The 57,671-nt window shown below is 62.5% G+C and carries 50 protein-coding genes and 1 tRNA gene (2 of these 51 running past the window's edge); 18 read left to right on the top strand and 33 right to left on the bottom strand.

Annotated elements, in window-relative coordinates:
• Window positions 1-662, top strand: the 3' portion of a protein-coding gene (locus FEZ59_RS19580; RefSeq protein ID WP_172933063.1) for a cellulase family glycosylhydrolase. The gene continues 436 nt to the left of window position 1, outside the view; only the last 662 of its 1,098 coding nucleotides appear in the window; its start codon lies beyond the left edge, outside the window; it ends in the stop codon at window positions 660-662.
• Window positions 663-677: 15 nt separating this feature from the next.
• On the opposite strand, the gene FEZ59_RS19575 is transcribed toward FEZ59_RS19580, so the two are convergent.
• On the bottom strand, window positions 678-2,447 hold the full coding sequence (locus tag FEZ59_RS19575) for a hypothetical protein (protein ID WP_134999507.1): 1,770 nt from the start codon (window positions 2,445-2,447) through the stop codon (window positions 678-680).
• Window positions 2,448-2,539: 92 nt separating this feature from the next.
• Entirely contained in the window at window positions 2,540-3,319 is a 780-nt protein-coding gene (locus FEZ59_RS19570) for an N-acetyltransferase (RefSeq protein WP_141488620.1), read from the bottom strand.
• A 53-nt stretch (window positions 3,320-3,372) separates the two neighbouring features.
• Between FEZ59_RS19570 and FEZ59_RS19565 the strand changes: the two genes are divergently transcribed.
• Window positions 3,373-3,894 carry a YdcF family protein gene (locus FEZ59_RS19565; RefSeq protein ID WP_020970286.1) on the top strand — a complete coding sequence of 174 codons (522 nt, stop codon included), beginning with the start codon at window positions 3,373-3,375 and terminating at the stop codon, window positions 3,892-3,894.
• Between the two features lie 60 nt (window positions 3,895-3,954).
• Here FEZ59_RS19565 and FEZ59_RS19560 read toward each other — a convergent pair whose 3' ends face one another.
• The 11 genes from FEZ59_RS19560 to FEZ59_RS19510 form a co-directional block, all read right to left on the bottom strand.
• Window positions 3,955-5,436, bottom strand: a complete 1,482-nt coding sequence (locus tag FEZ59_RS19560) for a sugar transferase (RefSeq protein WP_141488619.1) — start codon at window positions 5,434-5,436, stop codon at window positions 3,955-3,957.
• A 320-nt stretch (window positions 5,437-5,756) separates the two neighbouring features.
• A complete protein-coding gene (locus FEZ59_RS19555) occupies window positions 5,757-6,593 on the bottom strand; it encodes a MazG family protein (RefSeq protein ID WP_134999508.1) in 837 nt (278 codons plus the stop codon).
• A 7-nt stretch (window positions 6,594-6,600) separates the two neighbouring features.
• Complete coding sequence (gene mfd / locus FEZ59_RS19550) at window positions 6,601-10,227, bottom strand: transcription-repair coupling factor (protein ID WP_031331022.1); 3,627 nt, start codon at window positions 10,225-10,227, stop codon at window positions 6,601-6,603.
• 128 nt (window positions 10,228-10,355) lie between these two features.
• Window positions 10,356-12,941 carry a glycosyl hydrolase gene (locus FEZ59_RS19545; protein WP_134999509.1) on the bottom strand — a complete coding sequence of 862 codons (2,586 nt, stop codon included), beginning with the start codon at window positions 12,939-12,941 and terminating at the stop codon, window positions 10,356-10,358.
• 2 nt (window positions 12,942-12,943) lie between these two features.
• On the bottom strand, window positions 12,944-13,930 hold the full coding sequence (locus FEZ59_RS19540; protein ID WP_021345086.1) for a DUF1839 family protein: 987 nt from the start codon (window positions 13,928-13,930) through the stop codon (window positions 12,944-12,946).
• Window positions 13,930-14,886: an amino acid--[acyl-carrier-protein] ligase gene (locus FEZ59_RS19535; RefSeq protein WP_031333718.1), complete on the bottom strand. Its 957-nt coding sequence runs from the start codon at window positions 14,884-14,886 to the stop codon at window positions 13,930-13,932. The genes FEZ59_RS19540 and FEZ59_RS19535 overlap by 1 nt, the downstream gene beginning before the upstream one ends.
• Window positions 14,883-16,073: an acyl-CoA dehydrogenase family protein gene (locus FEZ59_RS19530; protein ID WP_042952515.1), complete on the bottom strand. Its 1,191-nt coding sequence runs from the start codon at window positions 16,071-16,073 to the stop codon at window positions 14,883-14,885. The genes FEZ59_RS19535 and FEZ59_RS19530 overlap by 4 nt, the downstream gene beginning before the upstream one ends.
• Complete coding sequence (locus FEZ59_RS19525; protein WP_003946296.1) at window positions 16,070-16,312, bottom strand: acyl carrier protein; 243 nt, start codon at window positions 16,310-16,312, stop codon at window positions 16,070-16,072. The genes FEZ59_RS19530 and FEZ59_RS19525 overlap by 4 nt, the downstream gene beginning before the upstream one ends.
• On the bottom strand, window positions 16,305-16,751 hold the full coding sequence (locus tag FEZ59_RS19520) for a holo-ACP synthase (RefSeq protein WP_020970291.1): 447 nt from the start codon (window positions 16,749-16,751) through the stop codon (window positions 16,305-16,307). The genes FEZ59_RS19525 and FEZ59_RS19520 overlap by 8 nt, the downstream gene beginning before the upstream one ends.
• 286 nt (window positions 16,752-17,037) lie before the next feature.
• Entirely contained in the window at window positions 17,038-17,679 is a 642-nt protein-coding gene (locus FEZ59_RS19515) for a ScbR family autoregulator-binding transcription factor (RefSeq protein ID WP_003946317.1), read from the bottom strand.
• Between the two features lie 189 nt (window positions 17,680-17,868).
• A complete protein-coding gene (locus FEZ59_RS19510; protein ID WP_019744652.1) occupies window positions 17,869-18,522 on the bottom strand; it encodes a TetR/AcrR family transcriptional regulator in 654 nt (217 codons plus the stop codon).
• 154 nt (window positions 18,523-18,676) lie between these two features.
• Between FEZ59_RS19510 and FEZ59_RS19505 the strand changes: the two genes are divergently transcribed.
• From FEZ59_RS19505 to FEZ59_RS19480, 6 genes are all read left to right on the top strand, one after another.
• A tRNA-Gln gene (locus FEZ59_RS19505) sits at window positions 18,677-18,747 on the top strand.
• A 90-nt stretch (window positions 18,748-18,837) separates the two neighbouring features.
• Window positions 18,838-20,286 (top strand): bifunctional UDP-N-acetylglucosamine diphosphorylase/glucosamine-1-phosphate N-acetyltransferase GlmU, encoded by a 1,449-nt coding sequence (glmU, locus tag FEZ59_RS19500; protein WP_080909203.1) that lies wholly within the window; start codon window positions 18,838-18,840, stop codon window positions 20,284-20,286.
• A gap of 73 nt (window positions 20,287-20,359) precedes the next feature.
• Complete coding sequence (locus tag FEZ59_RS19495; RefSeq protein ID WP_019744654.1) at window positions 20,360-21,340, top strand: ribose-phosphate diphosphokinase; 981 nt, start codon at window positions 20,360-20,362, stop codon at window positions 21,338-21,340.
• A gap of 239 nt (window positions 21,341-21,579) precedes the next feature.
• Window positions 21,580-22,236 carry a hypothetical protein gene (locus tag FEZ59_RS19490; protein WP_024487329.1) on the top strand — a complete coding sequence of 219 codons (657 nt, stop codon included), beginning with the start codon at window positions 21,580-21,582 and terminating at the stop codon, window positions 22,234-22,236.
• 79 nt (window positions 22,237-22,315) lie between these two features.
• The gene (locus tag FEZ59_RS19485) at window positions 22,316-23,896 is read left to right on the top strand and encodes an SLC13 family permease (RefSeq protein ID WP_021345090.1); all 1,581 of its coding nucleotides are present in this window, start codon (window positions 22,316-22,318) and stop codon (window positions 23,894-23,896) included.
• Window positions 23,896-24,783: a cyclase family protein gene (locus tag FEZ59_RS19480; RefSeq protein WP_172933062.1), complete on the top strand. Its 888-nt coding sequence runs from the start codon at window positions 23,896-23,898 to the stop codon at window positions 24,781-24,783. The genes FEZ59_RS19485 and FEZ59_RS19480 overlap by 1 nt, the downstream gene beginning before the upstream one ends.
• Before the next feature lie 3 nt (window positions 24,784-24,786).
• Here FEZ59_RS19480 and FEZ59_RS19475 read toward each other — a convergent pair whose 3' ends face one another.
• Window positions 24,787-25,992: a PQQ-dependent sugar dehydrogenase gene (locus FEZ59_RS19475; RefSeq protein ID WP_020908570.1), complete on the bottom strand. Its 1,206-nt coding sequence runs from the start codon at window positions 25,990-25,992 to the stop codon at window positions 24,787-24,789.
• A gap of 1,311 nt (window positions 25,993-27,303) precedes the next feature.
• Here FEZ59_RS19475 and FEZ59_RS30080 point away from each other — a divergent pair.
• Window positions 27,304-27,729, top strand: a complete 426-nt coding sequence (locus FEZ59_RS30080; protein ID WP_242459888.1) for a hypothetical protein — start codon at window positions 27,304-27,306, stop codon at window positions 27,727-27,729.
• Window positions 27,730-27,741: 12 nt separating this feature from the next.
• Here the strand turns inward: FEZ59_RS30080 and egtD are convergent, their stop codons facing one another.
• The 5 genes from egtD to FEZ59_RS19445 all read right to left on the bottom strand — a co-directional run bounded on the left by egtD (window position 27,742) and on the right by FEZ59_RS19445 (window position 33,338).
• Window positions 27,742-28,713, bottom strand: coding sequence for an L-histidine N(alpha)-methyltransferase (gene egtD, locus FEZ59_RS19465; protein ID WP_172933060.1), 972 nt, complete (start codon window positions 28,711-28,713; stop codon window positions 27,742-27,744).
• Complete coding sequence (gene egtC, locus FEZ59_RS19460) at window positions 28,710-29,456, bottom strand: ergothioneine biosynthesis protein EgtC (protein ID WP_020908572.1); 747 nt, start codon at window positions 29,454-29,456, stop codon at window positions 28,710-28,712. The genes egtD and egtC overlap by 4 nt, the downstream gene beginning before the upstream one ends.
• A 1-nt stretch (window position 29,457) precedes the next feature.
• Window positions 29,458-30,765 carry an ergothioneine biosynthesis protein EgtB gene (egtB, locus tag FEZ59_RS19455; protein ID WP_042952519.1) on the bottom strand — a complete coding sequence of 436 codons (1,308 nt, stop codon included), beginning with the start codon at window positions 30,763-30,765 and terminating at the stop codon, window positions 29,458-29,460.
• Window positions 30,762-31,985: an ergothioneine biosynthesis glutamate--cysteine ligase EgtA gene (egtA, locus tag FEZ59_RS19450; RefSeq protein ID WP_172933059.1), complete on the bottom strand. Its 1,224-nt coding sequence runs from the start codon at window positions 31,983-31,985 to the stop codon at window positions 30,762-30,764. Before egtA ends, egtB begins: the two co-directional genes overlap by 4 nt.
• A 78-nt stretch (window positions 31,986-32,063) precedes the next feature.
• Window positions 32,064-33,338, bottom strand: a complete 1,275-nt coding sequence (locus tag FEZ59_RS19445; RefSeq protein WP_172933058.1) for an APC family permease — start codon at window positions 33,336-33,338, stop codon at window positions 32,064-32,066.
• Between the two features lie 14 nt (window positions 33,339-33,352).
• On the opposite strand from FEZ59_RS19445, the gene FEZ59_RS19440 reads away from it, so the two are divergent.
• Together FEZ59_RS19440 and FEZ59_RS19435 are read left to right on the top strand one after the other, a co-directional pair.
• A complete protein-coding gene (locus tag FEZ59_RS19440) occupies window positions 33,353-34,534 on the top strand; it encodes an aminotransferase class V-fold PLP-dependent enzyme (protein WP_172933057.1) in 1,182 nt (393 codons plus the stop codon).
• An 82-nt stretch (window positions 34,535-34,616) separates the two neighbouring features.
• The gene (locus tag FEZ59_RS19435; RefSeq protein WP_029255897.1) at window positions 34,617-36,077 is read left to right on the top strand and encodes an FAD-dependent oxidoreductase; all 1,461 of its coding nucleotides are present in this window, start codon (window positions 34,617-34,619) and stop codon (window positions 36,075-36,077) included.
• On the opposite strand, the gene FEZ59_RS19430 is transcribed toward FEZ59_RS19435, so the two are convergent.
• Window positions 36,074-37,270 carry a GAF domain-containing protein gene (locus tag FEZ59_RS19430; RefSeq protein WP_084325352.1) on the bottom strand — a complete coding sequence of 399 codons (1,197 nt, stop codon included), beginning with the start codon at window positions 37,268-37,270 and terminating at the stop codon, window positions 36,074-36,076. The genes FEZ59_RS19435 and FEZ59_RS19430 overlap by 4 nt on opposite strands.
• Before the next feature lie 299 nt (window positions 37,271-37,569).
• Here FEZ59_RS19430 and FEZ59_RS19425 point away from each other — a divergent pair, with 299 nt between their 5' ends.
• A complete protein-coding gene (locus FEZ59_RS19425; RefSeq protein ID WP_020908579.1) occupies window positions 37,570-38,178 on the top strand; it encodes a 50S ribosomal protein L25/general stress protein Ctc in 609 nt (202 codons plus the stop codon).
• Window positions 38,179-38,283: 105 nt separating this feature from the next.
• The gene (gene pth / locus FEZ59_RS19420) at window positions 38,284-38,856 is read left to right on the top strand and encodes an aminoacyl-tRNA hydrolase (RefSeq protein WP_003946229.1); all 573 of its coding nucleotides are present in this window, start codon (window positions 38,284-38,286) and stop codon (window positions 38,854-38,856) included.
• Between the two features lie 3 nt (window positions 38,857-38,859).
• Here pth and FEZ59_RS19415 read toward each other — a convergent pair whose 3' ends face one another.
• Window positions 38,860-40,494: a fatty acyl-AMP ligase gene (locus FEZ59_RS19415; RefSeq protein ID WP_031331014.1), complete on the bottom strand. Its 1,635-nt coding sequence runs from the start codon at window positions 40,492-40,494 to the stop codon at window positions 38,860-38,862.
• Between the two features lie 239 nt (window positions 40,495-40,733).
• Between FEZ59_RS19415 and FEZ59_RS19410 the strand changes: the two genes are divergently transcribed.
• The 3 genes from FEZ59_RS19410 to FEZ59_RS19400 all read left to right on the top strand — a co-directional run bounded on the left by FEZ59_RS19410 (window position 40,734) and on the right by FEZ59_RS19400 (window position 43,751).
• Entirely contained in the window at window positions 40,734-42,452 is a 1,719-nt protein-coding gene (locus tag FEZ59_RS19410; RefSeq protein WP_007728924.1) for a peptide chain release factor 3, read from the top strand.
• Window positions 42,452-43,102, top strand: coding sequence for a nicotinamide riboside transporter PnuC (pnuC, locus tag FEZ59_RS19405; RefSeq protein WP_172933056.1), 651 nt, complete (start codon window positions 42,452-42,454; stop codon window positions 43,100-43,102). The genes FEZ59_RS19410 and pnuC overlap by 1 nt, the downstream gene beginning before the upstream one ends.
• Window positions 43,103-43,178: 76 nt before the next feature.
• Window positions 43,179-43,751, top strand: coding sequence for a hypothetical protein (locus tag FEZ59_RS19400; RefSeq protein ID WP_021345109.1), 573 nt, complete (start codon window positions 43,179-43,181; stop codon window positions 43,749-43,751).
• Window positions 43,752-43,766: 15 nt separating this feature from the next.
• On the opposite strand, the gene FEZ59_RS19395 is transcribed toward FEZ59_RS19400, so the two are convergent.
• From FEZ59_RS19395 to FEZ59_RS19365, 7 genes are all read right to left on the bottom strand, one after another.
• Complete coding sequence (locus FEZ59_RS19395) at window positions 43,767-44,441, bottom strand: pyridoxal 5'-phosphate synthase (RefSeq protein ID WP_172933055.1); 675 nt, start codon at window positions 44,439-44,441, stop codon at window positions 43,767-43,769.
• 25 nt (window positions 44,442-44,466) lie between these two features.
• Window positions 44,467-44,967: a nuclear transport factor 2 family protein gene (locus FEZ59_RS19390; protein WP_020970307.1), complete on the bottom strand. Its 501-nt coding sequence runs from the start codon at window positions 44,965-44,967 to the stop codon at window positions 44,467-44,469.
• A 97-nt stretch (window positions 44,968-45,064) separates the two neighbouring features.
• On the bottom strand, window positions 45,065-45,706 hold the full coding sequence (locus FEZ59_RS19385; protein ID WP_019744674.1) for a TetR/AcrR family transcriptional regulator: 642 nt from the start codon (window positions 45,704-45,706) through the stop codon (window positions 45,065-45,067).
• 21 nt (window positions 45,707-45,727) lie between these two features.
• The gene (locus FEZ59_RS19380) at window positions 45,728-47,464 is read right to left on the bottom strand and encodes an ABC transporter ATP-binding protein (protein ID WP_172933054.1); all 1,737 of its coding nucleotides are present in this window, start codon (window positions 47,462-47,464) and stop codon (window positions 45,728-45,730) included.
• Entirely contained in the window at window positions 47,461-49,326 is a 1,866-nt protein-coding gene (locus tag FEZ59_RS19375) for an ABC transporter ATP-binding protein (RefSeq protein ID WP_242459852.1), read from the bottom strand. The genes FEZ59_RS19380 and FEZ59_RS19375 overlap by 4 nt, the downstream gene beginning before the upstream one ends.
• On the bottom strand, window positions 49,323-50,312 hold the full coding sequence (locus FEZ59_RS19370) for an ABC transporter substrate-binding protein (RefSeq protein ID WP_172933052.1): 990 nt from the start codon (window positions 50,310-50,312) through the stop codon (window positions 49,323-49,325). Before FEZ59_RS19370 ends, FEZ59_RS19375 begins: the two co-directional genes overlap by 4 nt.
• A gap of 55 nt (window positions 50,313-50,367) precedes the next feature.
• A complete protein-coding gene (locus FEZ59_RS19365; RefSeq protein ID WP_047890218.1) occupies window positions 50,368-51,750 on the bottom strand; it encodes an MFS transporter in 1,383 nt (460 codons plus the stop codon).
• An 84-nt stretch (window positions 51,751-51,834) separates the two neighbouring features.
• Between FEZ59_RS19365 and FEZ59_RS19360 the strand changes: the two genes are divergently transcribed.
• Window positions 51,835-52,473 (top strand): TetR/AcrR family transcriptional regulator, encoded by a 639-nt coding sequence (locus tag FEZ59_RS19360; RefSeq protein WP_019744679.1) that lies wholly within the window; start codon window positions 51,835-51,837, stop codon window positions 52,471-52,473.
• Window positions 52,474-52,544: 71 nt separating this feature from the next.
• Window positions 52,545-53,519: an ABC transporter substrate-binding protein gene (locus FEZ59_RS19355; RefSeq protein ID WP_172933051.1), complete on the top strand. Its 975-nt coding sequence runs from the start codon at window positions 52,545-52,547 to the stop codon at window positions 53,517-53,519.
• Window position 53,520: 1 nt separating this feature from the next.
• On the opposite strand, the gene FEZ59_RS19350 is transcribed toward FEZ59_RS19355, so the two are convergent.
• The 5 genes in view from FEZ59_RS19350 to FEZ59_RS19330 are tightly spaced (at most 23 nt apart) and all read right to left on the bottom strand, a layout consistent with a single transcriptional unit that may run on beyond the window.
• On the bottom strand, window positions 53,521-54,561 hold the full coding sequence (locus FEZ59_RS19350; protein ID WP_172933050.1) for an ABC transporter substrate-binding protein: 1,041 nt from the start codon (window positions 54,559-54,561) through the stop codon (window positions 53,521-53,523).
• On the bottom strand, window positions 54,558-55,409 hold the full coding sequence (locus FEZ59_RS19345; RefSeq protein ID WP_044479581.1) for an ABC transporter ATP-binding protein: 852 nt from the start codon (window positions 55,407-55,409) through the stop codon (window positions 54,558-54,560). The genes FEZ59_RS19350 and FEZ59_RS19345 overlap by 4 nt, the downstream gene beginning before the upstream one ends.
• A 23-nt stretch (window positions 55,410-55,432) precedes the next feature.
• Window positions 55,433-56,482, bottom strand: coding sequence for an iron-enterobactin ABC transporter permease (gene fepG / locus FEZ59_RS19340; RefSeq protein WP_019744683.1), 1,050 nt, complete (start codon window positions 56,480-56,482; stop codon window positions 55,433-55,435).
• Window positions 56,479-57,606: a Fe(3+)-siderophore ABC transporter permease gene (locus FEZ59_RS19335; protein ID WP_020970315.1), complete on the bottom strand. Its 1,128-nt coding sequence runs from the start codon at window positions 57,604-57,606 to the stop codon at window positions 56,479-56,481. The genes fepG and FEZ59_RS19335 overlap by 4 nt, the downstream gene beginning before the upstream one ends.
• A protein-coding gene (locus tag FEZ59_RS19330) for a siderophore-interacting protein (protein ID WP_020970316.1) crosses the window boundary here: on the bottom strand, window positions 57,603-57,671 show its 3' portion. Its footprint extends 819 nt past the window's final position; the window shows 69 of its 888 coding nt (coding positions 820-888); its start codon lies off the right edge, out of view; the stop codon is at window positions 57,603-57,605. The genes FEZ59_RS19335 and FEZ59_RS19330 overlap by 4 nt, the downstream gene beginning before the upstream one ends.

The raw sequence follows: 57,671 nt of genomic DNA, 5'->3' as shown, positions 1-57,671 counted from the left end.
AAGCAGCACAACGGTACTCGAACAGAATCAGCACTTGGGAGATTTGGAACGAACCGAACCTGACACAATTCTTCCGCCCCAAGCCGAATGTGAACACCTACACTGCACTCCTGAAAGCCGCATCTGCAAGTATCCGTGCGGTACAACCGGGTGCAAAGATTCTCAACGGCGGTTTGGCACCGGCCGTCGACAACGGATCCGACATCTCACCGGTCACATATCTCAAGGGTATGTACGCGGCAGGAGCAAAGTCTTCATTCGATGTCTTTTCGATCCATCCGTACAGTTGGCCTGCGCTACCTTCGGATTCGTCCACCCAGAATTGGAACACTTTCTACAGGATCCGACTGATGCGAGAATCGATGGTGCAGAACGGGGACAGCGGAAAGAAAGTCTGGGCAACCGAATTCGGAGCTCCGACAGGTACAGGCCCGACCGCCGTCAGCCCGCAATTACAGGCCAACATCATCTCGGATGGATTCGCGCAAGCAAAGGTGCTCGGTTACATCGAGCGCATTTTCATCTACAGCATGCGTGATCGCGGAACCAACACTTCGGATATCGAACAGAACTTCGGTCTGGTCACGATCAATTACACTCCGAAACCCGCACTCGCAGCGGTGAAACAGGCAGTTGGAGGGTGCAGCACACCCAAGATCTAGTGAAAGCCCGGTCCTTCAGGATTCCGACTGTCCGTCTGCTGAATCCGAACGTATAAGGCTCACGCGAGTTCTTTGCCTCCTCTTTCGAATTTCCGCTATATCTTTGGAGGTCAACATAATTCGTTCGGTCGAGGCTTCGGAGTCGATGCTGTCGGCTTCCCCGGACGCCTTGACACCAGTTGCATCATTGCTGGTCGACTCCGCTCCGGAAATTTCCACTGCGGACGCCTCGACTCCGGCGCCCTCGACATCAACATCAACAGCCTGCACGATCTGCGGCTCTTCGAGCTCGACCCCTGCGCTCGGCTTGGGCGTAGCCTTCGGCAGGTTCTTCTTCGCAATACTGACCGTTTTCGCATCCACCAGGCTGGCGCGATCCCTCCTCGAATCCAGGGCGGAAGTATCCATTCCGTAGGGCACGGCAACGGAAGGCTCGTTCAGTCGCGGCGCACCGGACTTCACCCAGGCGCTGTCGGACGGGGTCTGTGAGTTCGTGGCCGAGTTGGTCGGCTCGGCCGCCAGTTTCACTGAACTTGCGGGCCTGCGTCTGCGACGCAGCACCGCGAGGGTAAGTACGTCGAGGAGAGGCTCGGGAGCAGACGGACCCACGAGTACCAGTGTTCGCGCAACATCGACTTCGGCCAAAGCCCTGAGGCATTCGACGATCTCCCGTTGGTTGGCGTGCTGTGCGGAGACAACAACCAGGGCAAACCCGGTTCCATTGGAGTCAAATCGGCTCCACCAGTCCGACTTCAGCGAATATCGGGAGACCCCGGATCGCACGTGCGCAGGAACATCCCATGATGTCGAGGGGACGCCGTCACCCGAAAGCACCAGGACATGATCACCGAGACTTGCACGCTGGCATATCGTCAGCGCGAGGTTCGGTGGAAACTCAGCGGCTTCGGAGTGCTGCAGGAGTAGTGAGGCTCCGTATTTCCGGGCCGTTCGACGTGCCCACGCGTCGGTCACTCGCGAACTGAATCGACCCCGGCAGGCAGAGAGGATTTCGGCAGCGAGAATGAGGACCACCAAGAACGCAACCGCCGACTCGACGAGCGGCTTCGGTGCAACCGGCAGACCCGTTCCCGCGGGGGCGGAAAGCAACTGCAGTCGGTCGGAACCGGATACGGTCGATCTCAACTGGCGCAACTGCTCCAGCCTCGCGTCGAGATCCGCCTTGATAGTCGGATCGTCGGCGGGCGTCTCGTATTCGTCCAAGCTTTCTCGCCGCGCTGCGTCCAAGTCCCCGTTCAATCGAGCGATGTCGTCGGTGAGAACTCGGGTACGACGATCCAGCGTGTCTGCATTGCGTCGCGCCTGCGCGTCGCTCAAGGTGGCGACGACTATTCGTGCCAACGCGTCCGCGTCAGCCTGACTGAAGGCAGTCGCCTTGACGAATACCAATGCCGGAGAAGTACCCGGCGTCACCGAGATGTGGCTCGAGACATCCGCTGTCGTCCACCCGTTATTCAACTGGCCGTGGATGGCGGCAACCACATCGCTATCGGTGGCCAGTGCGACATAGGGGGCAACCAACTGGCCGAGGTTCGCGTCCGTCACGACGATTTGAGAGGCAGACTGAACCTCCGCGACGATGTCGGATTGATACACCGGTGTCGCGCTTCCCCGCACAGCGTAGACAATCCCACCGACGAGCAATGCGATGACAAGAGCGGGGAAGAACACTCTTGCAAGGTTTCGTGCATGCCTCACCAGGTCGAAAGTGGGCGGAACGCCGAGTTCGCGACGTATCGCCGCATCCCTGGTACTCGAATCTGCCATCTTGAGTACCCCCGACTGGATCGCGCGTTGAAGCGTAGCTGAAAGAAACCAAAAGTTTGCCGAACGCACACAAACATACCTGACGGCTGATGTCAGCTACCAAGTAGCCATCGCGGTCGCGACCACATCTGCCAGTACTCGACGATTTCGGCTCCGCTCGCGTCGTACAGAGCATTGCCGGCAGCGCTGGCGAGACCACACACGGCGCCGTCGCCGACAGCCTCGAATGCGGCTGCCGACACTTGCCGAAGGACCCGCAACCCATGTCCGCGCCGCTGTCCTTGCGCCCTGGTTCCGGCCGCCCACACAGTGCTGATGGGCTTACCGAACGACAGCATCGCTGCGGTCTGCAGCGTGTCGAGTTCGAACAGGCCGACGACTGAACGCTCACTTGGTCGGTCGGGGGCCGCCTCCTGATACACCAGAGTCGCAGATTCGCGATCGATACCGAAAACATCCTCCGCAAGTTGCCGTGCTGAACGCAGGTCGCCACCTTCCAGGATCCGCACCGCGGCATCCGGCGCTGACGGAGAATTCGGTAGCGCGCGTAGCGAACTCGAACCTACGCACACCCACCCTGCATCCGCGAGGACGGTCGCGGCATCCAGACCCGCCCCGGCGAGCATGACAACGGTGCGCAGTCGCTCTGCGAGCACTCGTTCCACAACGGCGACCGTGTTTTTCCGCACATCACCCCCATGGACCAATGCAAGGTTGTAGCTGGGATCGGGTGCACCCGTGAGAGCGATCCACCAACCGTCGTCGGCGAGATACACACCGGTCTCAGGTACGAGTCCAGACATGTTCTGCCCATAGGCATCCCGTAAGGCGGTCAACCCCGCCACCGTCCGAAGTGGTTGCCATCCGATCATCGTCGTCTCCTGGGTCCAGGTATTGTGGGGCCATCAAACAGATCAAATCGGCCTTGAAGATTGCGGGCATACCTCTATCACTCCTCGCCCTTGGTGCGGCAGCGGGTTGGCCCGTCTTCGTCTCACCCAAGATCGATGCACCACGAAGTGCTGACGCTATCGTTGTCCTCGGCGGAGCACACGACGGACGCGAGGAGGTCGGAATCCAACTGATGAAAGACGGTTACGCACCACGCCTGATCTTCTCGAATCCTTACGGCGACAACGACAAGAAGATGCGGTCGATCTGCGAGGGTACGTTCGACTTCCCTGTCGACTGTTTCGTCCCCTCACCGTCCACCACCGAGGGCGAGGGGTTCGAAATCGAGAGAATGGCCAATGCCAACGGATGGAAGACTGTCATCGTCGTGACTTTCGTTCCTCATATCTCGCGGGCGCGGCACATCATTTCGCAGTGTTATCAAGGAGAACTGGTCATGGTCGCAAGCCGTCCGGAACTCTCGATCGGGACGTGGGCATTCAACTACGTTTACCAAACTGCCGGCTACGTCAAGAATCTGTTCTCGCATTGTTGAGCTCGACAGCTGACAGGAGGGTGCCCGGCGCGGATATCCGCGCCGGCACCAACCGCGTAGTCAGTACGCTCCGTCGCTCTTCGCGACCGCTGAGACGGTACGACTAATGATCGAAAGATTTTGCAGGATAGACCAATTCTCCACGTAGGAAGAGTCCAGTCGAACAGATTCTTCCCACGAGAGGTCACTGCGACCACTTACCTGCCAGAGACCGGTGATACCAGGCTTGACCAGCAGGCGCCGGGCAACCTCGTCGTCGTACATCTCGACCTCGCGCCGCAACGGCGGCCGCGGACCGACAACGCTCATCTCGCCGCGAATGACGTTGAAGAACTGTGGTAGCTCGTCGATGCTCAATCGACGAAGGATCTTGCCGACGGACGTGATTCGTGGATCCTCCCGCATCTTGAACAACACGCCTCCCGCGCCTTCGTTGTCCCCCATCAGATCGACAACCTGCTGATCGGCGCCTTCCACCATGGTACGAAACTTCAACATAGGGAACGGTTTCCCGTTGAGGCCGATGCGTTCTGCCTTGTAGAACACCGGACCTTTCGACGTGAACTTGACCGCAGCGGCGGCGGCGACCATGACCGGCGCCACGAGGAGGATCATCAGCATCGAGAACACCGCGTCGAAAACAGCGGGCGCAAGCCGGTTGGCGCCCTGGTAGCGCGGTCGCGCAACGTGAATCAACGGGAGTCCCGCCGCCGGGCGAAACATCAAGCGAGCCTTCGACACGTCGGCTACGACCGGTGAAACCACCATGTCGACGCCCTCGGCTTCGAGGTCCCACATCAGCTTGCGTATGCCCACCTGCCCGAGGTCTTCGGTTCCGGTGACGATGACGGTGTCTGCGCCGCTTGCGCGCATTGCCTCGACCACCTCGAACTCGTTGCCCAATACCGGGACCGCTGCGCCGTCGACGACGATGTGATCGTCCAGCGCGGTCGCCCGACGCGGAATGCACGCTCCCACAACGTCGTAGCCTGCCGAGGAGTCCCGCACGAAGGCTCGCGTAGTAGCAACGACGGACGCGTGTCCACCGACCAACAGCACCGAGTTGCGGCAATCCCCGCTCGCACGCTTCTTTCGAATGTCGCGTCGCCAGAGGTAGCGCCCGAGAAGCAGCGCAGCGAGCCCGACGGGCAGTGCGATCATGAGATAGCTACGCGCGATTCCTACGCCGAGAATGATCCCGGCCAATGCGCCCACTCCGAAGACTTGGCCGGTAGCGAGCAGCACCTTCTCGTACTCGTCGCTGCCCTCGCCCAGCATCGACTGATGACGGCTGCGTCCGCGTGCGAGCGCGATCATCCACAGCCCTCCCAGCGCTGCAGACGCAATCACCTTGAGTGGTGTCAGCCACTCGATCGGATGCGGCCACATGCTGCCGATCTGTGCGAGCGCGATCACGAACAGAACCGTGATCGAATCGCTCACGGCAATCCGCTTCCGGTATGCCCGACGCCAGTCGGTGCCGACATGAGCGGAATCCTGCAATGCTGCCGACCGGCTCTCCACCTCAGCATGAACGCTCATTTGCCATCAGTCCTTCTAGTCATTCGAATGACTTCAGCGGGTCGAACGGATTCAGCGGATCGCTGATCGGTAGCCACTGCGAGCCTCCAGGTACGGCAACACCCCGCCGGTTGCCGTACCTCGCTGCTCGCAGTGCAGAAACGAACCGTCATCGGACCCCCCTACATAACTGCCGATCAAAGGCCACTTCGTGCGACAAAACGACCCAGTGTTGCTCATTTCGTACGTAAACATACCTTAGGTTTGTTTCAACTGCACTCACCGAGTCCAGGCTATTTCCCGGTTGCCAGATGATTACCGGGCAATTACGTCAAAGTGGGCTAATCCTCCACGTTTTGGAAACGTCTTCCCTCACGAATCCGAATGTCGGCGATCAGCATGTCCAGGGCGCCCAGGAGTGCAGTGTCGGCGCGTCGGCACTGTTCGATCAAAGCTTCCAGATCAGCTTCGTAGGCGCTTTCGATCACACCGGCTTTGGCGGCCCTGCTCAGTACTTTTTCGGCGAGGAGCAACGGCGGCTGCGACCGAGCGATGCCGTCCATGGACGACGCGCGCGCCTTCTCGGCAGCCTTCAAAGCGTCCCACGCCCGCTCTTGCTCAGCGATGTCGACCACTCCGGAACTGACCAGGTGCGGGCTGCGGTGCACAAGTTTCGCGATCAATGCGCCGGCCACGTCGTCCAATTCGAAAACGTCGTGAGATTGAGCGATCCGCGAGTGGAACAACACCTGGAGCAACAGATCGCCGAGTTCCTCACGGAGATCGCTCTCGTCGTCGCTTCGAATCGCGTCGAGTACCTCATAGGTCTCCTCGACGAGGTAAACCGACAGGCTCTCGTGCGTCTGGGTCGACTCCCAACCGCCGCGATTCCACAACCGGTCCATGATCGACGCCGCTTCCACCAGTCGATCGCCGTGAATGGGTTCGGCGCGAATCATCTTTACCCCAGCGGCAGACAACGCCTCGATCTTCGGCTCGGCGGTGTCCATCATCACAGTCACCGCGGCGCCGGGTGTCGTGGCCGGCAATGCGCCGCGTACCGAGTCGGGAACGTCCGGGTCGATATCGATCGCGCCGGACAGGAACGGGAGCGCCTCCAGCGGAAAGACATGCGGCCGCAGAGGATCGAGCAGTACGACGACGGGCGATTCGTTCACCGTGTGCTCACGCCTCGACCAGGACGGCACCGGCGGCGCGCCCGTCTATCGCCAGGATGAAGTCCGCGATGTACTGAAGTAGTTCGACGTCCCGCAGGCGATCCGAGCCGACTCCGCCGGTGCGAGGCAGCGGGAGTTGCACGAGCCCGGTCGTTGCCCGGTACTGCGCGCTCGGATAGATCCTCTTGAGCCTGATCTGTTTGGAATCGGGCAGTGACATCGGCGAGATCTTGAGCTGAGTTCCGGTGACGGCGACTTCCTCCAGTTGGTACTCGCGGCAGAGCAGTCGAAGCTTGGCCACCGAGATCAGCCGTCGAACCTCTTCGGGCAGTGGGCCGTAGCGATCGACCAGTTCTTCGACTACGGCAGCGATGCCGTCGGAATCAGTTGCCGCAGCGAGCTTGCGGTACCCCTCCAACCTGAGCCTGTCACTGGTGACATAGTCGGGCGGGATGTGCGCGTCCACCGGTAGGTCGATCCGGACTTCCTTCGTGCCCTCGTCCATGGTGATCGGTTTGCCGTCGGCGGCAGCCCGGAAGGCTTCGACCGCCTCACCGACCAGCCTGACATACAGATCGAACCCGACCCCCGCGACGTGGCCGGACTGCTCTGCGCCCAGAACGTTTCCGGCTCCACGGATTTCGAGGTCCTTCATCGCGACTGCCATACCGGCGCCGAGGTCCGAATTCTGCGAAATCGTTGCCAGTCGGTCGTATGCCGTTTCGGTCAACGGCTTTTCGGCCGGGTACAGGAAGTATGCGTATCCACGTTCACGACTACGCCCGACGCGTCCGCGAAGCTGATGCAACTGCGAGAGGCCAAGCGAGTCCGCACGTTCGACGATCAGTGTGTTCGCGTTCGAGATGTCCAGACCGGTTTCGATGATCGTGGTACAGACCAACACGTCGAAGTCGCGTTCCCAGAATCCCTGCACGGTCTTTTCGAGAGTGTCCTCGTTCATCTGACCGTGCGCGACGACGACGCGAGCCTCCGGGACGAGTTCACGGATCTTCTTGGCTGCCTTGTCGATCGAGCTGACACGGTTGTGTACGTAGAAGACCTGACCGTCGCGCAGAAGTTCACGCCGGATGGCCGCGGCAACCTGCTTATCCGCATACGCGCCGACGTAAGTGAGGATCGGATGACGTTCTTCCGGTGGTGTGAGGATCGTGGACATCTCGCGGATCCCGGCCATGCTCATCTCGAGAGTACGAGGAATCGGGGTAGCCGACATTGTCAAGACGTCGACGTGGGTGCGTAGTGCCTTGATGTGTTCCTTGTGCTCGACTCCGAATCGCTGTTCCTCGTCGACGATCACAAGCCCGAGGTCCTTCCAGCGAATACCGGTCTGCAGCAACCGGTGAGTACCGACGACGATGTCGATCTCGCCTTCGGCCATGCCGGCGATGATTTCCTTCGAGTCCTTGGCGTCGGTGAAACGGGACAGCCCTCGCACCTTCACCGGGAACGACGCCATTCGTTCGGTGAACGTCTGAAGATGTTGCTGTGCAAGCAGAGTCGTCGGGACCAGTACCGCCACCTGCTTGCCGTCCTGGACTGCCTTGAACGCGGCACGAACGGCGATCTCCGTCTTGCCGTACCCGACGTCACCGATCACCACCCGGTCCATCGGAACCGGCTTCTCCATGTCGGCCTTGACCTCACTGATGACGGTCAACTGGTCGATGGTCTCGGTGAAGGCGAATGCGTCTTCGAGTTCCTTCTGCCACGGCGTGTCCGGGCCGAACGCATGCCCCGGGGCCGCCTGACGCGCAGCGTAGAGCTGAACCAACTCACCCGCGATCTCACGAACCGCCTTGCGGGCCTTACGCTTGGTGTTCGCCCAGTCGGATCCACCGAGCTTGCTCAGCGCAGGCAACTCTCCACCGACATACCGGGAGAGTTGATCGAGCGATTCCATCGGGACGAACAGACGATCACCCGGGTGACCACGCTTGCTCGGCGCATACTCGATGACCAGGTATTCACGACGCGCCCCGCCGATGGTGCGTTCGACCATCTCGACGAACCGGCCGATACCGTGCTGATCGTGCACGACCATGTCCCCGGCAGACAGCGCGAGGGGATCGACCTGATTGCGGCGCTTGGCCGGCAAGCGCTTTCCGTCGCCGACCGCAGCAACGCGGTTGCCCGTCAGATCGGACTCGGTGACGATCACCATCCCCGGCGTCGAGTCGTCGCCGGCGAGTACCAGTCCGTCGTGCAGAGACCCGCGGAGCACCGCGACCTGTCCGCGGGCAGGGGTCGCTCCGCCGTCGAGCATCTTTGCGGGCACTTCGGCTTCACCGAGTCGCTCGACGACTCGGCTTGCGGTGCCGGCGCCTGCCACCACGATCGCCGCGCGACCGCCCGTGCTCACGTGTGCCCGGAGGCTGACGAACAGCTCGGCCAAGAGGTCGTCGGAACCACGTACCTGCGGTGCCGCCTGAACCGGGATTTCCAGTTCTTCACCATTTCCCGACGCCAGCGGGCTGACCGTCCACCACGGACGGCCGGCAGCTTCGGCAGATTCGCGAACATGACGAAGCGACCGGTATGCGGAGGCACCGAGATCGACTCCCCCGCCGTTGAGGATCGACGTGTCGAGCGGTGCAGCGCCGCCGATCGACGCCGCCGTCCACGATGCTTCCAAGAATTCCTGGCCGGTGCGCACCAGATCGGTGGCGCGGGTGCGCACCTTCTCCGGATCGCACAGAAGGATGTGCGCCCCTACCGGAAGGACATCGGAAAGTAGTTGCAGTTCACCGGGTTTGAGAACCGGGAGCAGAGCTTCCATCCCCTCGACGGGGATGCCTGCCGAGATCTTGTCCAGCATCTCGACCAACGACGCGTCAGCCTGATTCTCAGCAGCGAGTGCCGCAGCTCGATCGCGAACATCAGCTGTCAGAATCAGTTCACGACACGGCGGCGCGATCACGGAATCGACGTCGACGTCCGGTAGCGAACGCTGATCGGCGACAGAGAAGTACCGAAGCTCCGATACCTCGTCACCCCAGAATTCGATACGTACCGGATGATCCGCCGTCGGCGAGAACAGGTCGAGAATGCCGCCGCGGACCGCGAACTCACCACGCTTTCCCACCATGTCGACACGGCTGTACGCCATCTCCACCAGACGAACCAGAACAGAATCGAAATCGATCTCGGTGCCGACGCGCAACGTGATCGGCTCGATCTCGCCAAGACCCGGCGCCATCGGCTGAACGAGAGAGCGCACCGTGGTCACGATCACCCGAAGAGGCGAGCCGTACGAGGCGTCGTCTGGTCTGGCGAGCCGGCGCAGTACCTCCACCCGTCGCCCGACGGTGTCCGCGCTCGGCGACAGTCGCTCGTGCGGCAATGTTTCCCACGACGGGAACTGCGCGACGCCTCCACCGAGCATCTCGGTGAGTTCTGACGTCAGATCGTCGGCTTCGCGACCGGTGGCCGTCACCAGCAGCACCGGAGTGCGCGCGGCAAGTGCAGCGGCGATGAATGGTCGAGCCGGCTTGGGCGCCACGATGTCCAGGGCAGGCGCACCGATGGAGTCGATCACTGGAGTGAACGCGGCGTCTGCGAGGGCGACCTCGGCGAGTCCAGCGAGCGCAGTCTGGGCAGAGGACAAGGAAGTCAACGAACGCGCTCCTGAACAGTGATGACGGGTTGCGGACGCACAGCCCGAGCGCAAGATCTCCACCGAGGCAGAGTTGTGCGCCGGTTCGATTCTATCGGTGCGCGATCTCGCAGCGCAGTCCGATCCGTTCAGTTTCCCGTAACGCTCGGCTTCTTCGTCGTCCGCTTGGCCGGTGAAGATCGGGTGGCCGGGGCGCTCGGCGGTGCCACGGCCACGCTGGTGTGAGAGTTGAGCGCCCGAACCCGGCCGATTACCTTCGTTGCCTGGCTGGTTCTCCGTAGACGTACAGTCCTGCGACCGTTCGGCGCGAGGTGGAACCAGGAGTCTTCGGGCTCGAAACCCTGCAGTTCGAGGGCAACGTATTGGGCGGAAGCATCCGTCGAGACGTCGACTACCCACTCTTCGTCGCCGACGTTGCGCGCCGTGGCGACAAGTCCGACCGACCGCTCGAGGGGCCGTGCCGGACTCCCCAGGAGGTGCACCACTTCGTCCACCATCTCTCCGTCTTCGTCTTCGAGTGTGACGGTGACGGCGTCGTATGTCCGCGCCCCGAACTGAAAGACGTGAGTGAGGTCGGTGAAACGGCCGACAAGGCTGTCCACGGACCAGGTCAGACTCGAGTGCGATTCCACCTTGACCGGTAGCGCGACGTCGACTGGGACGACACCTGACCGACTGTGCGCTCGAAACCTGATCTCGCCGACGACAGGTTCGGCAGTCTCGTTGATCGCGTCGAGCCTCAGTCCGTCCATACCGTCGTCCGTGACGAGGAGCGCGATCGGTTTGGCGCTCCTACGGAGCACGAACCACGGAGCCTTGGGGCTGCCGCTCCAATCGAGGACCCCCCATCCCGGCCCGGGCTCCAGGTCTCGCAGTGCGAGTGTCAAGGCGCCGTCGCACCGAGAATCCGGGCGACGCCAATAGCCGAGCGTCGAGGCGAACGCCTCACATACGGCTGCTCGCCCCAGGTCGAGATAGCGTTCCGGGTCGGACCACCGGACTTCACGAGCGTCTTCGCCGAAAAGCGCGTGGACGTAGTGATCCCGAACATCCTCGAAATCCCACGGCGATCCGTTGTCCCGCGGCACCGCGGCTTTCCATGCCGGGTGGTGCCCTGCGACGGCGAGCGAACCGAATTCGTTCTCGATCACGGCATTCGACGGTGGAATCGAAAATGCCAATGATTCGGTCGCAAAACGTACTCGCGCGCTGAGCACGTCGGCCAGTGGACGACGATAGGCACCCACCCCGAAGTAGTGAGCGACCCCGCTTCCGACATGCGTTGCCAATTGCTCTCCCCCGCGAGGCGCCGAGGGCGACGACGTCACGTATTCGAGTTCAGGTGCCACCGCTGAGATCAGCTCCGGCAGTCTCGAATGAATGAGCGGGATGTGTTGATCGACCAAGCCCAGCATGGTCGGCTGCTGTTCGGTCTCGCTGCCGCCGCAGAAGACTGCCAAAGCGGGATTTCCACGCACTCTGTGCAAGAACGCGGTGACCTCTGCTGCAACGAGTTCGAAGAATTCGTCGGTGTCGGGCGGATCAAGCGTCGCCAACATCATGTCCTGCCACACGAGAATGCCCAGTCGCGCGCATTCCTCCCAGAAGTGGTCGCTCTCGTAGACCATCGTCCCCGGGATTCGAATCATGTTCAGGCCCGCCTCAGCCAGGCGTTCCAAGACACGAGTGGTGCCGGCGTCGTCTTGAAGCGAGATCGGGTCGGTCGGCACCCACACCGAACCACGGCAGTACACCCGGATGCCGTTGACATTCAAACGGAATCCACCATCGGATCTGTCGGCCTCCACCGTCCGGAAGCCCACTGAACCGAGATGCTCGGAGACTCCGATCGTTTCTATCGTCACCGGATACGTGCGAGGAGCGCCATGAGTGTGCGGCCACCACAACTGCGCGTCCGGCACTTCGACGACGCCGGACACCTCGAGGAATCCGTCCGGTCCGGCAATTACAGCCAATTGTCGCGAGTGTTCGCCAACGCGCACGGTCACGTACTCCAGCGAGGCCGGCAATCCGGTGAGCCGAGCACTGACGGCAACGTGACCGGTTGTGCCGTCGACACTCGCGTGCTTGACAGCCGAGACTACGGCGGCAACTCCCTTGTCCAACAACCGGATACCCCGCCACGGTCCCACCGGTACCGGAACGCCACTGAATACGGGAGCCATACCGAGCATCGTGGTTCGGATCCACCGAAGACCCTGTTCACGAACCATCGACGAGCGCCAACGTCCTCGAGGACGCCTCGATCTCAGAATCGCGGACAGAGAATGAAAATGAATAGCGACCTGGACGCGTTTACCACCGCCGACTACGGCCGGAATGCTCACTTCCCCAGGCGTGAACATGGATTCAGTGGACGCGACATGGACGCCGCCGATCCAGACATCGGCAAACGCCGTCACACCGTCGAACTGGAGCAGCCACGACCCCTCACCGGTCGTGGCCACGGTAGTCACGAACCACCAGTCCGATGATGAAACCGACGACGATGAAACCGACGACGATGCAACGGACTTCGTGCGTCCGGCGTCCGTTTGCGCCGCCTGTATCGCACCAATGACTGTCCCAGGCACAGACGCTGCGACCCACTCGGTCACGGTTTCGAGGGCATCCGGATCAGATATGGATCCGGGTTCGGTTGCAGCGCATCGCCATATCGCGCCGGCCAGCAGGTCTGCTGACGAACGAGGCACTGTTAGACCAACCTCAAGTGTCGATGCGAGTCGACGCCGACTGTGTCGGCAACGACTTCCATCGCCCTCTTCCACGACACGGCCATCTCGTCGAGTTGTTCACGCGGGTCCACCGCGCGGCCCCTGGAGGCACGCGCCATCTGAAACTGCACGCTCTTGGCCCCGGACGCCACTTTTCGGAAATCTGGCGCAGCTTCGCCTGTCCCGGAGAAACCTGCAGTGTCCAAAAACTCGCTGGCGTCGGCTGCCAACTCCGCGCTGGCACCGCACTGACGAAGTAGCCCGAAGGACCAGAGGTGAAAGGCATCCATGCCCGCCCCCTGCACCCATTCGAGGTCGTCGATCACCCGGCGTCCCAGCTCTCGCACGGGATTACCCGCCGCTCGAACCGCTACGTTCCGCCGAGCCACTTCGGCAATGTTTCCGGCGTTGGTCGCGTGAACCGGATTCAACCTGATCTGTTCGACGTAGGGCACGAACGAAGGAAGTGAGGAACGATCGAGATCGAAGACACCGGAGAAATCGTCGCCTCGCAGCACGTAGTACCCGCTGTTGTGGAAGTATTCGAGCTCGCCGGCAACGCGATCGATCCGATTGGGCACGATCGTGGTCTTGGTGTGCCCCTCGTGATAACTCGTTCCAAGAGTGTCGGGAAGCCAGTATCCGTCGACTTCAACCGTCGACAGCATCCCAACCGCGAGGTTGTCCTCGACATGGATCAGCGGGGCCCGCCAGACGTTCATCTCGGCGACTTCGATTCCGTACAGCGCGTAGATGTCCTCGGCCTTGAGCTTGAGGAACGTCCACTGAGTCCCGTCGAACCGCGATGAGAAGGCACATGCCAGCGCCGGGACGGGGTCCAATCCCAGCGAATGCAACACTTCGATCCACAGATCCGTATAGCAGTTGGTCTGCGCCCACACCCGGTCGTCCTGGTGCAACGAATGGGGTTGGTAGCGATCAGGTGAAATGTCGATGAGCCGGGACATCAGATGCCCATTCGTTCGCGTACGGAGGTTGGCCACGCAGCCACATCAAGACCATGAGTCCGCAACAAGGACAACGCGATTCGCTCCATCCCGAAGCCGACGCACGAGCTGTGCGCCACCTCCCCCTCCGCCGTTCGGATGTCGAAGTTGACACCGAAATGGTCGAGATGGTTGTTCGAGGACACGATCGCCGTGCCCTCGTCGAGATCTCCGTAGAGCCGAACCGTCAGTTCCGTCTTGAGATTCTCTTCACGCTGGTTGGCTGCAAGCATCTTTCCGGCGCGTCCGAAGAAAGGATCATTGGCAATCACCGGGGTGGCGTCGAGTTCGAGCCGGCCGAGCACCTCGAGCCCCCGCTCGATCCAGTGCTCGCGATGCGCTCGCGCTGCCGCGGCGTCACCGATCGTCACGAACTCGTGCATCCGAAACGCTTGCATGCGAGCCGGATCGATCGCCGGTTCGTGCCGGAAGCAAAAACCGTAGATGTCCAGCAGCACCCCGCCTTCGGGGAGAACTCCGGTGTATCGCGCATAGGCAGGATGGCACGCTGCGGAGACGAGCATGGTCTCGGTCGGCTCGAGGTGGCGATCCCACGATTGTCCGTCGGCGCGATCGGCCAGCAGTCGCGCGTGATCGCGATTGGAACCAGCGAAGGTGTTGATGGCGCCGGTGAGGTTGGGAAACGAAGCGATGTAGTCGGTGCGCTCGAAACTGCTACGAGGGAACACCGGCGGGAACCGCAGCCGAGTCGCGGCGTCGCCTGGCCCCGCTGCAACCACCACTCGGTCGATACCGTCGACGATGTCCTCGAACACGCCGGAACGCCCGTAGAGTCCCGGTACCTCTGTCTCGACGAGTAGTCCTTCGACGAGCAGTTCGCGTTGAAATGCAGCCCGAGCCCGATCCAGATCGGTCTCGCCTGTCACAGTCTCGGTTGTCACATTCTCCGTCGTCATAGCGTTCCCCGGTATCCGATAGCCATGTGCGCTGAACCTGCCATGATTCGATCGTTGTTCACCATCACCGCTGCGCCGTGCGCGTCACGAAGGTGCCGACCGAGTGAAAATTCGGTGTCCTCGCGATATCCCGAGATGCCACAGATCAGCATTGTCTGCCCCACGATTTCCACCACCGCGGTGGAGGCTGTGACTTTCAGGTTGTTCATCGCGAGCGAAAAGCCCACCGCTCCCGTCGCCTCGAAATCGGCGGCGCCTTCCGCAGCGTGAACTGCGCGGTCGTACCTGCGTGCAGAGGCGTCGACGAGATCGGCGAATTGTTGTGCCGAAGCAGCAACTTCGGCGAGCCGCAGCGCTCCGGGGGAAGTGACTCCGGGCTGCTTGCGGGCGGCGGCACGCACGTACTTGCGTGCCTTCTCGACTGCAGCGTCGGCAATTCCCAACCACACCGAACTCCAGACGACGTGCGAGACCGGAAGCATCGTATGGGTGGAGATATCGGAATACGGTACGTCGGCGACCATCTCGGGCGTCGAGGTGGCCCGAAGGATGTAACCAAGACTGCAAGTTCCCCTGAGTCCCAGCGTGTTCCACTCGGTGGTGCGTTCGAGCGTCAGGTCTGGGGTACGACACACAACGAGAACCTGATCGTTCGGCTGACTCTCCGGGGTTCGCCGAGCCGTCACGACTATCGCGTCGGAGTGTTCGCCGTACGAAATGACAGGCGCGTTCTTGATCAACAGCAGATGACCGCCCAAGTCTTCGACCGCGCAGTAACTCCGGCTGACGTCACCACCGATTCCCAGCTCAGTGGTTGCCGATGCCAACAGCAGTTGCTTGTCGACCGTTTCTTCGACAAACCCGCGTAGCGCTTCGGTGTTGCCGTGCTTGACCAACGAGTAGATCTGCGTCTGATGCATCGCGAAGATCATTCCGCTTGCTGCACAGCGTGTTCCGATCACACGGGCGATCTGCGACACTTCCTGCAGCGAGAGTCCTTCGCCGCCTAGTTCCCTCGGCACAGCTACCGACAGCAGCCGTTCGCTTCGCATGGCGTCGACAGTTTCACGCGGAAACCTTGCCTCGGCATCGACTTCGTCGGCCCACACCGCTGCAACTTCGTCGGCCAACCGTGTGGCCCGCTCGAGGGCTGTCCCGGTGGCGCACTGCGATTGCGGAGCGTTCATGCAGCACCCAACTCCGTCAACGCACCCTCGATCGCCTTGACGCTTGCGAAGGTACTCTTCCGCAACAACTCGTCAGGAAACTCGATGTCGAACGAATCCTCCAGCGCCAACATGACATTCACGCTCGCGTGCGACGTCAAACCCAACTCGTAAAGATCGGCCTCTCCATCGATCGTGCTCACGTCGACTGCCAGTCGACCGTGCTCGACGAGCACTTTCCGAATTGCCTGATCAATCATCAGCGATGTCGTCCTTCTTTTCGATGCGAGCGCCCGAGCGTGTTGCGATCACCATTGCGATGGCCACGTCCGCTTCGTGCGAGATAGATACTTGAAAATCGTGCAGATCCTGGGCCCGCGCGAGTTCCGCGGCATTACCGGACAGCGTCACCCCACAGCCACCCCACTCGGCCCGAGTGATTTCGATGGAATTCCACGGAACGGGGACATCACCGGGCCGCAGTACCTTCACAACAGCCTCTTTGGCGGCGAAGCGTGCAGCCAATCGTTGATCCCGTGCCGGCCCGGCGCACGTCTGCAATTCGTGCGGGGTGAAGGTCCGATCGAGATACCTCCGCCCGAAGAGTTCGATACTTCGAGTGACATCCACGACGTTCACTACGTCACAGCCGATCCGCGGGCCGATATCGAGCATCGGCGTCGGCGCAGTGTCACCCATCTGTTGACTCCCCATCTGGGGTCGTACACGCCGGGCAGCCCCCTATGCTGCCCGGTGCGCCGACGCCGTCACCCTGCCCTGACAAACCTTCATTCTCAGCAATTCTTCAGCTACCGGTAGAACATACCGCAATCCGAAGATGATGGGCAAGATCAGACTTCCAGATTCCCATCAACACTATAAACATACTCTTAGTTTGTTTCGAATGCAGAACAAAGAGAACAATGTCGCTACCAGGACATTTGCAGCAAATTGACCAAAGGAGCAGTGCGGAGCGCCAGTGATTTCAGTGATCGCTGGCAAGGCGGCGGGCCGCGAATTGCCTGAAGTACTCCACTTTCGATTCCGGGACCACGATCGGGAGTATCAGGTTCCACGATGCCTTCATCGAGTCAGAAAGCTCACGAACGGTCCCGGTCGCGGCTGCCATCAGCCGAACTCCGGACGCCACTTCCAACAGGAAACGAGCGATGTCAGCAGAATCCGCGTCCGAACGCAGATCACCTTCGTCTGCCGCACGGCTGGCAAGTTCACGGTAAATATCGAGCCACACGTCCAGAGTCGCCGGCCCGGAGCCCCGATAGTCCCCGATCTCGACCAACAAGCGGAACGTCGCTCTAACCATGGCGTCATGCGCACCGATGTCGACGATGACCGACGAAATACCGATCAGCGACTCGAGTGCGGGAGTGCGACGGTCCAACCAGAGCTCACATTTTGCGTCGAAACGCGCCGAACCCTCGTCGATCACCGCCCGCGCGAGTTCTTCCTTGGACCCGAAATGGAAGTACAGCGCGCCTTTGGTCACCTGCGACTCGGCGATGATCTCGCTCAAGCTGGCATTGGCATAACCCAGGCGCAAGAACACACCCGCTGCTCCGCGCAGCACCGAATCACGGGTGGCTTCTGCCCGTTCTTGCCTCACCATCGATCCGGCCTCCAATCACCACACATCGAACGAATCCTTGGTCTTACCCGTTCACAGCGTCAAAATGGAAGGCACGGTTCGGCATTCAACCCACCCTGCAAACAAATGAGACATTTGCCCATCAAACGATCGTGATACAGCGAACACAGCTTAGACCGCGATCCATCTCTGCGCGGCAGGCGCGCCTGGTTAACCCTCCAATTGTGGGTCGGCTTCCAGATTCGTCAGCCCATTCCAACACAAATTCACAAGGTGAGCGGCGACAACTTCCTTCGACGGAGTCCGTTCGTCGAGCCACCAAGTAGCCGTAGTGGACACCATGCCGACAAGCGCCTGTGCGTACATCGTTGCTAGTCCGGGGTCGAAACCGCGTCTGGAGAAGTCCCCCGCAAGCAGGTAGCCCACCTGACTGATCGCATCGTTGAGCAAGCTCGAATACGTCCCACTGGGCGCGACGACGGACGAATCGCGCACGAGTATCCGAAATCCGTCAGTGTGCTCTTCTACGTAGGTGAGCAAAGCCAACGCAACCCGCTCGACTCGAACTCTCGAGCGATTTTGCGAGAGCGAAGACGTGATCATCTCGAGGAGTCGCGACATCTCCCGGTCCACTACTACGGCGTACAGCCCCTCCTTGCCGCCGAAGTGCTCGTACACGACCGGCTTGGACACGTTTGCTCGCTGGGCGATCTCCTCGATCGAGGTCGCTTCGTATCCCCGTTCGGCGAACAATGCCCGCCCGATCTCGATCAGTTGTTGCCGACGTTGGGTACCGGTCATCCGGATCCGTGTCACTCGTTCGGGAACTGGATCCCCGCCACCCGAACCGGACACCGCCGCCATTGTCTTCCTCTCGCCGACACACAAATTACTGCTGTGGACGCTCAGCCTATCGGGACTTCGGGGACCCAATCAGAGGAGCGGTTCGACCTACGGCGGGTCGGCATGCGATTATTCTTGCGCGCGTTCGGCCGCAAGGCTCGGCAATGCGTGGCAATCCGCCGTGGTGTAATGGCAGCACCTCTGATTTTGGTTCAGATAGTTCAGGTTCGAGTCCTGGCGGCGGAGCTGGTGAACAACATGCATTTTCCGAGCGGAAATGCGTGTCTTGATCGACAGTTTGATCGACAGTTTGATCGACAGAGGGAGCTCAAACCAGTGCAGACCGCCGTGATCGTTCTCGCAGCGGGTGCCGGTACACGAATGAAGTCGAAGACTCCCAAGGTCCTCCACACTCTTGCCGGACGCAGCATGCTGGCACATTCGCTTCACGCGGCAACCTCACTGAACCCCACGCACCTGGTTACCGTCGTCGGTCACGATCGTGAGCGTGTCACCGAAGCAGTCAACGCAGTCGCGGGTGAACTGGGCCGGCCCGTCACCGTCGCCGTTCAGGACGAGCAGAAGGGCACCGGGCACGCCGTCAGTTGCGGACTCGAGGGTCTGCCGGCCGACTTCGCCGGAACCGTACTCGTGACGGCCGCCGACGTGCCGTTGCTCGACGGCAAGACCATCGCAGACCTCCTCGCTCAGCACACTGCCGCTCCCGCGGCCGCGGTCACGGTGTTGACGTCGACCGCCCTCGACCCCACCGGCTACGGACGGATCCTTCGCACGACGGACGGCGAAGTCAACGCCATCGTCGAAGAGAAGGAAGCCACCGATTCGCAGCGCTCGATCACCGAGGTCAATTCAGGTGTCTACGCCTTCGACTTCGAGACTCTGCGCGATGCGCTGGCGTCTCTCGACTCCAACAACGCACAGCACGAGTTCTATCTCACCGATGTGATCATGATCGCCCGTCGCGCAGGCAAGCGTGTTCGCGCGCAGCACATCGCGGATTCGGTTCTCGTCGCGGGCGCCAACGACCGCGTGCAGCTCTCGACGCTCGCCCGCGAGATGAACCGTCGGATCCTCGAGACGTGGATGCGTGCCGGCGTCACCGTCGTCGATCCGGCGAGCACGTGGATCGATTGCGGCGTGCACATCGCACAGGACGTGACGCTCCTGCCCGGAGTTCAGTTGACCGGCACAACGTCGGTGGGCGAGGACGCCGTGATCGGCCCCGACACCACCTTGGACAACGTGAGCGTCGGGGAGCGCGCGCAAGTCGTCCGCTCCCACGGGACCGACTCCGTGATCGGAGCCGACGCGACCGTCGGTCCTTTCGCCTACCTGCGGCCGGCTACACGCCTCGGTGACCACGGGAAGATCGGCGCATACGTGGAAACGAAGAACGCGGACATCGGCGAGCATTCGAAGATTCCGCATCTTACCTACGTCGGCGACGCCACCATCGGCCATCACAGCAACATCGGGGCTTCGAGCGTCTTCGTCAATTACGACGGCGTGAACAAGAGCCGTACTGTGGTGGGGTCGCATGTGCGAACCGGCTCCGACACGATGTTCGTCGCCCCGCTCACCGTTGGTGACGGCGCATACACCGGGGCCGGAACCGTTCTGCGAAACGACGTACCGCCAGGGGCGCTTGCCGTCTCGGGTGGTTTGCAGCGCAACATCGAGGGCTGGGTTCAGAAGAATCGTCCCGGCACGCCCGCGGCCGATGCTGCAGCAGCAGCACAACCTGACGGCCCTGCAACAACCTGACAGCCCTGCAACAACCTGACAGCACAGATCACCACCAGATCGACCGGCAAGTACAAAAGGATGGCATGAACCAGTGACTGCGAATTGGATCGACAACCAGAAGAACCTGATGTTGTTCTCGGGTCGCGCACATCCCGAGTTGGCGGAGCAGGTGGCGAAGGAACTCGACATCCGCGTCACCCCGCAGACCGCGCGCGACTTCGCGAACGGTGAGATCTTCGTTCGATTCGAAGAGTCGGTTCGCGGCTCCGACGCGTTCGTCCTGCAGAGTCATCCGGCACCGCTGAACACGTGGGTGATGGAGCAGCTCATCATGATCGACGCTCTCAAGCGTGGATCGGCAAAGCGCATCACTGCCGTTCTTCCGTTCTACCCGTACGCCCGCCAGGACAAGAAGCACCGCGGACGCGAGCCGATCTCCGCTCGCCTGATCGCTGACCTGCTCAAGACCGCCGGCGCCGATCGCATCATCACGGTCGACCTGCATACCGATCAGATCCAGGGCTTTTTCGACGGCCCCGTCGATCACATGCACGCACACAGCCAGTTGGCCAACCATATTCGCGCGGGCTACAACCTCGAGAACATCACGGTGGTCTCCCCCGACTCGGGCCGCGTTCGCGTCGCCGAGAAATGGGCCGACTCGCTCGGCGGAGCGCCGCTGGCGTTCATTCACAAGACGCGCGACCCATTGGTACCCAACCAGGTCAAGTCCAACCGCGTCGTCGGTGATGTCGAAGGTCGCACCTGCATCCTGATCGACGACATGATCGACACCGGCGGAACCATCGCCGGCGCGGTCAAGGTACTCAAGGAGGCCGGAGCGGGTGACGTCGTCATCGCTGCAACCCACGGCGTCCTCTCCGACCCTGCTGCCGAGCGTCTGTCGACGTGTGGCGCAAAGGAAGTTGTTGTCACCAATACACTTCCGATCGACGAGTCGAAGAAGTTCCCGACGCTGACGGTGCTGTCCATCGCACCGCTGCTGGCTCGCACCATCAAGGAAGTTTTCGAGAACGGTTCTGTGACTTCGCTGTTCAACGGCAGCGCCTAGTCTCACGCTGTTCTACGGGCGCGTACCTGTGACTTCACGGTCACTGGTACGCGCCCGTCGTCGTCTTCGTGAACACCACAGAAACAGACCACCCGGTCATCATGAAACCACCTGTGGGACACACGAATACCACCGAATACGGCATTCAGCATGATCTTGATCACGCCCACGACCAGAAACCCAGGTCGATGTTGGGGCGGTGTTCACCGCGCCGCAATCTTCGCCTAGTGTGGCTCGTCGTGATCGACGCGCAAACCCTGGAATCCCGGCCCGAATCTCATTCCCTGAATTCATCAGTTCCGACGATCCGGCGGTGGCGCCCAGGATCTTGTGTCTGGTGCGGAGACGACAACTCCGTGGACATGTTCCGCAACGAACCCCGCTGTGGAAAATGTCGTGAAAACGAAGGCATCATCGACGACGCGAAGCGCTTCCTCGGTATGTACGGTCTGCGCCCGCTCGGCGGCACGCTGCAGTCCGACGACGACGAAGAGCGCGAGTACCGCGTCAACGCTCGCGAGGCTCGCCGAGTTCTGAACGAGATCCGTATGGACGTCCTTCCCGATGCGGCCGCCGTTCGCAAGGCAATTCGGCCCCGTGCCGCAACGGTTGTCGCCGACACGTCACCCGCACGGGCTTCCCGCCCCGCCAGCACGGGCACAGCGACGCGCGTTGCCGCTCCGGTCAAGACGGACACCGTGGACATCGACACGCTCCAGGCTCGCGTCCTAGGGCTTCTCGATCAGCTCGGTTCGATCGACGAGCAGATCAAGGTCGCCGAACTCGCACAAGGGTTGCCGGCGCGCGCGCGACTGAGCGATCTCAACAAGCAGAAGGCCACGGTTCTTCGCACGCTGGCCGCTCTCGAGAAGGCTCGCATCGCCGCCTCCAACTAATTCTCCTCGCGTCCGTCCCACGGCCCCGTCTCCCTTGCGAGACGGGGCCGTTCTGTATGAGCAGGTACCTTTACGAATCGTGAATGACATCACCATCACCTTTGTCGTGCTTGCACTGGTCGTGGCGCTGTTCGTGATCGGCCGAATCCCGGTCGGCATCATCGCGATCGGCACTGCCCTGGCGCTCTACGCCACCGGTGTCATCACGATGGAGCAGGCGCTTGCCGGATTCGGCGATCCCACGGTGGTGTTCATCGCCGCGCTCTTCGTCGTCAGCGAAGCCCTCGACGCCACCGGTGTCACCACGTGGGCGGGCGAGAAACTACTGGCGAAAGTCGGCGAATCCCGTGTCCGCCTCTTGAGTGCGATCATGTTGCTGGTTGCCGCGTTGACCGCATTGATCAGCGTCAACGGAGCCGTGGCCGCGCTGGTGCCGATGGTGGTCGTCTTGGCAGTGCGTCTCGGTAAGTCGACGTCACAACTGCTTCTGCCGTTGGCATTTGCCGCCCATGCCGGTTCGATGCTCACCTTGACCGGAACACCGGTCAACATCATCGTTTCCGAAGCCGCCGAGGAATCCGGGGCCGGTGCTTTCGGGTTCTTCAGTTTCACCTTGGTCGGTGCGCCGCTCGTATTGGGAACGATCGCGATCGCCGTACTTCTCGGTCCTCACGTCCTCCCCCATCGTGCGGGGACGTCGATGTCGCCTGACCTGAGCCGGCATGCCAAGACCCTCGCGAAGCAGTATCAGTTGATGGGCAAGGATGCGCCGTCCGCAGAGCCCTTGATCACCAAGCACGACGGTGTGGTCGAAGTGATAATCCCGCCGCGCTCGGAAATGATCGGCGACAGGGCTTTTCCCGGCATGGTGACCGACAGTGGCGATCTGGTGATCCTCGCGGTCCAGCGTGCCGGTGAGGACTGCGGCCCGAAGGGCGTCAAGTTGGCGGCAGGTGACACGCTCCTCCTGCAAGGCAGCTGGGACGATCTCGACACGCACACCGCGGTCGATCCGAATGTCCTCGTGGTCGACGCACCTGGTCAGATCCGTAAGCAGGCAGCGCCGTTGGGAACTCGCGCGGTCATCGCCCTCGTCGTCGTCGCGGCGATGGTCGTGTTGCTGACCTTCGGATTGGTGCCGTCGGCGATAGCCGGACTCCTCGCGGCGTGTGCAATGGTTTTGTTACGAGTGATCAGCGTGGAGCAAGCGCATCGGTCCATCTCGTGGACTACGTTGATCCTTGTCGGTGGAATGATCCCGCTCTCGACCGCGATCCAGCAGACCGGCGCAGCCGAGAAACTCGCTCATGCCTTCGTCGACGTCGTCGGTGGTGCAAGCCCGTATGTCGTCGTCGCCGGACTCTTCGTCGTGACGGCGACGCTGGGTCAGCTGATCAGCAACACCGCGACCGCGCTGATCATCACGCCGATCGCCATCTCGGTCGCCAGCGAACTCGATATCTCGGTGCTGCCCCTTCTGATGACGGTGACTGTCGCTGCCGCGGCCTCCTTCCTGACGCCCGTCGCCACTCCCGCGAACATGATGGTGATGGGACCTGGCGGATACAAGTTCGGCGACTACTGGAAGCTCGGACTCCCGATGTTGTTGTGGTTCCTGGTAGTTGCGACGGTGTTGATCCCAGTGATCTGGAGTTTCTGATGTGCTCGCCGAAGGTGTTGTCGGAGGTCTACGAATCGATCGGACGAGAGGGCAGGAAAGTCAGCCGACGATCGATGTTCGCGGCGCTCGGCACTACTGCGCTCGGCGCGACCGTCGTGGCTGGCGCGGTGCAGCCCACTGCGTCGGCAGCGCCATCGGGTCGGACCATCGTCGATCTGACCCATGTACTGACGCCGGATTTCCCGGTGTGGCCGGGCGCGCGCTCGTTCGAGATGAGGAACCTGGCGAAGATCGCCGACGCCGGCGGATCTCTGGGCTCGCTCGGGTCCGCTGGTTTCGGCGGAAACTTCTACCTCAACGAACTCCGCCTCGAGGAACACACCGGTACGCACATCGACGCGCCTGCGCACGCCAGTGCGGACGGAATCACCGTCGAGAAGATTCCGGTCGCCGACCTCGTCGTACCGATTGCGGTCGTCGATATCAGCGCCCGAGCCGCCGTCGACCCTGACTCGTTGCTCACCCTCCAGGACATCCTCGATTGGGAAGCCGCCCACGGGACGATCTCTCCTCGCAGCCTGGTGGCGATGAACTCGGGCTGGGATACCCGGGCCGGTGCCGGCGGAGCCTTCACGAATCGAGATGTACACGGCGTGCAACACACTCCGGGATTCGCCCCCGAAGCGATCGACTTTCTCGTCCGCGAGCGCGACATAGTGGCCGTGGGTTCGGACACCCTCAGCATCGACGCGGGCCGAAGCACCACCCACGGGGCTCACCGAAGCGCTTTGGGCTCAGGAAAGTACGCAGTCGAAGCCCTCGCAAATCTGTCCGCACTTCCGGCCGTCGGCGCCACGGTGATGGTGGGAGCGCCGACGCATGCGGGTGGTTCGGGTGGTCCGTGCCGGGTCATCGCCTGGTATTGAAGATCAGGGCGTTGGCGTCACCCGCAGCACCTTGTCGCCTGCTCCGTTGTCGGTGGTCACCAGGAGCGAGCCGTCCGGCGTCGGAGTCACCGAGCGCAAGCGCCCGAACTGGTTCACCAATCCGAAGGTCTGCGCGTCGACCGAGCGTCCGTCGGCACTGAGGCGGAGGAAGATCAGTTCCTTGCTCTTGAGACCACCCATTACGAGCGCACCGTCCCAGGCACCCCACGCGGCTCCGCCCGTGAAGGCAGCGCTGGCGGTAGCCAACGTGGAGCTACCCGAACGCCACACCGCCGCAATTGCTCCCGGCACTCGCACCGGATCGGTCATCGGCACGGATTCGTCGTACGTTCCGGGAAGCCGATCCGGGCGGTAGCCGTAATTTCCGCCGGGGGTAAGCAGGTTGACTTCGTCGTCGACGCTTGTGCCCTGTTCAACCGAGTAGACCCGGCCGGTTCCAGGTTGCACGGCCAAGCCTTGGACGTTGCGATGCCCGAGCGTGTAGACGGGGCTGCCTGCATTCGGATTCCCCGCTGCTGGAGATCCGTCGGCGTTGATGTGCAAGACCTTGCCGCCCAGCGAATTCGGATCCTGCGGAACGCTCGGCGTCGCGGTGTCACCCGTCCCGACGAACAGCGTTCCGTCCTGGGCCGCCAGAATTCGGCAACCCCCGTGACGCCCGGACGAGACCGGGATTCCTGGCAATACGGTTCCGGTTCGAGTGAGGGCGGTCCATCCGGCGTCGACGGTCCACGAGATCACTCGAACGTCCGTGACTCCCCCAGCGCTGAATCCCTGGCAGGTGTAGAGGGTGCGCGACTGAGCGAAGTCACGGGCAAGCGCGATGCCCATGAGCCCGGTTTCGGACTGAGCGTAGAGATCCGAAAGGTCAGCAGAGACTGGACCTGTCGTGTTGTCGCCTCGGCGAACGAAGAATCCGCCGGACCGTTGTCCCGTCAGGATCGCGCCGTCCGGGGCTGCCACGACGTCCCAGGGGTGGTCGAGTCCGTCGACGAGTGTGGTGACCGACAGCTGCGGGAGGGTGTTCTCGATGGGGATGTCCGGGTCGTCACCGCCCAGCGATCCGGTGCTTCCGTTGCCGAAACTGCCGGGGTCGAAGGGGAAGGGTTGAGCCACGCTCTGCGTTACCGGCATCACCAGTACTGCAGTCAGGGCCACGGTCAATGCGGCGAGCTTCGGATGACGCACGCGTTCTCCTCGGGTCGGAAACCGTTCTGCGCCTCACTATAAACAGACAAACACCATTTTTCGGGCCCTCTCGCTATACCCGCAGGCCACAGGAGAAACGAAACCCCTTCAGAAGTCGGCAAACTCCGGCAAGGCGTTCGCCAGTGGGGACGCGTTGCGTCTTGATGCAGATCGTGCCTTCCGCCAGCCGGGCACACTCCAGTCCAGGAGGTATTCAAGATCCGCTTCCACTCCCCTGTCCCGAAGTCCGAAACGTCGTTCCAGCGCATCGTCGTCCGTCAAATGCAGTCTCGCCGCGTCGGGCACTCTCAGTTCGGGATCACAGAATGGGCCTACGGGCGCGGTAACCGTCCGTCGTCCTGAGGGATCTTTCCACTCCAGAAGACCACCTCCGATTTGCTTCACTGTCCACCTGCCAAACGTCTTCATTCGGTGATGTTTTCGACACAGACAGGCCAAGTTCCGTTCTGCAGTAGGCCCTCCCTGAGCGGGGTTGCCGTGATCGAACGGCACCGTGTGATCGATATCGCAACTATCAGAACGCACAACACAATTCGGAAAGCGGCACGTGCCGTCTCGCGTCCTTACAATCGTCGCCAACGCCGCGGACGGCTGGTACGTGGATTCACTGCGCCGCGAACCACTGTTCCTTCTCGAGCGATTACCCCTTGCCGCAGCGGGCAATATCTCCGGTGAGCGCATCGACCGACCCACGCCGAGCACCGGTCCGACTGCCCCCGCAGTCGAACAATGTTGCACCTCGGACGGTGCAAGGGTAAGGACTCTCTGCCACGTGGCGTCCGTGGCGATCGCGCGCGCAAGGTCGGCATCGATGTGGCCGTAACCCTGCAAATAGCCTGGCAGGTCGTCGAATCCGAGCAGGGTGGAAGCGTTGACACCCACAAGAATTGTCGCAATCGGGAGCGCGGAGGTCTTCGTATCATCCCTACGGGTGCAATCGCCGTCGCACTGACAATCCAACGACGTCTTTCCTTCCGCCAATGCGATCAGTGCATCGGCACGACGTTGCCCGAAAGTTCTCGGATCGGAACCACACACCTGCATCGACATCGCACGGAGTCTGGTGGCCAAAGTCTGAGCGCCAACCGCTGGAAGCATTCCGTCCAGAGTCGACATACCGTCGTGCGACGCGCACGTTCGAACGTCCCGATCCGCCTCCGCACGAACTCGCCTGGCACGCACCCCATCAGGGTCGTACCGAGCAATGAGACCTCGTGCGCGCGCCTTCAACTTGTTACCGGTTGCACGGCAGGCACCGTCCACGAGGAGTCGCTCGATCTCATCGAGCGCGTGCTCGGAAACATTGGCGAGAGCTTCGGACAATGCCGTCGCTTTGGCCAGATCGATGTCACCGCAAGCAAAAGCGGCCGCTACCCGCGGAAGCCGCCAGCGCAGGTCACATCCCAGTGCAATCATTTTCTGCGCGGCGTACTCCGTAATGCTCAGTATCGACGCGATCTCCACGTGCGCGAATTGACCCCGAAAAGCCTCATTGACTCCAACCGCGGCATCCTCCTCACAACGGTCCAAGTACAGCGCAGTGACCGCGTCGATCTCGAGGAAGTGGGCGCGCGCGATTTCCGCATGCTGCCGAAACAGCGCGCCCGCGGAAGTCTTCGATTCGAACATATGAGCGATTCTACGGGCGCCCACCGACAAGTTTTGCGGACTCCCGGGGTATTCACCGATCCCCTAGGAGGAGACAGCATCCTCTGACATGCGCTCGCTTCACGCCCGCTGCGCGCACAACAGCGCGAAGCGCTGATCCTGATCCGTCCACACCTTCCGCACCCCGAAGCCCGCGGATGCGAGCTCCGCGGCAATCCCGTCCTCGGTGAACTTCGCTGAGATCTCGGTGCGCAGCTGCTCGCCCGCTGCGAAGGTGATCTCCAGATCCAGGTCGTCGATATGCACCGAGAGTGCACGAAGTGCTTCCAACCGCATTTCGATCCACTGGTTCTCGGCATCCCAGAGCGCGACGTGACGGAAGTCTTCCAAGGGAAAGTTCGCTCCCAGTTGCTTGTTCAGGACCGCGAGAACGTTGAGGTTGAACTGCGCAGTCACGCCGGCAGCGTCGTCGTAGGCGGGCACGAGAACCGCCGGATCGATCACCAATCCCACCCCCAGGATCAGGTTCTCCCCCGGAGCGAGCACCGCTGCGATTCCCGAGAGGAACTCGGCTCGTTCTGCGGGAACGAGATTACCGAGAGTTCCGCCGAGAAAAGCGACCGCGCGCCGTCCACCACCGGGCAAATGATGCAGCGAACCGGTGAAGTCGCTGACCACTCCGAGCACGTCGATTCCGGGAAACTCGGCACCGACTTGCTGCGCCGCGCCTTCGAGGGCCGTCACCGAAACATCCTGCGGTACATACGTTCGCAGAGTTCCGCGAGCCGTCATCGCGTCGAGGAGTAACCGCGTCTTCTCCGAGGAACCTGAACCCAGTTCGATCAGGATCTCGGGTTCGGTCAACGCCGCGATCTCGTCGGCGTACTGCGTGAGCAGGCCGCGTTCGGTACGGGTGGGGTAATACTCGGGTAAGGCCGTGATCTCCTCGAACAGTTCACTTCCACGCGCGTCGTAGAACCATTTGGGCGAGAGCCACTTCGGCGTAGCGGTCAGACCCTCCCTGGCCTCGGCTCGCAATGCGTCGACCGATTCGGCCGGTGTCAGATAAACCTCGAGCGTAGGGGTTTTCATTTTTCTCCCATCGGGATCGGGGTGATGATCACATGGCCGGGACGCGCGCAGACGATGTGCCGGTCCGGCACCTGCTCCCAGTCCGGGGATCGATCGAACGGTTCGGAAACGATCAGGGCCCGCGACTCGTCGACCCGCGTGTACAACGTGTGGCCCCACGCCGTGGCCCACAGTTCCTGCCCGTCACCGAACAGGAGGTTCAATCGTGAATCCGGCGCCGCCGCAGCTACATCGTGAACGAGGCTCGTCACGGCGACCTCCGCGGGCTTCGACTTCAACCGATGCCGAAGCACTGTCCACAACAAGGCAGCATCCGTCGGGGCGGGCATCTTCAGCAGTTCGACGGCCGGAACTTCTGCCGCCAAGTCGGCAAGTGATCCAGGCCAACCGGATACCGCTCCGTTGTGACTGAAAGCGTAGGTTCCGTCGACGAACGGTGCGCAGGCACCGATCTCGACGGCCATCCCCTCCGTCGCGGAACGTACGGCGGCGAGGACGGCTCCGGAACCGATGTGGGACAACGTCTCGTCGACGGTCGGGTCCGACCAGATCGGCGAGATACTGCGGTACCGTCCCTGTCTCCCACCGTTCCACCACACCGCACCGAATCCGTCGGCATTGATGGTCCCGCCACCACGCATCTCGCGAGGTGCCCACGACTGTCGCATCAGTGAGTTCTCGCCGTCGTGGATGAGTTCACGAACCGAACGTGGCGGCCCGAGATACCCGAGGTGCCGACACATGTCAGGGTCTACCCGAAATCGTTCTGGCGCAACGAAAACCCGAGAAGATCTGGCGCCTGATCGGATGGTCCCAGTTACGGAACGTCCCACGACAGGCAACGCTGTCGGTCCCGAACGATCCCCCTCGCAACACCTTGTAGTCGCCGCCGAAGAATACCTCCGAGTACTCCCGATACGGGAATGCCCGGAAACCCGGATACGGATGGAAACCCGAAGACGTCCACTCCCATACGTCGCCGATCAACTGCTCGACACCCGCTGCTGACGCCCCTGCTGGGTAAGAGCCGACGCCGGCGGGGCCGAGATGGCGTTGACCGAGATTGGCGAGATTCTCGTCTGCGGAGACGTCCCCCCAGGGGAACCGTCGTGATCTTCCGGATTCCGAATCCCAGCGCGCGGCCTTTTCCCATTCCGCCTCGGTGGGAAGCCGTTTGCCTGCCCAGCTGGCGTAGGCCTCAGCCTCGTAGTAGCTCACATGCACGACCGGCTTGTCCGGCGGAACCGGAGCCTCGACGCCGAAAGTCTCGTGCCACCAACCCGAACTGTCGTGTTCCCAGAACAGGGGTGCACGCAGTTTCGCGTCGACGCGATGCCGCCAACCGTCGCGAGACCACAGTTCCGGTCGGGAATACCCGCCGTCCTCGATGAATTCGACGAACTGCCCGTTCGTGACCGGGAATCTGTCGATCGCGAAGTCGGTGAGATAGACCTGATGCGCAGTGCGCTCGTTGTCGAGTGCCCACGGTTCGTCGTCGGTCCCCATGACGAAGGGGCCGGCGGGAATCGTGACCTCGTCGAGTTCCGGCATGCGGGCCGCTTGCGGAGCGGGTGTCGCAACGAGTGCCGTGGGTCCCGAACGCAATTGGTGTGTCGCGAGCATGGTTTCGGCGTGTTGCTGCTCGTGCTGCGCGATCATCCCGAAGGCAAAACCGTCCACGTCGAGTTCTGTACGACCGAACGTGCTGGCTTCGAGCACATCCCAGACCTTCCCACGGACCGTACGTACGTATTCGCGCGCCTCGGCCGGGTTGAGCAGGGGAAGTGTGGGTCTCGACGATCTCGAATGCTTGAAAGCGTCGTACAGCTCGTCTATGTCGCTACGCACCGGATCGCGGCCACCGACATCGCGAACCAACCAGAGTTCCTCCTGATTACCGATGTGCGCCAGGTCCCACACGAGTGGACTCATCAACGGGGAATGCTGAGCGATCAATTCGGTATCGTCGACGCAGTCGGTGAGCAGCGTCGACCGCTCACGCGCTCGCAGAAGTACGGCCTCGACCGCTTCCTTGGTGATCTCCCCCGTCATGTGTCGCTCTCACCGGGCACGATTGCGCGACAACACCGTTCGGCTGCAGCATCGAGAAGACGAACGAACTGCGGCTCCGGCGCGTACGACGCGGCAAGCGACATCAGAGAGGTTGCAGCCGAACGCAGTTCGACATCGTCCAATCCGTACTCCGCCGCGTCCCGCCACCTCCCGGCCGTCGATGCTGCAGCATCACTGGCCTCCCGCATCACGGCAGGCCCGGACAGCAACGCATCGACCGCTGCTACCGGCACTCGCCACAGATCTCCCGGCTGCGCATCGATGTAGCGAACCTCCAGATGGCCGACGGCGCGAACCGGCGGGAACAGCGTGGACAGGTGATAGTCCAAGTCTGCCCAGACGGGTCGGCGTCCGATCTCGGCATCCACAGCGCCGTCTATCCAGTCTCCGAAAGTGGCACCCCGCGGAGCCGTCCAATCGTCACCCTCGTTTCGCACACACATCAGCGGAACATCGAGCGCCCAGCCGGCGTAGTCCTGCACTTCCGGGACTGCGACCGTTCGCCAGGAATCGAGTTCGAGCCACGTCCGCATGCGTTGGGACGCCCAATCTCCCTTCGGAACCCCTTGCAAGCGTGGAGAACACGCAAACGCTGCGATGAGAGCCGGGCCCATGTCCCCGAGGAGCCGCCAACGCTGGGCGATGGACTCCGGGCTGCCGCCGGCATCGACACTGATCTGTACTGCCGCGGTATTGCACATCATCAAGGTGCCGTACGGTCCTATCCCGGCGAAGCGGGATTCCATTGCGCAATAACGCGGCAGCCGGAGAATCCGGGAAGGTGGGCGGGCGACGTCGGCCGCCGCAGAACTGATTTCGACGGAGTACGGCGCGAGGAGTGTTTCGAGAGTACGACGGTCGTCGTCGAGGCAGTCACACAGTTCGCGAGCGGACGTGCGCGGCGCTGAGGAGAGTTCTATTTGTCCGCCAGGTTCTACGGTGACGAGGCTGCCACGCGGAAGCGGTGCCGCCGGTGAATCAGGGTCGATGCTGGTGGGTGCATGTCGCCCGAGTGCCCTTGCCAGAGTCGCGGCTGACGGCCTCTCTCCACCGGGAACGTGGCTGGTCAGCCACTCGAGTTCAGCTCCTACCAAGCGGGGTGGCCCCTGTTTGAAGCACACACCACCGACGTAGGCCTCGGCCGCAGGACGCGAATCCACCTGCGTGGTCTGTGCTGCTGTCAACGCTGCTGTCACCATTCGACTTCCCCTTCGGGCGGTCTTCGCGGTCGCTACCGACGATAGAACGCCAACGTCCGAGATGCACCCTTTGTGGTGTTACGTGTCGTTGAATTTCTTCAGTCGTATCCACCGGTACCCACAACCGGCCAGAACAACACCTACCCCGAAAACAACCGCAATCCACGGAAGTGTGACCACCAGAACGACACAACCAGCCGCGCCGACCGCTTGCAGCCACTTCGGATACATCCGGTCCACCCCGCGCTGGCTGTAGGCACTCACGTTCGCGACGAGGTAGTAGAGCAGCACTCCGAACGACGAAAAGCCGATCACCCCACGAAGATCGGTTGTCGACACCAAAACGATCACGACAGCACCGACCACAAGTTCCGCATGGTGAGGTACCTCGAACCGTGGGTGGACGGCTGACAGGGCAACCGGCAGATCACGCTCGCGTGCCATCGCCATCGCCGTACGGCTCACCCCCGCGATCAGAGCCAGCAGCGCCCCCGCCGACGCCGCCGCGGCACCGATCACCACTACGGGAACTGCCCAGTTCCACCCGGTCGCGCCCACTGCATCGGCCAAGGGCCGTGCCGAGTTCGCCAGCCGATCAGGTCCTAACGTCACCAACAGCACCACTGCTACCAGTGCATAGAGGATGACGGCGACGGTGAGAGCAATCAGGATCGCCCGCGGAATCGTGCGGCGCGGATCGCGCACTTCCTCCCCCAGTGTTGCGATCCTGGCGTAGCCGGCGAAGGCGAAGAACAGCAGCCCCGCCGATTGCAGGATTCCGTACCACGACGCGAACGCGAGATCCGGGAGCTCGCGCACTGCACCAGGACCGACGACGGCAACCAGCAGCGCTACGCACAGTGCGGTCGCCGACACAGCGACGATCACCCTGGCCATGTGCGCCGTCCGCGTCACTCCGCGGTAGTTGACTGCAACCAGCGCCGCCACCACCAATACCGCGACGGGAACACGCCAGGCCGTAGGCGCAACATACGTCGCGAAAGTCAGGGCCATGGCCGCGCAACTCGCGGTCTTCCCGATCACGAACGACCAGCCTGCGGCAAACCCCCACCAGGGTCCGAGCTGCTCACGTCCGTAGACGTAGGTCCCACCTGACGTGGGGTATCTGGCCGCAAGCTGCGCCGACGACGTCGCGTTGCAGAATGCGATGAACGCTGCAATCGCCAGGCCCACAAGCAACCCGGTACCGGCCACCGCGGCAGCGGGCGCGAACACCACGAAGACTCCGGCGCCGATCATCGCGCCGAGGCCGATCACTACGGCATCGACCGTGCCCAGCCTTCGCTCCATCGGGACAGCTTCGTTCACAGGTAGTTTGAACCACACCGACATGAACGGAAGGTGCCATGTTCGATCTCGACACGATCCGCCGCGACACTCCCGGATGCCTCGACAAGGTGTTCCTCGACAGCGCGGGATCCTCGCTCCCACCCGAGCCTGTGCTGACCACGATGATCGAGCACCTACGACGTGAAGCCGACGTCGGCGGATACGTCGCAGCTGCTCGTCAGAGCGGCGCCCTGGCTGCTGTTCCGCATTCGCTGGCCCGGGTCATCGGCGCTCAGGCAACCGATATCGCGTTGACGGACAGCGCGACCCGCGCGTGGAACGACTTCTTCGCTTCGGTTTCGCTCGGACCTGGTGATCGAATCCTCATCAGCGGAGTCGAATACGCGAGCAACGCCATCGCCGCGCTGGGGCGGGCGCGTTCGACCGGCGCCCACGTCGAGATCATCCCGAGCGATCAGTACGGACGCATCGACCTCGATGCACTCGAGAACATGCTCGACGAACGGGTTCGCCTCGTCTCCGTCGTCCACGTCCCCACCAACGGCGGCCTGATCAACCCAGTCCGCGAGGTCGTCGAATTGGCCAGAGCCAATGGCTCTCTCGTTCTGCTCGACGCGTGCCAGTCCTTCGGCCAGTTGCCCATCGACGTCACCGAACTCGGCATCGACGCCCTCAGCGCCACCGGCCGCAAGTGGCTCCGCGGGCCACGCGGAACCGGATTCCTGTACGTCCGCCCCGGACTCGTCGACGCGCTCGAACCCGCTGCGATGGACCTGCACGGAGCGGAATGGACGAGCGAGAACAGCTTCGTCCCCGCACCGGACGCAACACGATTCGAACTCTGGGAGACGAGTGTCGCTGCGCGCCTGGGTCTTGGCGCCGCCGCCGATTATCTGCTCTCGATCGGCACCGACACGGTGTGGGCACAGATCGAATCCAGAGCAGTCGCGCTGCGGCAAGGGCTGGCATCGATTCCCGGAGTCGACGTCCACGATCGAGGAACCCAGCTGAGCGGCATCGTTTCCTTCACCGTCGAAGGTATTTCCGAGCACCTCGTGCGGGATCAGCTTGCAGCACAGAACATCACCGTCACCGTCAGCGGTCGCGGGTCCACGCTCCTCGACATGGATGCACGCGGGCTCGACGCCGTGGTTCGCGCATCGCCGCACTACTTCGTCGACGAAGCAGACCTGGACGCATTCCTGGGCGCGGTCAGGAGATTACAAACCTCCCGTTGACCGGGACCACGCCTGATCCGCGGACCTCGAAACTGCAACTGTGTGGCGATCAGTAGTTTCGTCTTCCGAAAGGACGCTTCGCATGGCCGACCCGACCGTCAGACCGATCTCCGCTGCAGACATCACCACCTGGGACTACGAGGCCGACGTCGTCGTCGCGGGATACGGCATCGCCGGCGTCACCGCTGCGATCGAAGCAGCGCGTGCGGGCGCCGAGGTGCTCGTCCTGGAGCGGACGGGCGGTTGGGGCGGAGCCGCGTCACTGGCTGGTGGATTCATCTACCTGGGCGGTGGAACGCCGTTGCAGAAGGCGTGCGGGTTCGAGGACTCGGTCGAGAACATGAAGACGTTCATGAAGGCAGCGCTCGGCCCCGGAACCGACGACACGAAGATCGACGCGTACTGCGAGGGCAGCGTCGATCACTACAACTGGCTCGTCGACGCCGGCGTCCCGTTCAAGGAATCGTTCTGGGGTCAGCCCGGCTGGGAACCGCCGTACGACGACGGCCTCATGTACTCAGGCGGCGAAAACGCCGCACCGTTCAACGCGCTCGTCGATCCCGCGCCCCGCGGACACGTCCCGCAGATGAGCGAGAAGAAGACCGGCGAGCAGGGCGGCGGCTACATGCTGATGAAGCCACTCGTCGAGACGGCCGAAAAGCTCGGTGTCCGTGCAGAATACGATCTGCGTGTCCAGACTTTGGTGGTCGACGGCGATCGGGTCGTGGGAGTTGTCGCCAAGCGCTACGGCAAGGACGTCGCGATTCGTGCCCGCAAAGGCGTCGTGCTTGCGATGGGCAGTTTCGCGTACAACAACGAGATGGTGCGCTCGAACGCACCGCGTATCTTCGGCCACCCGGCGGCCTCGATCGAAGCGCACGACGGCCGCGCAATCCAGATCGGTCAGGCTCTGGGCGCCGACACCGCACACATGGACGCCACCGAGGTCGCGTTCTTCTGCGACCCACAGTTGATGGTGCGCGGCATTCTTGTCAACGGCCGTGGTCAGCGATACATCCCCGAAGACACCTACCCGGGCCGCATCGGACAGGCAACACTGTTCCAGCAGGACAACCAGGCATTCCTCGTGATCGACGAAGCTGCGTACGAGGAAGGCATGAATGCCGAATCGTCCAGTGCGCAGTTGCGGGCGCAGCCGACCTGGGTGGCGGAAACCGTCGAGGAACTCGAAGCCGAGATGGGGCTTCCCGCCGGATCGCTGCAATCGACCGTCGACCTCTACAACCGTCACGCGGCTGAAGGGTCCGACCCGGTGCTCGGCAAGAAGTCCGAGTGGGTCAAGCCGATCGTCGGCCCGTTCGCGGCAATCGATCTACGTGGCCGCACAGGCGGATTCACGCTGGGAGGATTGAAGACAACCGTCGATTCCGAGGTTCTGCACGTCTCGGGTGCGCCGATCCCCGGACTATTCGCAGCGGGGCGCTGCACGTCCGGTGTCTGCGCAGGTGGTTACGCCAGCGGAACCAGTCTCGGCGACGGCAGCTTCTTCGGACGTCGTGCCGGAATCAGCGCAGCGCGCTAGGTCACCACAACCCGCACGCCGTCGGCAAAGCGGTACGGCTGAGTCTGCAGAACCGCGCCGAGGTGTTTCCTCAATCTGGACACCTCGGCGCGCACTGCCACCACATGCTCGCGATCACCGAAGAGCACTTCGCTCAGGCCTGCGGCATCCACGCCAGCCGATCCCACGGCTGCCAGCGCACGCAAGATCTGAGCGTGACGCGGCGAAAGCGCGCGCGTCCAGTTTGCATCACCACGGACCGTCACCTGCGGCGATGCACCGAGTGACAGCTCGAGCTCGATCACCGGCCCGCCGACGCCGGTGCGCAACAGCCAGCCGTCACCGAGCGGCTCAGGCAGACACATCCCAAGACCTGGCACGATGACGGGCTTTCCCGCACTGGGTGCCGCCACCCGGTCAGGCGCGGCAATCCCGCTGGCGCCGGCCACCCAGCCGAACTCGTCGACCACCAATGCCGGACCCGTGCCCGCCGCGAACAATGGCGCCGCCCGCGAGCGCAGGCGATCGAGCTGAGCTGCATGCTCGCGCCACAGCGTCGCCTCCGCGAGGCGAACCGCGGTGCGAACCAGCGCGACAGTGGTGGGATGCACCGAGGCTGCGGACCCGCTGATGTCCACCACACCCAGGATCTCGCCTGTCCGGGGGTCGTGCACAGGCGAGCCGGTACATGACCAATTGTGATGCGTCGGCGCATAGTGCTCGGCCGAGAAGAGTTGCACCGCAGAATCTTCGATCAGCGCGGTACCGATCGCGTTGGTACCCACCGACTGCTCCGACCAGCGCGCGCCTTCGGCAAACCCGAGTGCGTCCGCCGCTCGTTTGACGGTCTTCGCCCCTTCGCGCCAGAGCAGGACACCGTCGGCGTCGGCAACGACCACGATGAAGCCCGCGTCCTCGGCGACCTCGGTGAGCGTAGTTCTCAGTTCGGGCAGAACGCTGCGCAGCGCGGTACGCGAACGCCTCGACTCCAGCTCGGAGAAATCGGCGACAGCGGACGCGCCGCAATGATCGGGCGCGAGCCCACCCGCGGCCACCCGCGACCACGACCGCGCCACGACGGTCCGCGGCTGCGCCGGTGGTTCCTGCCCCGAGAGAACTGCGTCGTGCACCCGGCTCAGAAGGCGCGCATGTTGCGACAGGTCGGTACCCGGCACGACGGCACCGAGCCGACTGCCTTCGGGAGCGCTCCCCACGGTGGTCACTCCGTCAGGCTACCGCTTTCGATGTGACGCGAACCACGTCCACACGGCCAGGTCCCCACCACCTGCGATTAGCGGCGGGGAGCAAACTCCGGTAACGTATCCAAAGTTGTCTCGGCGAGGGTGAATCGCAGCAGTTCCACACGTTGCAGGTTTACCGTGATCGACGCGGCTACGGCTCAGCTCGAGCGTTTCGCTCCTGGCCGTGTGCGCGCCTGTCCGCCTTGCCGCAGGCAAAACCACACGTCAGTAAACCGAGCACGAACCCCGTGAGTTGTAGGAGCCGTTTCATCATGTCTGAAGAAAACAACCTCGTCGCCGTCGTCCGCACCGAATTCGGCAAGGGCGCAGCTCGCCGCGCACGTCGCGACGGCCAGGTCCCCACGGTTCTGTACGGCCACGGCGAAGATCCCCGCCACCTCAACGTGCCGGCTCGCGACTTCGCTCGCATCCTCCGCGCACAGGGCACCAACGCCATCCTCACCCTCGACATCGAGGGCACGGAGCAGGTTGCACTGACCAAGTCGGTCGTCGTGCACCCCATCCGCAGCTACATCGAGCACGCTGACCTCCTCGTCATCAAGAAGGGCGAGAAGGTCACCATCGACGTTCACGTCGTAGTCGTCGGTGACGCTGCTGCAGGCACCATGGTCGCGCAGGATGCATCGACCATCTCCATCGAGGCAGACGCCCTCCACATCCCCGAGCAGATCGAGGTCTCGGTCGAGGGCCTCGAAATCGGCACCCAGATCCTGGCAAGCCAGCTCGAACTGCCCGCCGGCTCCGTCCTGCAGGCTGACGCCGACACCCTGATCGTCAACGTCGTTGCTGCACCGACCGAGGCTGACCTCGAAGAGGGCGCAGAAGCTCCCGCCGCCGACGAGGCTGCAGAAGAGGCCTGATCCTCTCGGTTCCAACAGAACTCACTGCGCGCGGCGCGTCATTCCGATTCGGAGTGACGCGCCGTTCGTGCGTAGCAGGAAAAACAAGCCAGAAAGTAGCGTCCGTTGAGCACAGATACCGCCCTCGTCATCGGCCTGGGTAATCCCGGCCCGCAGTACGAGAAGACCCGGCACAACGTCGGCTTCATGGTCGCCGGCACCCTTGCCGGGCGCATGGGCGGAAAGTTCAACGTACACAAGAAGAGTGGCGCCGAAATCGTCGAAGGTCGCCTCGCCGGCCGACGCGTGATTCTCGGAAAACCACGCTCGTACATGAATCTCTCGGGTGGCGCGGTCGCCGGTCTCGCGCGATTCTTCTCGGTCGATGCCGCGAACATCATCGTCGTCCACGACGAACTTGATCTCGATTTCGGGACCATCAGACTCAAACTCGGCGGCGGCGAAGGCGGACACAACGGTCTGCGGTCCATTTCGAGTTCGTTGACCACCAAGGACTACCTGCGCACGCGCGTCGGGATCGGTCGCCCGCCGGGCCGCATGGACCCGGCGGACTACGTTCTCAAGCCGTTCTCGTCCACGGAGCGAAAAGAACTCGATCTCGTGTGCGAAGAAGCTGCGGATGCAGTCGAGCTACTGCTCGAACTCGGGCTCGAAGCCGCACAGAACCGCTTGCACTGACGGTCAGTTACCCAGCAGGGCAGCCGAATTGGCGCGGCGGAGCTTTCCCGACGACGTCTTCGGAATACTGCCCGGGCCCAGAACCGCAACGGCGCGAGGCCGGACACCGACGTCGGCAACCACGGCGTGGACCACTTCGCGCTCGATGCGCTTGACCTCTTCCGGATCTTCGAAAGCGTTGGTCTCGACGGCGACCGCAAAGCTCTCACGCTTCTGGCCGGCATCGAGACGGATTGCGACGGCATTTCCCGGGCGCACACCGGCAACGCTTCCGGCCGCCCGTTCGATGTCTGTGGGGTACACGTTCCGGCCGCCCATGATGATGACGTCCTTGACTCGCCCGCACACCACGACCAGTCCTTCTTCGGTGAAGTACCCGACGTCACCGGTATCGAGCCAACCGTCGGAGTCCTGCGCCGGCTTGTGACCTTCCACCGTGACGTAACCGGGGGTCACTGCCTTGCCGCGAACCTCGATGATTCCGACGCCGCGAGCCGGAAGCACCTGGCCGTCGCGGTCGACGATGCGTCCCTCGAGGTCAGGCACCATCTTTCCGAGTGTGGCGAGGGCACGAGCGTTGGGGCGATTGGACGGCACCGCCCGAGACATCGACTCGAGGAAGTCGGGATCGACGTAGTCGAGGACCTGACCTTGATCGGGATCCGGAATCGACACGGCGAGCGTGGTTTCCGCCATTCCGTACACGGGAGCGAGCGCGGTCGGGTTCAAACCGAAACGCGCACCGGCCTCGGCGAGGGCATCCATCGTGTCGGGATCCACCGGCTCGGCGCCGTTCCACATGTATCGGACGCTGGACAGGTCGACTGCCCCGTCTTCTGCCTGTGCGAGTCGACGAGCCAAGAGCGAGTACGCGAAGTTCGGTGCGGCGGTGACAGTTCCGCCGTACTTGCCCATGAGTTCCGCCCACAGCACCGGGGTGCGCAGGAAATCCATCGGCGTGATGCTGATGACCTCGGCGCCCACCTGCATCGGAACCGTCAGGAAGCCGACCATGCCCATGTCGTGGAAGAGCGGAAGCCAGCTCACCATCACGTCGTCCTCGATGGAGAACTTGATGCGGTTGATCATGGCGTAGGCATTTGTATAGAAGTTCTCGTGCGTGATCTGCACGGCCTTGGGCGAACCGGTGGAACCTGACGTCAACTGTTGGAGTGCGATATCCGATTCGGCCGTCTCCACGGGATCGATCGACGTTCCGCTACGAAGCTCGTCCACCGTCACGACGGTGATGCCACGCTCTTCGAGGAGCGGCTTGGCCGCGTCGAATGGTGCACCCAGAATGACGGCTTTTGCGGAGATCATGTCGATCACCGTCTCGGTGTCCTGAGCCCAGACGCCCAGATCCGTTCGGGGGGTCGGCTGATGCAGCATCGTCACCGACGCACCGCGCATCCACGTCGCCTGGCAGGCAGGCGCGATGTCGACGGGCTGTCCGGCGAGAATGCCGATCGCGACGCCGCGATCGATGCCGACCTCGGCCAGGCCACCGGCCATGCGCCGAGCTTCCTGGTGGATGTCGCCCCAGGTCTGACGGAAAGCGTTGTCGGGCTCTCCCGTCACCAGGCCGCGGTCGGTGACTGCGGCGGTCGCGTACATCTCTTCGGTGAACTTGCTCAACGCAACTCCTCGGTCAGTGTCACTCTTCGATTCAGTGCAACCCTTCGCAGGACACAAATGGCTGTGTGTTCGAACACACACATACATTGATAATCAGCGATCGTTCGCCGAGTGTTACGCCGCAGTGGCTACTGCCTCGTGGTCTGCGAGTATCCTTTCTCTGTTGTGCTGCCGCACTCTCCACCTGTCCGCGCACCGGCACGTCGCCGGCACCGACGCCCACTTCGAGAGGTTCTTCGTTGACTACCCCGTCCGACTCGACCGTCCCTTCCGACTCGACTGTCCAGTCCGACACCGAAGGCCCAGATTCAACCGAGAGCGGGTCGGTCGCGGTCACGACGACGACCAAGGGCTTGTCCGCCGAGGCGGAGCGTCGCCGCACCTTCGCCGTCATCTCGCATCCTGACGCCGGTAAGTCGACACTCACCGAAGCGCTGGCACTGCACGCGAAGAAGATCTCCGAGGCTGGTGCCGTCCACGGCAAGGCCGGCCGCAAGTCGACGGTCTCGGACTGGATGGAGATGGAGAAGGCCCGCGGCATTTCCGTCAGTTCCACCGCACTGCAGTTCAACTACCACTCGTCCGAGACCCCGGACGAGCAGATCAACGTCATCAACCTCGTCGACACCCCCGGTCACTCCGACTTCTCCGAGGACACGTACCGCGTCCTGACCGCCGTCGACGCAGCGGTCATGCTCATCGACGCTGCCAAGGGCCTCGAACCGCAGACGCTCAAGTTGTTCCAGGTGTGCCGTCACCGCGGCATTCCGGTCATCACGGTCATCAACAAATGGGACCGTCCCGGCCAGACTCCTCTCGAACTGCTCGACGAGATCAGCGAACGCATCGGCCTCACGCCCACTCCCCTGTACTGGCCCGTCGGCATCGCCGGCGACTTCCGAGGACTGTTGCGGCGCGGCGAAGACGGTGAGGCTCGCGAGTACGTCCGCTTCACCCGTACCGCAGGCGGCGCGAAGATCGCCCCCGAAGAGGTCATGGACGCCGACGCGGCGCTCGCCAAGGAAGGCTCCGAGTGGGAGACCGCGGCCGAGGAGAGTGAACTGCTCTCCGCTACCGGCCAGGACCACGATCAGGAGATGTTCCTCGCCGGTCAGACGTCCCCGGTGATCTTCGCGTCCGCGATGCTCAACTTCGGTGTCCGCCAGATCCTCGACACTCTCGTCGAATTGGCGCCGCCGCCGCGGGGCCGCGAAGACCTCAGCGGCAAGCCGCGCGAGGTCACCGATCCGTTCAGTGCGGTCGTCTTCAAGGTGCAGGCCGGTATGGACACCGCGCACCGTGACCGTCTGGCGTTCATGCGCATCGTCTCCGGCGTGTTCGAGCGCGGCATGGTTGTCACACACGCTCAAACCGGCAAGCCCTTCACGACCAAGTACGCGCAGACGGTATTCGGCCGTGAACGTTCCACCGTCGAATCCGCGTTCCCCGGCGACGTCGTCGGCCTCGTCAACGCCACCGCACTCGCACCCGGCCACACGCTGTACACCGAGAAGAAGGTTGAGTTCCCGCCGATCCCGTCGTTCGCGCCGGAACACTTCTCGATCCTGCGCGCCGAAAGCGCCGGCAAGTACAAGCAGTTCCGCCGTGCAGTCGATCAACTCGATTCCGAGGGCGTCGTCCAGATTCTCCGCAACGACATCCGCGGCGACGCCTCCCCCGTCATGGCTGCTGTCGGCCCGATGCAGTTCGAGGTCGTCGCAGCGCGCATGAAGGCCGAGTTCAACGTCGAGGCCAAGATGGAACCACTCGGCTACGCATTGGCCCGCCGTACCGACGCCGCGTCCGAGGTCGAACTGAACCGTCAGCGCGGTGTGGAGGTCTTCACCCGATCCGACGGTGTCCTGCTCGCCCTTGTCAGTGACAAGTGGCGCCTGCAGTACATCCAGAAGGAACTCCCGGATCTGACGCTCGAACCCCTCGTCGCTGCTGCGGACTGATGAGCCTGATCGAGGCGCTGTTCGACGCTGAACTGCACATCGGCAGCGCCACGATTCTCTGGCGAGAGATCATCGGAAACGCGTTCGGAATAGGCTCCGCGATCGCGGGCGCGCGACGCTCGGTATGGGCGTGGCCTGTCGGTATAGCCGGAAATGCCTTGTTGTTCACGGTCTTCATGGGCGCACTTTTCCACACGCCGCAAGAGCTCAATCTCTACGGCCAGGCCGGCCGTCAGTTGTTGTTCATCACCGTCAGCGTCTACGGGTGGACCCAGTGGCGACGTGGGGCACGTGACTCCGGTCGCGCAGTCCTGCCCCACTGGGCGACAACTCGCGAGCGAGTCGCCATGATCGCCGTCATGGTAAGCGGCACAATCGCTTTCGCCTGGATCTTCGACCTTCTCGGCTCGTACGGAGCGTGGGCGGAGGCCTGGATCTTCACCGGCTCCATCCTCGCGACGTACGGGATGGCACGCGGCTGGACCGAGTTCTGGCTCATCTGGATCGGCGTCGACGCTGTCGGCGTTCCCCTTCTATTCCGGGCCGGGTACTACCCGTCGGCAATCCTCTATCTGGTCTACGCATTCTTCGTATTGTGGGGCTTTGCGATGTGGCTGCGTATTCAGCGCCGGACTCCACAAGGGGTATGACCGTAAACGAACTCCTGGTATGTTTGCGTCGATTAAGCAAACCAGCGGTCTGTTTACGGGCATCAGGAGCGAAACAATGGAAGACAAGAATTCTCATGGAATAACGGGCGCCAACGGTTCCGGCAACGGATCGAGAGCCAGTAGTTCCGCGAGTAATGGTTCTGCGAGCAACCTTTCCACGGGTAACGGTTCTGCGAGCAACCTTTCCACGAGCAACGGTTCCAGCAGTGCCACCGCCACAGCGGATTTTCTGTCGACCGCACCCAAGCAATCGGATGCATTCACGTTTCCGCTTCCTGCCCGAACCACGGCCGCACACAGCAGCGGAGAGGACCTTTCAGTGCCAGCTTCAACACGCGAATCATCGAGGACACTCGAGACTCGGAGTCGCACCGTCGTACGGCGCGACGCGATGGGCGTAGCCGCCGTTCGAGTGGCCGGTCGACTCACCCACACCGAACTCATCGCGAATCAGGCCTCACCCTCGAGCACGCATTCCTCCGATCCCACGATGGATCTGGACGAGTTGCTCACGATGCTCGGCAGCTACCTGTTGTCCTCGGGGTTCGAACATCCCGAAATCCACGCCAAGCTCGGTGGACAGTCGATCGTCGTCAACCTCGTGTCGCCGGAGATCAGCGCCAGCTGAGCTCGACCCAGCTGTTCAGGGCCACAGCACTGCTCGTCTCCATGCTCGGTCCGAGCCGCGCCGGTACAACCATCGCTGATGCCGACGCCCGGAGTCTGCCTGCCAGAACTCGACAGACTCCGGCTCGAGGCACCACGCACGCCAGTCCTTCGACACGAACCCCGGGTCGTCACTGATTCTTGCTTCCGCAGCCGCCACCGAGGCGTCGTACGCCCCTAAGTCTTCGAGCACCTCGCTCTGCTTACTTGCGGTCGCCACCGCTCTCGCAGTGACGGAGCGTTCGACGAAGTCTCGGCTTCGAAGTGCGTCGTCGCCCTCGCGAACCAACCCGCGAATCCGGACCTGCTGGCCCGTCTCACGCCAGTAGAAGGCGAGCGATGCTCGCGGATTTTCTTTCAGCTCAATGCCTTTCGGCGAAGCAGCTGAACCCGAAAACCAGAACCCACCCTCGGTCACGTCCTTGAGGATGAGGAAGCGGGAATCGGGCATACCGTCACTGTCGACGGTCGCGAGCGCACATACGTGTGGCTCGACGACGCCGAAGGCCACGGCCGCACGGAGCCAGTCGAGGAACAGCTCTCCCGGCTTTTCCGGAAAATGTTCAGGCGCGGGCGGCGGAGTTCCGGTCAGTGCGGGGATACCGCGAATCCACGTCCGTACGTCAGGCAGCGAAAAATCTGCATCAACCATGAGCCGACTCTAATCGCGGGCGGCCTCAGGAGACGTTGCGAACTACCGAGTCGCCGAACGACGGTTGCTGCAGCAGCGCCCACTTGTTGGACGTCAATCGGAAACTCGGCATGTCGGCGAGCGCCACCACCGATTCCCAGGTCCGCTCGTAGCTCGTGTGGGAGATTCGCCATTCACCGTCGCTGCAGCGGGTGTATCTGTCGTGATAGAAGGCCGATCCACGAAGAAGCATGCCGTCTTCGGGGATCACCACAGTGTCCGCGAGGCACCAGATCCCGGTTGCGGTGTCTCCGTCGACGTCGATCTCGGGTTGCCCGCACTGATGTTCAGTGATGACGTGTGATCCGAGGGTGTTCTCGAGGAAGGAGACGAACGAATCTCGGGAATCGAAACTGAGTTGTTCTCCGTAGATCGCGGTGGCGTCGACGGTCAGAGTGTCGGCGAATTCGACCCACGATTTGGTGTCCAAGGCGCGTGCGTATCGGTACTTGAGTCTTTGGATGAGAACAATCGCTTCGAGATCCATGATCCCCGCCTCCCGGTGCAGCAACCACCCGTCCTATGTGTGCACATTAGCCTGTATCACGCCGAAACGGGCATTACTCTCAAAGCTAGTAGAAATGTCAGCCGATAACACGCTTTTCCAGGCCGTCGAGCATGATCGTGATCTTCTCGTCCAACCAACCTCGCCCGTGCCACGTCGATTCGTCGCCGATCCCCTCGACCAACGACTCCGACGCATTCCAACTCTCCTGATACGCCTGGCGCGCAGAACGCGAATCCGCGGAGCTCACGGTCTTGTCCATCGCCGCCATCATTGCGAACTGCGTCATGGTCACCTCGGAGATGAAGTCCACGGCCAGGACCGCGTCATGTGGTGTGAAACCCTGCGCAGTCAACGAACCGACCAGTTTCTCCACGATCTCGATTATCGCCGGTGGCGTGCCCGGAACTGCGAGACCGACCTGGGCTAGACCTGGATAGCGCTCGAACGAGGACCACAGAACGTCGCACAAATCCGTCAGAAACTCACGCCACGGACGATCCGTGTCCGGCCATACAGTCTGACGCACAACGTGATCCGCACAAGCCCGCAGCAGCGCTTCACGGTCCGCGAAGTAGCGATAAAGTGCAGAATGGCTGACGCCCAGACGTTTTGCCACACTCGGCATGGTCAATTCACTCAGATCACCAGCCAGGGCGGCCTCGACGATGTCCACTGTCGACAACGTCGGCGGCCGCCCCGTCTTCTTTCCGGTTTGCATTCTGCTCAGCCTGCCACCTGCTCAGCCCGCTACCAACCGCCATCCCGACGCACGGTGGCGCTGGTTCCAGAACGCGGCGTAGTTCCCACCGGCTGCGAGCAGAACTTCGTGGGTTCCCACTTCGACGATCGATCCGTCGTCACCGAGCACGATGATCTGGTCTGCGGCCACGACGGTCGACAGTTTGTGAGCGATCACGAGCAGTGTGCTTTCACTGGCGAGTTCCTGCATCGCACGCTGTACATGGGCCTCGTTCTCGGGATCGAGCGCGGCCGTCGCCTCGTCGAGCAGAACGATAGGCGCGCGTTTGAGGAGTGCGCGCGCGATGGAGACCCGCTGCCGCTCTCCACCGGACAGTGCCGTCCCGCCCTCACCGACGCGGGTGTCCCAACCCCGCGGAAGTCGCTCGACGATTTCCGCGACGCCCGCGATCCGAGCCACGTCGAAGACCTCATCGTCCGTGGCTTCGGGGCGACCGAGGCGAATGTTCGCGATCAACGTGTCGTCGAAGAGGTACACGTCCTGGAAAACCAAGGACAACTGCGACATCAGATCGGCACTCGTGAGGTCCCGCACATCGACGCCGCCGACACGTACCACCCCCGAGTCGACGTCGTAGAAGCGCGAGATCAGCCGGGTGACGGTGGTTTTGCCAGACCCTGACGGACCGACCAACGCCGTCAGCGACTTCCGCGGCACCTCGAAGGAGATGTCCCGCAGCACCTGCCCACCGTCCGCGTAGCCGAAGTCGACGGCGTCGAACTGCACGGCCGTCTCCCCCGTCGGCTGCCCGCTGGTATCGGGTTCTACCAGTGGTTCCACTTCGAGGATCTCGGACATCCGACGGATTTCGTTGCGTGCCATTCTGATTGCACCGCCGAACTCGCCGATCTCACCCAGCGGTTGGATGAACCGTGCGGTCAGGCCGAGTAGCGCGATCAACGTGACAGGGTCGATGTCGCCGCCGAGCGCGAGGAATGCACCCAGGATGATCACGGCAGAGAAGACGAATTGCAGGGCGATCCCGTTGACCACGGACCCGATCACCACGAACCACAGTTGTGAACGACCCGCAGTGTGTTGCGCTTCGATCGCGTCGTCGAGCGGTTCGTACACCCCGTGTGTGCGTCCGAAAGCACGCAGGACCGGTTGGCAACGAGCGTATTCGAGCACTCGATTGTTCGATTCGACGGCTGCGGCATGTGCCCGATCGTCGGCCTTGGCAGTCATCGTCGAGGCAAATCTGGCTGCCGCGAACAGAATCGGAACGCTGACCATCAGTGCCAGCCCGAGGCGCCAGTCGAAGAACAGCATGCACACGACAATGGTTGCCGGGCTGGCAATTCCGGAGATGATCGGTGTCATCAGGTGCGCAGCCGCCCCCATCACCGAGATGGTGCCCTTGCTGGCAACCTGCGATACCTGGCCGAGACGGCCGGCGCCGAACCAGCCGAGCGGCAGAGTGACGAGATGATCTCCCAGGCGCAGATGCATAGTCCTCAGCAGCGTGAGGGCCGACTCGAATCCCTTCATCGCCTGCAGGTAATGCGCAATCGAACTGATCCCAGCGCACACGGCCATAGCGGCGAGCCACCGAAGGAAACTGCCCCAGTCCTGATCGAACAGTGCCTGCACCGCCGGGACCAGTAGCGCCACTGCCAAACCTTGCATCACGCCGTACAACACTGCCCACACCAGGAACTCGCGATAGCGGCCCTGATTCTGCGGGCCGAGTATCCGGAAGAGGTCGCGAATCATGAGTTGGCCTTTCCTGCTGCGTCAGACGTACCAGCGATGCTGTCGGCCCGACTGTGACTCGCCCACATCCGGGCATAGGTTGAACCACTCGCCACAAGCTGATCGTGCGTGCCCTTCTCCACGATCCGTCCGGCGTCGAGGACCACGATCTGATCGGCGCTCACGATCGAAGCCAACCGGTGCGCGATCACCAGCACGGTGCGGCCGACCGTCAAGCGCGACAACGCCTCCTGGATATCGGCTTCGGACTCCGGATCGGCGAAAGCGGTTGCTTCGTCGAGCACGAGAACAGGAGTGTCCGCGAGAATCGCACGCGCAATGGAGACCCTTTGGGCTTCACCACCCGAGAATCTGGCGTCGACCCCGACCACGGAGTCGTAGCCTCTCGGGAGCGCTTCGATTCGGTTGTCGATCTGCGCGGCTGCGGCAGCGGCCTTCACCTCAGCCGAAGTCGCCTGCGGTCGGGCAAGCCGAATGTTGTCGAGCACGGTCGCTTCGACCAGCTGCACGTCCTGCAGAACGAATCCGACGTGGCGGTACAGCTCGTCGGTCGCCACGTCCCTGACGTCGACACCACCGATGGCCACGGATCCGGCACGCACGTCGTGGAACCTCGGAACCAGCGTTGCCAGCGTCGACTTACCCGAACCCGAAGGTCCGACCAACGCCGTCACCGTGCCCTCCGGCAGCGTCAGATCGATGTCGGTCAGAACGTCGGCGCCGTCGTCGTAGGCGAAAGAAACTCCGGAGAATCGAACTTCATTCCCCGCGGGACTTTTCGGATGATCGGTTTCCGGCAGCGCCTCGGTCGAGAACAGCGCAATCAGTCGCGCCGCAGCGGCGGCTGCCTCTCGGCGAGCCTGCATACCGAAACCGATGGTCGTCACCGACACCGGAATCACCATCGCGACAAGAGAACTGGTCAGCACATCGATGGGTGACACCCATCCGGAGTGGACGAACCACGAGCCGAGGCCAAGGTTGACCACCAGCACTACCGGTGCGCTCAATGCAATCGAGGCCAGCGCCTCGGTCCGGAGCATCGGGCGAACCCAGCCCTCGTACGAGAGTGCAAATGCCTTGGCGGCGTCGCGGTACCGGGAGTGTGACTGCTTGTCCTGACCGAAGGTCTTGACCACTGCGATACCGGTGACGAACTCGACGATGGTGTTGCTGATGGCCGCGATGCCCTCATTCATCCGGCTCATCTTGACGGCCATGTCCTTGGTCATCATCGCGTAGGCGATCATGTAGATCGGGAGCGTGGCAATCGCGACCAATCCCAGACGCCAGTCGATCGAGATCACGTAGCCGAGTCCGACGAGCGGCACTGCGATGGCTCCGGTGGTCTCGACGGCGCTGTGCGCAACCAGGTAATGGAGATCGGAGATGTCGTTCTGCGCGGCTTTGCGCACGGTTCCGGACGAGTGGGAGGTGAACCAGCCCAAGGGAAGTCGACCGAGAGTCGCTGCGATTCGACGCCGCAGCACCGCCTGCAGATTCACATCGGCGAAGTGCGTCACGATCAACGCACCGCCTCCGAAGAACGCACGCATACCCAGACCGAAGACGACCACCCACACGATCGTCCAGACACGGGACGAGTCGACGTCACCGCCCACGATCAGCGTCTTACCCAGTTCGGCGATGGCCACGTACGGCACGATGGCGGCGACCGCGGCGATCACCTGCATCACCATCGCGATGGTGGTCCGCGTGCGCACTGGAGCAAGGAGTTCGCGAAGCGCGCTCTTGTGCTCCGCCGCTTCAGCTTTGGCTTGCGAGGCTTCGGCCGCCGCTCCTTGTGATACGTCGGCCTCTTCAGATGAAATGTCTGCTTTCGTGGCCTGTGTCGTCGTCATTTCGAGAACGCCTTCCATCGGGTAACTGCGTCGGCGTCGGATGCGATGCGTCCTTGGAGCTCCGCGCCGGTGAGTGTGCGATCGGCAAGTGCCTCGAGGTCTTCGAGGATCCAGTAGACCGCGAAGGGATAACTGCCGAACCAGAGTTCGCCGCTGACGTCTGCCGTGCGCCCGGCCTGCACCGCAGGGATCTCGTTGAACAACGGATTTGCGTGTACCAGTGCGCCGTCGTAGATGTTTCCCGAGGTCACGACCATCGCGTCCGCCGCGTGCTGCCCGACCTCCTCGCCCGACACCGAAGACGTGGCAACACCTGTGTTCGGTCCGATCTTCGCGTCGAGTTCGGCTTGTGGACGCCTGAAACCGGCTTCCTCGATGATCGAGGACATCGGCGACTGTGGAATGACGGTGTAGATGCCGCCGGAGAATCCCACCAGCACGGACAACGTCTGCGGTTGCGCCTCGACCGTTCCGGATACTTCGGCAAATTTGGTCTCGAGCCTCGACACGATTTCGCGAGCTTCGGACTCTCGACCCAGTGCAGTCGCCGCGGTATTCAGAACTTCGCGCCACGGCGCCGCGTAGGCGAGCACCGTCGTCGGGGCAATCTCGTTGGCCTGAGCCGTGATCGACGTCAACGACCCGACGTCACTGAGCAGGATTCTGTCAGGATCGACTGCTGCGATCTGTTCGACGTCGGGCGACTCGAAGAACGTCGGTTTGTCGATGACCTCTACGCCCTCGCTCTGCAAGATCTCCTTCGCCGCCTGTGATTGCAGGGTGGCAAAGACCGTATCGGGCTTGACCCCGAGCGTGAGCGCGTTGAGTGCTGCGAACTCGTCCAGTGCGAGCAACTTCTGCGGCGCAGGGGCGGCAGAGGACCCGTGTGCCGCTGCGTCGGCATCATCGACGCCCGAGGAGCAACCGACAAGGGCCGTTGCTGTCGCTGCGAGTGCCGTTGCTCGCAGGCCCCACTGCTGCCGCATCCTTCTCTCCCTGCTTTAGTTACACACTGTCTCGATTAGGGGAGCCTACAATAACTCAAGCCGTTTGTGCAGCCCTCGTCACCGGAAGTGCAAACGCCGGCAGACACGCGACAACGCTGATGACTGCGCCCATCACGAACGCCGCTCCGAACGAATCACCGGAAATACCGATCGCCAGGACTGCTGTGGTCACCGGCGCACCCACCGCCGATCCCACGGTCCTGATCACGCTGTTGACACCACTGGCCGCTGCCATCTCCGATGGCGGCACGATCGAAGCAACCAACAGAGCACAGACCGCGAACCCCACGCCGTTCCCCAACCCGACGAGGGAGAAGAACAGCACGATCGCAACCACCGAACTCGGCCAGATTGCGAGTCCGATCGCGCCCGTCGCCATGAGTGCCAGCGCTGTTACCGCCGGTACTCGCGGCCCGTATCGCCGCGCGAGAGCCGGCGTCAAACGCCCGCCGAGAAAGACGAGTACAGCGGCAGGCAAGAGCGCCAACCCGGTCTGCACGACAGTGAATCCGCTTCCGTACGTGGACGTGTCCGGCGCCTGGAGGATCCGCGGCAGGCAGAGGTAAAAGATGTACGGCACGAATCCGAACACCAGAGTGAGTGCGCTGGTGATCATCATCGGCTTGTCCCGAAAGACTCGCATGTCGACAATCGGCGCGTCGTGGCGGGAATCGACGGCAATCAGTGTCGCGAACGAAACTAACGCGATCACAACCAGACCCCAGAATCCGAGCGACAGAACTCCCCAGTCGGAGGCTTTGGTGATCGCCAGGAGCAGGCTCACCAACCCGAACGCCAGTGCTCCGGCACCGGCCCAGTCCGTCGGCATACCCGGCCGGCGATGCGAACCCGGAACCACGGCCACCACCGCGACCAATGCGAGCACGATCAAGATCCCGGTGATCACGAACAACCACTGCCAACTGAGATACTCGAGAATGACACCGCCGATCACCAGTGCACTTCCGGCACCGATTCCCAAAGTCCCAGCGAGCCAACCTATCCCCGAAGACAACTCGGCGCCCACTACCGTTCTCCGCAGCACTGCCATCGCGAGCGGGAAGCTCGCCATACTCACTCCCTGGACGGCCCGAACAACGAGCAGCACCCCGATGTTCGGCGCTGCCGCGGCGGCGAATGTGGCGAGGGCAAAGATGATCAGAACGATCACCAGAACTCGCTTGTCGCCGAACCGGTCACCCATTGCCCCGACGATCGGAGCCATCACCGCGGCCGCCAACAGATAGGACGTAAGAATCCACCCGGTCACCGCCACGGACGTGTCGAAATGCTCACCCAACACCGGCAACGCCGGTACCAGCATCGTCTGCATGAGCGAGTAGACGAGTACCGCTCCAGCCAGGGCTGCGATCACCCGGCTCCCGGATCGCGTGGGCGCCTCTGCCAAGGTCGTCATCGACACCTTCCTCCAATCATGAATCGAATCGGAACGGAACACTCCGTTCCGATTGAGTAAACCATGCATTGCTAGCCTGTGGGAATGGCGAAAGAGAATGCGAGCCTCCCCGGACGCGCCCGAGAAGCCGCAGACAACGACGTCACCGTGCTGCGAGCGGCGCGCGAAATTTTTGCCGAACAGGGTTGGAATGCACCGGTATCGGCGATTGCCGCACGGGCCGGAGTGGGCGTCGGCAGCATCTATCGCCGATACCGAGGCAAGGAGGAACTGGCGCAATCCCTGCGCGTCTGGGCGATCGATCACCTCGCCACCCTTGCCCGAGAGTGCGTGAGCACCGCGAAAACCGATGAAGCCGTATTGAAGACGTTCTTCTCGCGATATCTCACCGAATCGGTGGGACCGCTCATTCCGGTCCTCGGCGGCAGGTTGCCTGAACACGCCGAAGTCACTCGTGCCGCCGAAGAATTGGAGGCCGCCTTGCAATCCATGGTCGACGTCTGCGTCGACACTCGCGAAGTCCCGCCCGGCTTCACTGCTGCAGACGTCATGCTCATGACAGTGCATCTGCGGCCGACTCTGCCGATCGAGGGCGATCGAGCCACCGAAATACACACGCGTTATCTCGATTTCATGCTCGACGGACTTCGTGGCGGAACACCTCAACCGTCGATCACTCCCCCATCCTGGAGCGAATGGCTTCAGATGTGGCAGGGCGCCTGACCCGGAGAACACCCGAACAGAACATCAGGTTAGGCTTACCTAGCTTAGTTCGCCATGTTCGGAAGGTTTTCATGAAACTCACCCGCCGGTTCGCCGGATTCGCCGCACTACCCGCCGTCGCTGCACTCCTGCTCACCGGTTGCGGAAGTAGCGACGCATCACCTTCTACCGAGACCAGGACCGCCGACCAGTCCTGGAGTTATACAACGGGATACGGAAACACGATCACCCTCGATCACGCCCCGGAGCGGATCGTCGTCGACGCGTATTCCGCTGCTGCGCTGTGGGACTACGGTATTCGGCCGGTCGGCATCTTCGGTTACGGCGTCGGCAATCCCGACGTCACCGATCATGCCGACGAGTCGACCATGACGGTCGTCGGCCGTGAAGGCGAACTCAGCGCGGAAGCACTTGCGGCACTGGACCCCGACCTCGTCATCGGGTACGGCAACAGCGACGACCCGACGCGATGGACTTGGTGGGACGAGCCGATGGGCAACACCGTCAACAATGTTGCACCGTTTGTCGGCGTCAAGTTCTCCGGAGCCTCGACACCGGACGTATTGAGCGAATACGCCGCACTCGCCGAAGCTCTCGGCGGGAACACCGACACAGCCGCAGCACGCGAGGGCAAGGATGCATTCGAATCCGGTGCAGAGCGCATCCGAACTGCCGCGGCCAAGGTCGACGACATCGAAGTCCTCGCCCTGAACGGTGACAGCTCCGAGTTGTACGCAGGCACAACGGCGCTCGCCCAGTTCGGTTATCTGAAAGAACTCGGTGTGAAGTTCACCGGACCGGGAGGCGACAAAGGCTGGGCCGACCTCAGCTGGGAGCAGGTCCCGGATTACCCGGCGGACATCGTGTTCCAGTTCGCGAAGTCGGCAGAAGCATTCGCAGTATCACCCGTGTTCGTCAAGCTGCCCGCGGTGACCGCGAACCAGGTGATCGACTTCGACGACAAGCGTCCCAACACCTACGCCAATTACGGCGCCTGGTTCGAGCAGGTTGCACAACTACTCGACCAGGCCCGCAACGTCGCCTGAATTACTGCCCAGCAGTGATTCGCCCGGCCGCTTCCTCGAGAACGTCGAGGAAGATGGCCGCGGTGAGCGCAAATCCTTGGTTGTATCGCGCGTCGCTGGTCAACACGTTGCCCGCTTGAACTGCAGGCAACCGCTGCCATGTCGGCTGCGTCTTGATCGCGTCGAGTGCTTCCTGATCGCGAGCTTGGGCGATGATCACATCCGCCGGAGCCAAGGTGTCGAGTTGCTCGAACGACAACTCGAACGAGTTCTCTGCATTGTCGTCGTCACGGAAAAGCACGTCCAGGCCGGCATCGATCGCAACACTGATCCGCAGATTCCGCTGATGCACAAGGAATCCGGTCGGCGTCTGAACGCCGAATACGATCTTCTTTCCGCCCAGCTTCTCCTGCAACATGGGTCGCAGTCTCGCGAGCTTGCCGTCGTACTCCGCGATGGAAGCCTCGGCAATTGCCACACGGTCGAGTTGGCTCGCCTGCGCCATCAGCGCACCTCGCCAGTCGACCGGGTGTCCGGCGATCGGTTCTACGTCGTCGCCGACGACCAACAGCGGCGCGATCGAAGACAAGCGCTCGGTGCCGTACCAGTCGCTCGTGTAGCCGATCGCAGTGGTGACGATCAGATCGGGCTCGAGAGCGAGCAGAGCCTCGAAATTGGTGGAGAAGTCGCCGGCTACGTTGACGAAGCTCGCGTCCTCGATGGTGCGGCCGGGAAACTGGAATCCTGCCTTGGCATCGGGGAACCAGAAGTTCCCCGAACCGACGATCGGGTAATCCATCATCATCGCGAATTCGAGGTCGACGCGTCCGTCCAGCACCACAACACGCTTGGGGTCGCGCGGAACGTCGCCGCTGAACTCGCCCCACGTGTACGGGAGAGCGTCACTGGCCGAGTCCGACTCGGCATCGGAAGTTCCACACGCACTCAGCGCCAGTGCTGCAGCCACACCGGCTGCGCCACCGAAGAATCGGCGCCGTGAAATGCGGTCGACGATCTGAGCCCACTCCGAATCGGTGACCTGCGTATCCAGGACGAGTGTCATACCTTTGCTCCTTCGATGTTTCGCTGACGCTCGCGTCCCAGCGGAATGACAAGTGGTGTGTGGGAAACCGGATCGTCGATGATGCGGCACGCCATGCCGAACACCTCCTGCACCAGTTCTTCGGTGATGATCTCCGCGGGCGGGCCTTCGGCGACCACGGCGCCGTCCTTCATCGCAATGATGTGAGTTCCGTAGCGGCACGCGTGATTGAGATCGTGAAGCACCGCCACCAGCGTGTGTCCGTCGTTCTCGTTCAGATCGCGGCACAGCTCCAGCAGCTCGATCTGATGCGCGATGTCGAGGAACGTCGTCGGCTCGTCCAGCAGCACCAACGGAGTCTGCTGCGCGAGAACCATAGCGACCCAGACACGTTGGCGCTGACCACCGGACAGTTCGTCGACCGGCCTGGCCGACAGATCCGTGACCTTGGTTGCCTCCATCGCCTTGATGACGGCGGCTTCATCCTCCCGGGACCACTGACGGATCAGCTTCTGGTGCGGATAACGTCCTCGCGCAACCAGATCGGCGACTTTGATGCCGTCCGGCGCGATCGACGTCTGCGGCAGAAGCCCGAGTCGCCTCGCGACTTCCTTGGCCGGGTACGACGTGATCGCCTTGCCGTCGAGGAGAACTTTGCCGGTAGTCGGCTTGAGCAACCGCGACAACGCACGCAGAAGCGTCGACTTGCCGCAGGCGTTGGGACCGACGATGACGGTGAAGCCACCGTCGGGGATCTCGACGTCGAGGTGCTCCGAGATGACGCGCTTGTCATAACCGATCGTGACGTCCTCGGCGCGAAGCCGATTCGTCTTCTCAGCCACGACGCCCGCCGCACTTGCCTCGTTCACGCTGTTCCTCGTTCCTTCACCGATCACTGCTTACGGGCCTCTCGCGCGAGAAGCCATACAAAATAGATGCCACCGATGGAGACCGTGACGACGCCGACCGGCAACTGTGTCGGTGCAAAAGCTCGCTGCGCCACCCAGTCGCTGACCATCAGCAACGCGCCACCCATTGCTGCCGACGGCAGCAGGGTCACTCCGGCACTACCGGTCAATCGCCTCACCAATTGCGGAGCCGCCAGCGAGACGAATCCGATCGGTCCGGCCGCTGCTGTCACCATGGCCGTCAGAGCGACTCCGAGAACAACCAGGGAAAGCCGCGTGGGTTCGGCCCGGACGCCGAGCGCCTTGGCGGCGTCGTCGCCCATCTCGAGCATCTGCATCCGCCTGCCCAACACCAGGATCAGCGGAACGAGGATCGCCAGCACGACGACCACCGGCCACACCTGAGTCCAGCCGAGACCGTTCAACGAACCGGCACCCCACACTGCGGCGGCCATGGCGTCGTCAAGTTTCGCCTTGAGAATCATCCAGGTGTTGACCGAGCCCAACATCGCGCTGATGGCGATACCGACGATGATCAACCGAAATCCCTGCACACCACGCTTGTACGCAAGGAGGTAAACCACTGCTGCGGTCGCGATTCCGCCCACCAGAGCACCGACTGCGATCTCGTAGTAAGTACCACCGATGAGGAGGATGACCACAAGAGCGCCCGTGTACGCACCGGAGTTGAAGCCGATGATGTCTGGGCTACCCAACGGGTTCCTGGTGAGCGATTGGAAGATCGCACCGCTCATGCCGAGTGCCGCACCGAGCATCAGCGCCAACAGAACTCGGGGCAGACGCCATTCCACGACGACCATGTGGATACGCGCGGGAGCCTCGCCGAACAGTGCGCCGAGGACGTCCCCGATCGGCACCTGGTAGTCACCACTACCGAGGGCGATGACGCCGATCGCCAGTGCAAGCGCAACGAGGATGAGACAGACCGTGACCGTGCGGACGTCGATCCGCGCGGACCACCCTTCTTTGGGTGAGCGCACCACCGTGGTGGGGCGCCCGAAATCGATGCTCACAGACCGCTCACCTTGCTTCGACGCACCAGCATGATCAGCACCGGAGCTCCGATGAATGCCGTGACGATGCCGACCTGAAGTTCACCCGGGCGCAGCACGATTCGGCCGACGACGTCGGAGAAGAGAAGAAGAATCGGCGAGCACACCAATGTGTACGGGAGAATCCATCGCTGATCCGGTCCGACGAACCATCTCGCGACGTGCGGAACCATCAGACCGACGAATCCGATCGGGCCGGCCGCAGCTGTCGCTGCGCCACACAGCAACGTCACCGCGATGACGCCGAGAATACGAGTGCGAGTGATATTGGCACCGAGCGAACGTGCCAGATCGTCACCCAAAGCCACGGCATTGAGCTGGCGTGCCAACGCGAGCGCCAGGAAGAGCCCGATGAGGATGAAGGGTGCAACAGCCAGAACGATTTCCAAGGAACGCCCGCTGAGTGAGCCGGCATTCCACTGGCGCATCTGGTCGAAGGCGGTCGGGTTGAGCAAGGTGATGCCGGACGAGATGCCGCCGAGCACGGAGCCGATGGCAACACCGGCCAGTGTCAGCCGAATGGGCGTCGCACCACCTCGACCGATCGAGCCCAGCGTGTAGACGATCGCCGTGGCTATCACCGCTCCGAGGAACGCGAACCAGATGTACGACCAGATGCTGGTCAGGCCGAAGACCGCGACGGCGACAACCATCGCAAAGCCTGCTCCGGCATTGACACCGAGAATTCCGGGATCAGCCAAGGGATTTCGTGTCATCGCCTGGATGAGGCCACCGGCCACGCCGAGCGCCATGCCGACTATCAGACCGAGCAGAGTACGCGGCAGCCGCAGGTCACGGATGATCACGTGATCGTTCGAGTCGTCGTAGTTCACCAGCGCGTCGATGACCGTGCCGAACGGAATGGTCTTCGATCCAACCGCAATGCTCAGAAGGAGCACGGCGGCGAGCACCACCAGGCACACCAGAAGACCCGCCATACGACGAGAGTTGGTCGATACCAGGCCGTCCGGTTGCTTCTGCTTCTCTTGCAGCGACTCGTCGATCAGTTCTTCGGTGTGTTTGTCGACGGCTCTCTCGTCAGCCGCACTCTGGTCGACGGCACTCTTGTCTAATCCAACGGTCACAAGCCGGCGCTCTCTAGAGTCTTCTCGACCTCGTCGCGAATCTCTTCCTCGTCGCGGTCCGATTC

Source organism: Rhodococcus sp. MS13 (genome assembly GCF_013277835.1).
GTDB lineage: Bacteria > Actinomycetota > Actinomycetes > Mycobacteriales > Mycobacteriaceae > Rhodococcus_F > Rhodococcus_F erythropolis.
Note: the sequence above shows the minus strand (reverse complement) of the source record. Positions and strands in the feature narration are given on the sequence as shown.

What these genes read in the sequence shown, in the direction of transcription:
- egtC (WP_020908572.1), bottom strand. Translation starts at nt 29,456, where the DNA reads ATGTGTCGGCACCTCGGGTATCTCGGGCCGCCACGTTCGGTTCGTGAA.
- FEZ59_RS19520 (WP_020970291.1), bottom strand. Translation starts at nt 16,751, where the DNA reads ATGGGTGACACTGCGCCGACGCCGATGCTCGATATCGGCCCGCGGATC.
- FEZ59_RS19445 (WP_172933058.1), bottom strand. Translation starts at nt 33,338, where the DNA reads ATGTCGGTGTGGTTCAAACTACCTGTGAACGAAGCTGTCCCGATGGAG.
- FEZ59_RS19375 (WP_242459852.1), bottom strand. Translation starts at nt 49,326, where the DNA reads ATGACGACGACACAGGCCACGAAAGCAGACATTTCATCTGAAGAGGCC.
- FEZ59_RS19425 (WP_020908579.1), top strand. Translation starts at nt 37,570, where the DNA reads ATGTCTGAAGAAAACAACCTCGTCGCCGTCGTCCGCACCGAATTCGGC.
- FEZ59_RS19385 (WP_019744674.1), bottom strand. Translation starts at nt 45,706, where the DNA reads ATGCAAACCGGAAAGAAGACGGGGCGGCCGCCGACGTTGTCGACAGTG.
- FEZ59_RS19575 (WP_134999507.1), bottom strand. Translation starts at nt 2,447, where the DNA reads ATGGCAGATTCGAGTACCAGGGATGCGGCGATACGTCGCGAACTCGGC.
- egtB (WP_042952519.1), bottom strand. Translation starts at nt 30,765, where the DNA reads ATGACGGGGGAGATCACCAAGGAAGCGGTCGAGGCCGTACTTCTGCGA.
- FEZ59_RS19400 (WP_021345109.1), top strand. Translation starts at nt 43,179, where the DNA reads ATGGAAGACAAGAATTCTCATGGAATAACGGGCGCCAACGGTTCCGGC.
- FEZ59_RS19510 (WP_019744652.1), bottom strand. Translation starts at nt 18,522, where the DNA reads ATGGCGGCGGTGTCCGGTTCGGGTGGCGGGGATCCAGTTCCCGAACGA.
- FEZ59_RS19560 (WP_141488619.1), bottom strand. Translation starts at nt 5,436, where the DNA reads ATGAGCGTTCATGCTGAGGTGGAGAGCCGGTCGGCAGCATTGCAGGAT.
- FEZ59_RS19515 (WP_003946317.1), bottom strand. Translation starts at nt 17,679, where the DNA reads ATGGTGAGGCAAGAACGGGCAGAAGCCACCCGTGATTCGGTGCTGCGC.
- FEZ59_RS19365 (WP_047890218.1), bottom strand. Translation starts at nt 51,750, where the DNA reads ATGACGACCTTGGCAGAGGCGCCCACGCGATCCGGGAGCCGGGTGATC.
- FEZ59_RS19525 (WP_003946296.1), bottom strand. Translation starts at nt 16,312, where the DNA reads ATGATTGATCAGGCAATTCGGAAAGTGCTCGTCGAGCACGGTCGACTG.
- pnuC (WP_172933056.1), top strand. Translation starts at nt 42,452, where the DNA reads ATGAGCCTGATCGAGGCGCTGTTCGACGCTGAACTGCACATCGGCAGC.
- FEZ59_RS19540 (WP_021345086.1), bottom strand. Translation starts at nt 13,930, where the DNA reads ATGTCCCGGCTCATCGACATTTCACCTGATCGCTACCAACCCCATTCG.
- FEZ59_RS19370 (WP_172933052.1), bottom strand. Translation starts at nt 50,312, where the DNA reads ATGCGGCAGCAGTGGGGCCTGCGAGCAACGGCACTCGCAGCGACAGCA.
- FEZ59_RS19390 (WP_020970307.1), bottom strand. Translation starts at nt 44,967, where the DNA reads ATGGATCTCGAAGCGATTGTTCTCATCCAAAGACTCAAGTACCGATAC.
- FEZ59_RS19435 (WP_029255897.1), top strand. Translation starts at nt 34,617, where the DNA reads ATGGCCGACCCGACCGTCAGACCGATCTCCGCTGCAGACATCACCACC.
- FEZ59_RS19535 (WP_031333718.1), bottom strand. Translation starts at nt 14,886, where the DNA reads ATGACGACGGAGAATGTGACAACCGAGACTGTGACAGGCGAGACCGAT.
- FEZ59_RS19355 (WP_172933051.1), top strand. Translation starts at nt 52,545, where the DNA reads ATGAAACTCACCCGCCGGTTCGCCGGATTCGCCGCACTACCCGCCGTC.
- FEZ59_RS19360 (WP_019744679.1), top strand. Translation starts at nt 51,835, where the DNA reads ATGGCGAAAGAGAATGCGAGCCTCCCCGGACGCGCCCGAGAAGCCGCA.
- FEZ59_RS19570 (WP_141488620.1), bottom strand. Translation starts at nt 3,319, where the DNA reads ATGATCGGATGGCAACCACTTCGGACGGTGGCGGGGTTGACCGCCTTA.
- FEZ59_RS19395 (WP_172933055.1), bottom strand. Translation starts at nt 44,441, where the DNA reads ATGGTTGATGCAGATTTTTCGCTGCCTGACGTACGGACGTGGATTCGC.
- FEZ59_RS19530 (WP_042952515.1), bottom strand. Translation starts at nt 16,073, where the DNA reads ATGAACGCTCCGCAATCGCAGTGCGCCACCGGGACAGCCCTCGAGCGG.
- egtD (WP_172933060.1), bottom strand. Translation starts at nt 28,713, where the DNA reads ATGAAAACCCCTACGCTCGAGGTTTATCTGACACCGGCCGAATCGGTC.
- FEZ59_RS19440 (WP_172933057.1), top strand. Translation starts at nt 33,353, where the DNA reads ATGTTCGATCTCGACACGATCCGCCGCGACACTCCCGGATGCCTCGAC.
- egtA (WP_172933059.1), bottom strand. Translation starts at nt 31,985, where the DNA reads ATGGTGACAGCAGCGTTGACAGCAGCACAGACCACGCAGGTGGATTCG.
- FEZ59_RS19350 (WP_172933050.1), bottom strand. Translation starts at nt 54,561, where the DNA reads ATGACACTCGTCCTGGATACGCAGGTCACCGATTCGGAGTGGGCTCAG.
- FEZ59_RS19480 (WP_172933062.1), top strand. Translation starts at nt 23,896, where the DNA reads ATGTGCTCGCCGAAGGTGTTGTCGGAGGTCTACGAATCGATCGGACGA.
- FEZ59_RS19380 (WP_172933054.1), bottom strand. Translation starts at nt 47,464, where the DNA reads ATGATTCGCGACCTCTTCCGGATACTCGGCCCGCAGAATCAGGGCCGC.